Source organism: Halocatena salina (genome assembly GCF_023115355.1).
Lineage (GTDB): Archaea > Halobacteriota > Halobacteria > Halobacteriales > Haloarculaceae > Halocatena > Halocatena salina.
In genome coordinates, this window is the sequence record NZ_CP096021.1 from 230,687 (window position 1) to 287,359 (window position 56,673).

Genomic DNA, 56,673 nt, shown 5'->3' on the forward strand with positions numbered 1-56,673 from the left:
TTTTTCGCGAGGAGATCGTCGATGCCCATCGTTTCCGCCGCCTCGGTCACACGGGCGTCGATTTCGGCACTTGACAGCTTCGAGGAGAGTTTGAGACCGAAGCCCATGTTCTCTTCGACGGTCATGTGAGGGTACAGCGCATAATTCTGGAACACCATCGCCACGTCGCGGTCACGAGGCCGGCGGGCGTTGACGATCTCGCCGTCGAACCGTATCTCCCCCTGTGTCGCGTTGTCTAGGCCAGCGATGCACCGCAGCGTGGTCGACTTCCCACAACCAGACGGCCCGACCAAGACGATGAACTCGCCGTCGGCTATCTCCAAATCGATGCCGTCGACCGCGACTATCTCTCCGTCCTCGGCGTCGCGTTGTCCGCTCGCTTCGAACGTCTTTACAAGATCATTGATGGTTATTTTTGTCATAGTGTTCACTCCTTGACTGCCCCCGCTAAGATTCCCCGTACGAAATGTCGCTGTAGTGCGAGGAAGACCACGAACATCGGGACGATCGCAAGCACTGCGGCGATCAACAGCTGGTCGTAGGCGATCTGTTCTTGACCCATGATCTTCGTGATGGCGACGGGAATCGTGAACTTCTCTTGTTGGAGCACGACGAGGGGCCAGAGGAACAGGTTCCACTGGAAGAGAAACAGGATGACCGCGAGCGCGGCCATCGAGGACTTCATCGTCGGAAGCGCGACTCGGTAGTACAGTTGGAACTCCGATGCACCATCCATCCGGGCCGCTTCGAGCAGCGAGTCGGGGATCGACTGCATCGACTGGCGCATGAAGAAGATCCCGATCGGGTACGCCGCCCATGGCAGGATCACGGCCCAGTAACTGTTCGCTAGCCCGATGTTCGACACAAGCAGGAACAGCGGGACGACGAGCAGGTTGATGGGAATGATGAGCGTTGCCAGAATCCCCAGAAACAGCGGCTCCTTGAACCGAAAGTCGTATTTGGCGAACGCGAAGCCTGCCATTGAGCAGAAGATCAGAGCCAGCCCCGTGTACACGACAGCGATGAGGACGCTGTTGAAGATGCTCAGATAGAAGTCGACGTCCGGACGGGCCGCGAGCGTCCTCGCGTTCTCCAAGAAGTGCGTCCCGGGGATGAGACGCGGGAGACCGCTGCCGGCGCTGGCGATGATCGCGGACTCGGGCAGCGTCGACGCCACTAACAGCCAGTAGATCGGTACCAACATGAACATCGTCACGAGGATCAGAAAGCCATACCCCGCGAACCGCCAGATTGCTTCGGCTTTGAGTTCGTCGTGCATCTCAGCTCACCTTGAATTGGAGGAGAGAAAGTGACATGATGATCACTACGAGCGCGACCGTGAGGGCGCTTCCGTAGCCGAGTTCCAGGTTCTGGAACGCGACTTGGTAGATGTAGTACGCGATCGTCCGAGTTTCGGTGATCGGCGCGCCGGACTGGATGACGATGGTCGGCTCCGCGAACTTCTTGAAGCCCCCGATCGTGGACGTCACGAACACGAACAGCATGATCGGCTTGAGCTGGGGGAGTGTTACGTATCTAAATTTTTGTATCTTCGTCGCGCCATCGATCTCGGCCGCCTCGTAGAGCGAATCGGAGATAGTCTGAAGCCCTGCCAGGATGATGATCATGTTGTATCCGGTCCAGCGCCAGACTGACATGAACGCGATGAGATTTCGCGACCAAAACCCGTTCGAAAGCCACGCTACCGGATCGAGACCGACGGCTCGGAACATCGCATCGGCCAATCCGCCCTCAGTAACGAGCACGATGAAGATGACTGAATAGGCAACGGTGTTCGCCGACACCGGAAGCAGGAGGACGCTCCGAAACGCGTCCTTGAACCGGGTGAAGCCCGCGTTCAGTACGAGCGCGAGACCGAGCGCGAGCGACACCATGATCGGCATCTGAACCACGAAGATGACGACGGTGTTGGTGATGGCCTGGTGGAAGACCTGGTCGGTCAGCATCCGCTCGTAGTGTTCCAACCCGACGAACCGCAGATTCGCCATCTCTGGAACGACGAGCTGGTACGTCCCGAGATCGAGCACGAAAATCGGTTCCATCGACACGCCCTGAAACACGAAAAACGACAGGTAGATCGTGTAGAACACTGGAATCGCCAGAAACACGCCGAAAAGAACGAAGAAGGGACTCAGAAAGACGAACGGCGTGCCAGGGATCGGCGGCAGTAGATCCTTCAGTCGTTCGCGCTTGTACCGAACCTGGTCGACGAGCTCGACTGTGAGATCCGAACGCATCTCAGGCAACCTCGCGTCCGGTTCGGGATGATACGGTGGTCACCACGTTTTCGAGCGCACTCTGTGGGTCTTTGTCTCCGTTCACGACGGTTCTGAGCTCCGGGTTGAGAACATCCATGAACGCAGGGGAGTCGATGGTGTACCGGTACGGCGGGATGTTCGTCGCCTGCTCCATCCACAGCTCGCCGAGCTTCTGGCCGCCGAAAAATTCGTTTGGCTGGCCGAACACCGGCCGCTCCCACGCTGGCTCGTACGCACCGAAGTTACCCTGACTCTCGTACAGGTTGACGAGCTCGTCGGCGTCCGCCACCGTGTTGTTCGCGAAGTGAAACGCCCGTTTCGCTTTCGCCTCGCTGACCTGCTTCGAGATCACGAGTCCGGAGCCACCACGGTTGCTCGCCCGAGGACCGCCCGTCTCGAACGCTGGCAGCCGCATCATCCGCCAGCTCCCGGCTGTCTCCGAGAGCGAAGTCCTCAGTGTGCTCGTGAACCACGCGCCGGTACAGTATCCGGTGATGCTGCCGTTTTTGAACCCGGCAAACCACTGTTGGCTCCAGTTTGCGGTACTGTTCGTGAGTCCGGCTTCACCGAGGCGGTCAAGGAGGCGAATGACCCGCAACGCTTTCTCGTTGTCGAAGGCGATCCGACCCTCTTCGTCGAACTCCATTCCACCGAGCTGACGGTACAACATCCGCCAGTAGAGATCGATGGCGGCTCCCGGCAGCGAGAGTAGGGCGACGTCATCAGGGAGCTTCTTCCCTTCCTCGATGAGCTGGTCCCACGTCTCGATGTCGTCGTTCAGACCGTGCTCGTCCCAAACGTCTTTCCGATAGAAGAGGTTCGCTGGACCGATGTCGTAGGGAATCTCGTAGATTTTCTCGTCTGTGCTGACGACCTCCCAGATCCACGATGGGTACTTCTCTCGGAGACCGGCCTCCTCGATCCAGTCCGAAAGATCGCGTAGCCCACCAGTGTCGGCGACCTGCTTCAGCGAGGCGTACTCGATCAGCGATAGCGCTGGCGCACCGGTCCCGGAGAGGAGGCGCGTCTGGAGCGTGTTGATGACTTCCTCATAGCCCATGTTGGTGTGCTGAATGGAGACGCCCGTCTCTGCCTCGTACCGGTTCATGTGGCCTTGCCAACTGTCACTCATCTCCCAGAAAGCGAACGAGTCGGCCATCGAGCCGGAGTCATCAGTCGCTGGATCCGAACGGATACAGCCAGCGATGCTCACAATGCCAAGACTACTGAGAGCTTTCAGTACGTTCCGTCGTCTACGGTACTGTGACTCATCCATGTGTATTGTGAACTTACGATATAACTATAAATAACTTTCGTCGAGCTGGTGGATTCAGTTCGAAACGAAATCAGAAAGATACAACACTGTTGATGAATTCAACGATGGCTTTATGCGCTTCGGTAGAAGAGTCTGGTTCACATGGCACGCACGCCGACCGCGGTAGTGACGGAAATCGCCGACCGGGATCAACCGAATCGGTACTCCGAGCGACCCACGATTGATCACGAGGATCTCGATCGGGCGCTTTCGGACGCGATCGATAAGATCGATGCCAACCTCGATGCGTTCTACGACCGGTTCCCCGAACCGTCGAGCGACGATCTCGTTTACGCAGCAACGGACAACATGGACGGCTGGACAACCTCCTTCTGGACGGGGCTGTGCTGGCTCGCCTACGAGGTGACTGGGGAACAACGGTTTCGGGACGCGGCCGAGGCACAGCTGGAAACGTTCGAACGCCGGTTAGACGTGGGTGAGATCAAAACCCACGATCTGGGGTTTCTCTACATGCTTTCTGCGGTCGCTGGCCACCGGCTCACTGGCAACGGGCGCTACCGGTCGCTCGCGCTCACCGCCGCGGATCGTCTTGTCGACCGGTTCTGGGAGTCTCCCGGTCTCATCCAGGCGTGGGGCGACCACGAGACCGCCGAGGACACGTGGGAGCGAGGCCGGATGATCGTGGACACGATGATGAACCTTCCGCTGCTGTTCTGGGCCACGGAAGCCACGAGCGATCCACAGTACGCCTCCCTTGCGGTGACGCACGCTCGCACGAACGCAGAGCACATCGTCAGAGCGGACGGCTCGACCTACCACACCTTCAAATGCGATGTGGAAAGCGGAGACCCGGTCGGCGGAGAGACAGCCCAGGGCTACGAGGCCAGTTCTTGCTGGTCCCGCGGCCAGACGTGGGCGATCTACGGATACGCGCTCGCCGCCGACTACGCCGACGAGGGTGCCTACGCCGAACTGTCCGCGAAGCTTGCTAACTACTATCTCGACCGTCTCGAAGACGACCACGTTCCATTATGGGACTTCGACGCCCCGACCGAACTGGACGCGCGGGACTCGTCGGCCGCAGCCATCGCGGCCTGCGGTCTCGACGAGCTCGCCCGTCAACTCCCGCTCGCAGACGACCGAGCGCGTGGCTACGAGAACGCCGCCCTCGAGACCCTCGGAAGCCTCACAGAGAGCTACACGACGGACGGGCATGCCTCGAACGGGCTACTGACCGATGGGGCCTACGATCCCTCGGACGGCGACTATGAGGAGTGTTGCATCTGGGGCGATTACTTCTACGTGGAGGGACTCGTTCGGGCAACCGAGCACTGGTCTCGCTACTGGTGAGCAGTGGCGTCCCTACCGACGGTCGTGTGGATACTGTGTCCCGAATCGGCAGGGCATCGCGGCACTTATCTTGCCGAAATGGCAATGTATTTATTTATAGATTCGACATACGTAGCGTATGAATCCGGTAGCGGACAATCCGCTTCAGGCCCGCGAGGATTTCGAACGGGCCGTCGAACAACTGTTCGAGCCGCTCATCGCCCACTTCAGTTCCGGAAAAGCGAGGGTCAGGCCGACCGCATCCGGCGCTCACTTTCCGGACGTGTCGGCCGAGCTGGAGGGGTTCGCGCGGCCGCTGTGGGGGATCGTCCCGCTGGGCGTTCACAGGGAGTTCGATCGCTGGTCGCTGTTCCGGCGGGGGCTCGTCAACGGCACCGACCCGTCCCACGAGGAGTACTGGGGAGAGGCGGACGATTACTCCCAAAAGCACGTCGAGATGGCCGCCATCGGCGTCGGGCTCATGATGACACCCGAACACCTCTGGGAGCCGCTGTCCGACGCCGAGCAGGAACGGTTGGTCGCGTGGCTGAACGGGATCAACGACGCCCAACTCCACGACTGTAACTGGCTGTTCTTCCGCGTCATGGTGAACGTGGGACTTCGATCGGTCGGTGCGCGCCACGACTGGGCGTTCACGCAGTCGTCACTCGACAGACTGGAGTCGTTCCACCACGGTAACGGCTGGTACACCGACGGACCGGAGGACGAGGGGAGTCCGATCGACTACTATCTGCCGTGGGCCATGCATTTTTACGGGCTCGTCTACGCGACGTGCGCCGATGCGGACCCGGACAGGGCAGACCGATTCCGAAACCGGGCCGAAGCGTTCGCAACCAGTCACCTCCATTGGTTCGACGACGATGGCCGGGCGCTCCCGTACGGGCGAAGCCTAACCTACCGTTTCGCGCAGGCCGCGTTCTGGGGCGGGCTGGCGTTTGCCGGTCTCAATCCGCTTCCGTGGGGTGTCATCAGGGGCGTCTGGGCGCGCAACGTCAGGTGGTGGCTGAACCAGCCGATCTTCACCGACGGGGGACTCCTATCGGTCGGCTACCGGTATCCCACGTTGAAGCTGTCGGAGCCGTACAACTCACCAAACTCCCCGTACTGGGCGATGAAGGCGTTTCTTCCGCTCGCACTCGAACCGGACCACCCCTTCTGGCAGGCCGAGGAGCAGCCGCTACCGGACCTCCCCGAACGAGTCGTTCAACCCCACGCAGGGAAAGTAATCTGTCGGGACGACCACCTCGTTGCCCTCTCGCTCCCCCAAGACAGCGTCCACGGGCGCGAGAAATACACGAAGTTCGCGTATTCGACGGAGTTCGGTTTCTCTGTCGCTGGTCGAACACCCGGTCCGGGACGGGCGGGACACGACAGCTCCCTGGCTCTCAGTCTTGACGGTGAACAGTTCAAGATCCCCTCCTCGAGCGCGGGGACACTAGTGGATGGATCGACGCTCACGTCGCGGTGGGAACCGTGGGACGACGTGAGCGTCGAGACGTGGCTGGCACCAGCACCAGCGGGACACGTGCGCGTTCACCACCTCGAGACCGCACGGACGGTCCACGCCGAGGAAGGTGGGTTCGCACTCGACCGGACGGGCGACGACGACGCGTCGGCGTTCTCCCACGATACCCACGGCACAACGGCGCTCGCAACGTATCCAAACGGCGTGAGTGGGATCTCCGATCTGGTTGCCGAGCGCACGCCAGCAGTCGTGTCGGAGGGACCGAACACGAATCTCGTTCACCCACGAACGGTTGTACCGACGCTGCGAGAAACGTACGAACCCGGCGAACAGTGGATCGCGTCAGCCGTTATGGCCAGCCCGGACCCCACGGCTGACTGGGAACCGCTCCCGGAACTCGCCGCTACTGAAGAGGGAATCACGATCGAAACGCACGCAGGCGATCGACTCCTCGACTGCACGGCGGGCGATTGGCATAACGGCAGAGCATCCAAAGAAATATGAAGAGTGCTCATGACTTCCAATTCATGTGTGGTTTACCAGCCATTGGGCTTGGGACGTGGCAGAACACCGACTGGGAGACCTGTATCGATAGCGTTAGCACCGCGCTGGAAGCGGGCTATCGCCACGTCGACACCGCTCAGTACTACGGCAACGAGGAAATGGTCGGAGAGGGGATCGCTCAAGCGGACGTTCCTCGTGACGAGATCGTCGTTGCGACCAAGGTTCACGCCGAAAAGTTCGGTCTCGCGTACGAGGAGGTGATCGAGGGACTGGAGGTCAGTCTCGACCGGCTCGGACTCGATTCCCTCGACCTGCTGTACGTTCATTGGCCCGTCGGAAACTACGACGCCCCAGAGACGATGTCGGCGTTCGACGAACTCCTCGACCGCGGACTCATAGACCACGTGGGCGTCTGTAACTTCAGCATCGAACTGCTCGAGGAAGCCCGCGATCACCTTGAATCACCGCTGTTCGTCCATCAGGCAGAAACACACCCGCTTCTCCCACGGGACGATCTCATTGCACACGCCCAGAAACACGGCTACCACTACGTCGCGTACTCTCCACTCGCCCGCGGGAGCGTCTTCGATATCCCCGAAATACGGGACGTCGCCGAGAGACACGGCGTCAGTCCGGCACAGGTCAGCCTCGCGTGGCTCCTCCAGAAGGACAACGTCGCTGCCATCCCCAAAGCATCAGGCGAAGGCCACATCCGGGACAATCTCCGAGCGCTGGATCTCGAGCTCACGACCGACGACGTCGATCGAATCGACGACATCGATCGAACCAAGCGCTTCGTCGAACGTCAGGGCGCTCCCTGGTTGGACGAGTAATCGGTACCAGGGAACCCATTGCTACGCACGACAGACACGTTTATAATGAAATCCATTGACCACTACGTATGAGCACAGGCGATAATGAGCCGCCAGCGCGCCACCTTTCAGTTTCCGAAGAGACGATTCTTGAAGCATGTGGTGACCTACCGCTCCCAGCGATGGGGATCATCGAGCAGGTGTGGGAGACGGATCCGATTCCACCGCGTGAGATCAGCGAGCAGGCAGGGCGTGCCGTCTCAGACCTCCCGCTCGGGGACGTACCGGAGGGAGAAACGGTGGCGCTCGGCGTCGGCAGCCGCGGCATTGCAAACCTCTCAGAGATCGTTGCAGGCGTCGTTTCGGTCCTCTCCGAGGCCGGCTACAACCCGTTCGTCTTTCCAGCGATGGGTAGCCACGGCGGCGCAACGGGCGAAGGCCAGCGAGAGATGCTGAACGATCTCGGCGTGACTGAATCGGCGGTCGGCTGTGAGATCCGGTCGAGCATGGAGGTGGTCGAGGTCGGGCGAACGCAGGACCGGGACGTCCCGGTCGTCGCCGACGCTACTGCCGTGAACGCGGACGCCATCGTTCCGATCAACCGCGTCAAACCCCACACGGACTTCGATGGCCCTGTTGAGAGCGGGCTTTCGAAGATGCTCGTCATCGGGATGGGCAAGCAACGCGGCGCGAAAATCGCCCACGAGTGGGCCGTCGACTGGTCGTTCCGACGGATGATCCCCGAGATGGCCGGCCAACTCCTCGACTCGCTCCGGATCGTCGGCGGCGTCGCCATTGTCGAGGATCAACACGACGATACGACGCTCATCGAGGGCGTCCCACCGAGTGGCTTCCTCGATCGGGAGGCGGAGCTGCTCGAGATGGCCTACAACCGGATGCCGGAACTCCCGTTCGACGACCTCGATCTCGTGGTGTTCGACCGGCAGGGCAAGGACATCAGCGGGCAAGGAATGGACACGAACGTCATCGGTCGGCGCTCGTTCGCCATCAACGAGCCCGCTCCCGAACGACCAGACATCAAGCGCATCTACACCCGCGGGCTGACGGAGACGACCCACGGCAACGCGATGGGCGTTGGGTCTGCCGACGTCGTTCACGAGGACGTCGCCGCCGAACTGAACGCCTCGACGACGCTTATCAACGCGCTCACGGCCAGCACCATTCGCGGCGTGAAACTTCCGCCAGTCGTCGAGACCGACCGCGCAGGGATGGTCGCCGCGTTGTCGACCATCGGCGTCGTCGGGACTGACACTGTTCGTGTCCTCCGAGCGCCCGACACCATGCATCTCCATCGGCTCTACGCGTCGACAGCGTTAGTCGAGGAAGCCCGCGACCGAGATGATCTGCGCGTCGTCAAGGAGCCTTCGTCGATCGCGTTCACCGACGGTCGGTTCTCGGCTCCGTCGCTGCACGAGTGACGCGCTGGGGAATGCTGTCCTCTCATCTGCTGCAGAACAGCGACTAAAACTGACAGCATACTCGAAGATTTATTAGGGTCGGTGCTGATGAGCTAGTCACAGCCATCGACGAGGGCACTGTCGGCAGCGTTGGGCAGTGTCCGCGAACGAGCGGCGGTTTACTGCCAGCCGACGGAGACAACCAACTATGACATACAGAGCAGGTATCATCGGAACGGGCGGGATCGCAGGCATGGGTATTCTCGGAATGCACGACGAGGAGGCCATCGGCACGGAAAAAATCGACGCAAGTCACGCCGGCGGCTACGCCAGCACCGACGAGATAGAGCTCGTCGCTGTCGCAGACATCGACGAGGAAACCCTCACCACGTTCGGGGACGCGTGGGAAATCCCCTCTGATCGTCAGTATCTCGGTCACGAGTCGATGCTCGCCGAGGAGGATCTCGACGTCGTCTCCGTCTGTACGCCGTCGTTTCTCCATCACCGACACACGATCGACGCCGCACAGTCCGCTGCCGCCCCCGACGTCATCTGGTGTGAGAAACCCATCGCATCCTGCGTCAGCGCCGCCGAGGAGATGGTCGCGGTCTGTGAGGAAACGGGGACTGAACTGGTCGTCAACCACTCGTTTCGGTTCACCGACAAGCTCCAGCGTCTACACGATCTCGTTCACGGGCAGAACGTACTGGGTGACGTCGTCTCCGTGAGTACCCAGTACCGGATGGAGTTGATGCGCAACGCTACCCACGTTCTGGACACGCTCGTGTACCTCCTCGACGCGCGCCCAAAGCAGGTCGGCGGCTACATCACCGGTGAGAACGAGGCCGTCGAGTCGCTCGACGTCGGACAAAACGTCGTCGACACCGCTGGCGGGGGTCACATCGTTATGGACGACGGCTCGTTCGTCACCGTCGACTGTACGATTCCACGGGACATCTCCTCGATGACGCTGCACTTCATCGGAACCGGAGGCAAACTGTACATGAACAACGACGACGGTGAGTGGCGATACTGGTCGCTTGAGGACGGCGAGCACGTCGAGCAGTCACTGCCCGGCATCGATGGCGCATGGACATGGGACGACGATTACAAACGGTCGTTTGCGAACGCGGCGACCCACGTCCGAGATCTGCTGAACGGCGAGGACGAGAACTACTCGCCGGGCGTAGAAGCCACCCGGTCGCTCGAAATCATCGTCGGGTTCTACCTCTCTCACTACACCAGTTCGACGGTGAATGTTCCTCTGGCACAGCCGCTCCGAGAGATATCCATCACATCGTGGTGATCCCTGTCGGAGTGGGTAATCGGACGATCGTGAGCGGTTCGCGATCACTCCAGTGTAACTGAACAGTACACTGCTTATTCTGGAATAGATTTATTATCCCCGGACATGTGCCATCGTCCATGTCCGATCAACAAAACTCCAACGCCGTCAAGACGGCCCAGACCACCTTCGCAATACTCGAAGAGCTGAAACAGCGAAACGAAGCGACGGTGACAGAGCTGACCGACGCCTTCGACCTCTCGAAGAGCAGTATCCACAACTACCTCAGCACGCTCGAACGGGAAGGGTACGTCGTGAAAGAGGATAACACCTATCGAGTGGGGTTGCGACTGCTCGATCTCGGAGGGCACGCACTCCATACGGAACGCATATACGACGTCGCAAAGGACGAAGTGACCGCACTGGCCGAGGAGACGGGTGAACTGGCGAACCTCCTCGTAGAGGAACACGGACGGGGAACGTATCTTTATCGTGCGCACGGAGACGACGCTGTCAAGACCGATTCGTACATCGGCCAGCGGGTCTATCTGCACAACACCGCGCTCGGAAACGCTATTCTCGCGCATCTCCCCCGCGCACGTGTGACCGAGATCATCGACCGGCATGGGCTGCCAGCGACGACAGAGAACACTATTACCGACAGAGACGAGCTTTTTGCGCGTCTCGACCGCATCCGAGAGGAGAAGGTCGCCTTCGACGACGAGGCGCGCGTGAAAGGCCTCCGCTGCGTTGCGGTTCCCATCGTCAACAACAACGCCACCGTCGAGGGAGCGATCAGCGTCTCCGGCCCGACCAGTCGTTTTCAGGGACAACGGTTCCGGGAAGACCTCCCTGCCACGCTCAAGAGCGTGGCCAACGTCATCGAGCTGAATATCACCTACACGTGACTCGACATACCCAACGCCGTCCGGCTTCTCGGGACTGTATCTAGCGATTCTACGCAGTGATTCAGTTTAACGATATCACCGGCGATGGTGGGTCTCTTCTTACTATCTATGCGACGATATTCTGTAATACTGTATATAATTTAGTATAATTGAGTAGAAGTCAGTATAATTGTCAGCTACGAATCGCCCGATCTACCGCTGTCCGATCGGGTGCCGTGTGGTTCTGATGGCGAATAATGATCTTCGGTTGCTCCTACTCGGTGGGCTGCGTCATCCATTACGTACGTACTGTTGTAACGGGCATGTAGTTCGGTTCGCGAGGACACCGATCAGTCATGACGGGTTGTACGAACTGCAGATGATCCACACGGCACTTTGGGACCACGGAGGATGGATCCACTCGAAGCCATCGGTGTCGGACGGATTGCCACGCTCAGTACACCGAGGAGTGTGCCCAGTTCGTTGGCGTACCGCTCCTCGAAGACGCCCGACGCTCTACCGAACGTATTAGTATAGCATAATATCTTATCATCATATATAGACTCGATCAGACACGTTATCCTGCCCGCGGCGAATAGTACCGCCATGATTGAGAGCTGGTGATCGGCTGTGTAGATCGGATTCGCCCTAGCGAGAATCATTCCGGACATCATGTCTGAAATGTGAATGAATTCGAGACTCTTCAACCAGTCTACCATCGAAATGAGCGAGGCCCGAACGCTGGTTGTCACGTACTTGGAAATGACCACTTCCGGCTGAACCCTCGGTGTGAGCATCAGTCCTCCTCAATGATCCCAACCGTTCCCCGTGTGCCATCGATCCGTACCTGCTGTCCGGTCTCGATACGACGCATCGTTTCAGATACTGACACCACCCCCGGTAGCCTGTATTCGCGTGCAACGAGCGCGCTGTGACTCAGCCGCCCCCTACCTCGACGTCGTTGAGGATCGGTTCGAACTGTACCTCGCCCACGGTGTCACTGCTGTCGACGAGGTGCCATCGGTGATCCAACGCATCAGTGAAGAGATCGGCGTCGCGTCCGCCCCGAACCGGTCGGCTCCACGGGTCGTGATCGTTCGCGCCCGACTCAACATGACTATTACCTTACCCATGATGACAGTAGGTGTACGATCGCCACCGCGCTATCATTCGCGTATTATGGACCAAAGCACATCCGCCATCGACACGGGGATGGACATGTTCGACGCGACGGGCGAAGAGATCGGCATGGTCGCCACCATCGAGGACGACGTGGCGTACGTCGACTTCGACCCCGGCCTCACCGACGAGATGCTCGACACCGTCGACGACGGCGTCCACCTCTAGGGCGATCACTGACACCCGATAGGAGAGTAAGCAGTGCTCGGAGAAGCGCTGAGGATGTCGATCTCAGTTGGATCTGATTGTCCCCACTCTTATTCGAGAATGAGAGAACCGGATTGAGAACAATTGGGCCTTGTTTCGACACTCAAGACAACGGCTCACTCTGGCAGATTAACGACCTTCAGACACAGAACCAAGTAGTGTGTCCTCTCGTCTTTCCCGTTTCACAGACCGCCTCGTAGCGTTGGCAAAACGCGCTGTCTCTGGCGATCTCGCTACAGCAGTCAAGAAGGATGATGGCGGCTACGCTGATTGGGTCGTCGTCGTGATCCACGGCACGCGATGGGGCACAAACACACAGTCAGATGCGAATTTACTCGACATGGACGCACGTATTCGACGCTCGGACTGGCATATTTTTTCCTCACGTACGGCGGCGACTACGAACGATAGCGGCCACGAATACGCCGGGACTTTTGACCGGATTGCTCCCGAAGGAGACGATCATCGAGTGGAACGTTCGCCAGCGTTGTCTACACCAACATGATTATGGCACTCGCTAACGGACAGTACATAATGAAACTCGGGAGCACCTGCCCCACCTGTGGGGAGCGAGTCGACGAAACGATCCGGTGCCGGGAGTGTGGGCGCGGGCTCCACAGCCGCTGTGCAGACTATCATCTGACCTTCGACTGTCAACGCTGTGGCGATGAGCTCTGGATCGGTGCTGTTGAATTGTGACCTCGCCACGGAGATACCGACCCTCGTGCAAGTTCGCTTATCCCGAGCGTGGGGAACGCAGTGGCTGAGACGGTGATATATGGTGTGGTTCTGGGAGGGAACCTGCTTGCCGACAGTGATCCATATCACGGTGACACCGGCAACTGGAGCAGCTATGAGTCCTTCGTCGACCGAGTCGTGGATGACGTGAATGCAAAGGAATGGATCGTTCACGGATTCAAACGAACCCGGCTACGATCTGTTTTGGCCCCGCTCGACGGCGCAGTGCGGCGAGATGTGGCAACGGGGTGTCCAGCGAATTCGATTCCAAGATCCTAACGCACGTATCGTCGGTCCGGGGTACACACTACGTGAGTAGTTGGATCAACAGTTGGCTCGGCATGACGATAGAGAGCGGAACCGAGCCGGACATCCTCAACTGGCACGATCTCCAAACCGGGGATGACGCGGTTACAGCCGCCCCCCGCTCGCTCCTGTCGGAGAAAGGACTGACCGATGTAGCGTTCGAAATCAACGAGTACGTTCCGTCAAATAAGGAAAATCCAGGCTACAACACCTGGGACTTGGCACGTATCGAGAAATCGAATGTGACTATGCCGCGCTGACGAACTGCACGTACTGCTGTGACACTGAGGCGCTTTGTGCGACCCTCACCCAGGACGGCACACAAGATCACCCGCGACTAATCTCGATGAACAACCCCGGCGAACCGATCGCCAACGAAGACTGTATTTCTTTCCATTATTTTATATTATCAAATGTTATTTAAAGGAAAATAGAATATTTGATATAATGAGATATTATTTCGGTACGGAGACGTACCCCGGAGGCGATTGGCGTGTTTGAGTTGATGCAGCGTCATCCACGAACGCGCCTCGCCACTGTAATCTGTTATGTTTAAGTGGGTGTTACGAATGCACGCATGTAATGAACGCCTCTGCCGGTGGCATCCCGGAGAAAGTCGTAATCCTCCTTGCGGTTCGACAGACAAACAGACGTCGGGTCCCGACTGATCTAGCCGGACTTACGTCGTTTGATCGCACTGGCGGCCTGCTTTTTTGGTGATTATTTGAGCGTCGACAGCCCGGTTCGTTTGATATTTACGAATAGTAACCGGTGACACTACGGGTGTTTTGATCCAGTTCCGTCTGGCAGAGCAGTCACGCCGTGCGTCAGCGACGCCAGTAGTTTGTCCAGTCCGTCGTGATCGTATGATAATACTTCAACACTGTTATCACGGGTGACGTCGCGGTCTCTGCGTCACAATCTATCACGTGGAGGAGTTCGGTGCGGTCGGCATGAGTCTCGATGAATGTCATAAGATCACCACCATCCACTTCGAACCACCCTGTATCGAACTCGAATCCGAACGCGTCGCCGCTTCGGTGATGAGTGTCCTGAGGGCGTACGATCGTCCACGGACCTGGGTACCATTCCCGTACCGACATCGTCATCGGTGAGTAAGCGGTAAGCGTTCCGATTTCGCTATCGAAGGGATCGAGGCCAGCATTCTGCATAACCCTGTACAACAACTGCTGGTTGGCATACTCGGCTAACTCCCGCAAGCTATAACGATCATCAGACTCGGCGAACCAGTAGTCTTCAAGATGGTCGACTCGCATCACGCTGGGAATCGGACGATGATGACAGTCGTTAGATGGTCTGTGTGGGAATCCCGAGGAGCTGTTCGATCTCGTCTGGTGAAGAACCGTCAGCGAGAACACATACTGTGAAGGGAACGGCGGTAGCGGTGGCCCCACCTCAACAGGGACGTACTACGTCACGAACGTCAACAGCGGCAAAGTGATGGATGTCGAGGGATCCTCCTCCAACGGCGGCGGCAACCAGCGCTGGTACTTCGAAGCCGTGTAGAGCACAACCCACGCTTCGATGGCCACTGCAGCGGACGGTTGCAATTGGGAAATGCAGTGATCGTCACTTTTGGATTTGCGCCAGCTAGGAACTGTCCGCTCCCGCCCGCAGTCGTCGCCGAGATTCTGCTGTCGCGGGATTGCTATTTCGAATGAATACCACGCCACATTGGCAGAAATATAAAAGATACATCATAAATGAAAATAATTAAGTAGTAACTATTTATATTTTAGACAACACGCATTGGATCAGGGAAAAGGCGATATGGTACATGACCACGGGGATGTGGATTCGTGGGAGACGGGTTGTGAGTCTTTGTCGCCTCTGGTCTGTGGAGGCATCGCCTTCGAAAGAGGTCGAACAGCGACTGAACCGATTTGCGAACGGTACATGACAACAATGGATGACAACACACGCGATGTGGAACATGGAATTGATAGGACGAACGAGCAACCGGAGCCCGATCTCGATCTGCTGGGATCGATCCGGCGTCGGACGTTCCTCGGTGGGATGGCGTCCGGCGCAGCGATGCTGGCTGGGGTGGGGAACGTGAGCGCCGCAGCAGCGGATCCGCGGGAGGTGGAGGCCCTGGACAGAGGAGTGGTCGCAGTCCAGACCAACGAGGGCGTGCTGGTTCGCTGGCGCCTGCTGGGGACGGACCCTAACGGGATTGGTTTCAACCTCTATCGCGACGGCCAGCAGGTGAACAGCTCGCTGATCACCGGGAGCACGAACTACGTCGACCCGAACGGTTCGACGGGGTCGACCTACACCGTAGCGCCGGTGATCGACGGCACCGAGCAGACGGAGTCCGACCCGGCGGACGTCTGGCAGGACAACTACATCGACATCCCGCTGAACAGTCCAGGAGACAACTACCACCCGAACGACTGCAGCGTTGGCGATCTGACCGGCGACGGGAGCTACGACATCGTCGTCAAGTGGTCGGGCACGACTAAGGACAACGCCCAGGATGGATACACGGACCCCCACATCTTCGACGCGTACACGCTTGAGGGCGAGCACCTCTGGCGAATCGATCTGGGCATCAACGTGCGGGCCGGCGCGCATTACGCGCCCTTCCTCGTCTACGACTTCGACGGCGACGGGATCGCAGAGTTCGTCGTCAGGACGGCGGACGGGACGACGGACGACGCCGGTACCGTGATCGGTGATCCGAACGCCGACTGGCGCAACGACTCGGGCCGGATTCTCGAAGGGACGGAGTACATGACGGTGTTCGACGGCGCGACCGGCGAGGAGATCGTCACCACCGACTTCCGGCCCGCCAGGGGCGACATCTGCCGCTGGGGCGACTGTTATGGCAATCGCGGAGACCGCTTCCTCGCCGGCGTCGCGTACCTCAACGGCCAGTACCCCAGCATCGTCATGGCGCGGGGGTACTACGAACTGACCGAACTCGCCGCGTTCGACTTCCGGGACGGCGGACTCTCTCAGCGGTGGTTCTTCAGTAGCGGTGATTCCGGTAACGAGGGTTACGGCGGCCAGGGGGCACACAGCCTGAGCATCGCGGACGTCGACGACGACGGGTTCGACGAGATCATCTACGGCGCCGCCGTGATCGACCACGACGGTACCGGGCTACACACGACGGGTTTCAACCACGGCGACGCGCTCCACTGTAGTGACTTCGTCCCCTCGCGTGACGGTCAGGAAATCTTCATGCCCCACGAGTGGGGCGGGATGGGCGCGACGATGCGCGACGCCGAGACGGGCGAGCTGCTCTGGAACGTCGATAACGACGACGACGTCGCCCGCGGCGTGGCCGCCAACATCGACTCGATGCACCCAGGCGCAGAGGCCTGGGCGTCGAACGGTATCGGTTTCCGCGAGGGCGGATCTGGGGACTGGATCTCCGACGCGCCTGGGTCGTACAACTTCGTGACCTGGTGGACGGGCGACCTCCAGCGGGAACTCACGGATCACGACTGGCAGGGCGACGGTATCGGCTATCCCAAGTTGGACAAGTGGGATTCTGACGCCCAGCAACTCAATCGGGTCGAGGACTTCCCAGGGACGCTCTCGAACAACTGGACGAAGGGCAACCCCTGCCTCCAGGCCGACATCCTCGGCGACTGGCGCGAGGAGGTCATCTGGCGACGCGACGACGACCAGGCGCTGCGCCTGTTCGTGACGCCCTTCGAGACGAACCACCGGCTGTACACGCTGATGCACGACACGCAGTACCGGACGGCTGTTGCCTGGCAGAACGTGGCATACAACCAGCCGCCCCATCCCAGCTTCTTCGTCGGCGAGAACATGGACGCGCCGCCGACTCCGAACATCGTGGCCGTGGGTGACGGGAACGGTGGTGATGGGGGCGATGACGACGACAACGGTGGGTCGACCGGTCCCATCTCGACAGGGACTTATCAGATCACGAACGTTAACAGCGGCAAGGCGTTGGACGTCGCGGACTCCTCGACCGATGACGGTGCCAACGTTCAGCAGTACGACTACTGGGGCGGCGAGAATCAGCAGTGGTACGTCGAGGAGACCAGCGACGGCTCCTACCGGATCGAGAACGTTAACAGCGGCAAAGTGATGGACGTCGATGCCGCCTCGACCGACGACGGCGCCAACGTCCTCCAGTGGGCCGACAGCGGTAGCGCCAACCAGCGCTGGTGGATCTGGGAGGACGCCGCCGGCGAGTACGTCATCGAGAACGTCAACAGCGGCAAGATCGCCGACGTCGATGCCGCCTCGACCGACGACGGCGCCAACGTCCTCCAGTGGGCCGACAACGGTGGCGCCAACCAGCGCTGGTACTTCGATTCCGTCTAGGCATCGATCACGATTCGTCTCCGCGCGTCGACGGGCATTTCGATGGATCGAGTCGACGGGCGTCGAGCCGAGCGATTCCTCGTCGAAACGACTATCTGCCCGGAGAGAAGTCGTGGTATGGCCGTCGACGTCGACGACGAGTCCGCGATCGAGACCGGACGCACCGATCGAATCGTATCGGTTGATCGCCCCTGCCGTCGATGCGCTCCGATCGTCGTTCTCCCTGCAGTTGGCCAGCGACCGGAGCCGCGTTCATCATGGTTGGGTACGTGATCCACACCGGCGTCTGGCCCGCGGTTCTGGCCGTCTGGGGAGTGGCGACCTTCCCATTACGATCAACACATCCGCATTCGGAACGATCTGGACCGCCGCGTCGGGGTTGCGTCGATCAGTTCTCCCATCGGAAAGGTCGACGTCACCGACGGATTACCTCCACTACAGGCCGAGCGTCGAGATGGGTTCCCACTCGGACACCATGATGGCGGTCCCTAGAAACATCAGCGACGCCAATCATGTCTAACACTCATTATATGCAGCCAGTCCTATGTTGACGTGCACGAGTGAAACCATCACACGACAGCACCAATGATCGCTTTCATCGAAGCAGTAGGATCCATCACCTGTCTGTGTTTCCATGTACAACTCGGAAATGGGGGATGACCTTGAGCCGGTTAGAGTGATTAAGCGTTGTGATAGAATCTTGGCAGCTTGGCCACCTACAAATTGTTCTTGGCCAGTTACTATTCCATGCTGTATACAGCACAACAGGGTGGTTACCCTCAAGACAGAAGTGACGGTACCGGCGTCGGGGACCCCTGAGATGTGCCCGAACCAGTCTGTCACAGGCTTATGCCATATCGATAGTTGATATATCGACAATACATTCCGGGTCGGAGAGACATACTGCCACAACGTCCGAGGCAAATCGATATGACCGTCAGTTCATTCCTGATCAGCTAGTGTAGAATAATATAGTACTTTCGTTACAATTTCATGAGCTGTGCTGATAGCGTTCGTAGTTCGGTCTCCTCGTTGAGTGCTGCCAGCCAGCGGTCGAGTGCGCTAAAAATGGGTTCTCGTCGCCTGCTTTGGCTGTCAGGGCTTCAACAACGCAAAATTCGGAAGAAGCAAGGATATAGAAGATGTCCATAGTGGCGTTCGCTGACCCAAGATCGGGGTCGATAGTGGTGCCTGTTCGTAGTGCTCTTTCGCTTCCTCTACCGCGTTGTACTTATGTGCTAGGAGGTTCGCGTAGTTGTAGTGAACTTGGGTAAACTCCGAATCTTACCTATTCGAGCGGTTCAATCTCATCCGGTCGAATACGCCCGATTTCGAGAATGTCTGCCCGATGCCCGCCTCGATGAGCCAGCGGCTCTAACACATCCTTCTTGATGAGGTCTTAGAGATACCCGCAGGGTTCACAGAGTCGGTCGTCTGGGCAGATGATGTCTCCGGAACGGAAGCGCTTTTCGACGAGATGGTTGAGTGCGGTGTCATGGGTGATGATATTTCGTCGGTGTTCGCCAGGAATGAGTTTTAACACCTGCCTCGCGCTCGTTGCCTTCGATGGCTTCTCTCGCTCGATGAACGTCAAATCATAGCCACTGGGGTGTTCCTCATCCGCCCCCTATGTGACGAAGGGTCCTGTTTCAATGTCGCTGAAATAGCGGTCGTCTCGAAGGCCACTGCCAGCGACGGTCTCAACAGCGCCCTGTTCGACCATCTCGACTTTGGCCTCCGGGACAGTGAAGATACGTTCGACAGTCCCAACACTGTTTGTACTGCAGAGTCGTATTTTACCGACAAATCCCTTTCGTGCGGTTCGCTCTCGGTCAGACGTTTTGTGGTTAGTACATCAACTGTACAGCTCTATTCGAGTTGCGTCAGGCCGTCTCTCCCCAATAAGACCGCTTCCACTTTGTGAAGGTGTTCGTGGAGCGTCGATGTAGTGATTCCTAATTCATCCGCCAATTCGCCGGCTGTCGTTTCCTTCGGGTACTCGTAGTACCCTTGCTCACGAGCGAGCTGGAATACTTCTGACTGGCGCTTCGTGAACTGATCCACCGGTAGTGTGGTCGTCGCAGTTCCTCCGGTCTGCTGCTTCATACTCCGTACATTAATCTCAGCGTTCATCTGTTCACGAACTTCGTCGAGTTTGACCCGAACCGTTTTTCGGTCGTGGTTCGTGGCGAGACTCCAATACTCCCTTCCACCTCGAATGTCGATCGGTCCTGTACACACGAACCCACGAGAGGTGAGTGGCTGGCTGATCTGCTTTCGCCCATCGTGAACGACCAGGAGTTCACGCGTTGCGTTTCCCGGCTTCGGAATCGAGGTCTGCCGGAAACCAGACGCCATCTCGGAGGCAGAATGAACATTCTCAGACGCGCGAATGGCCTCAATCCCCTCTGTAACCGATTCGTGATCGTCCGCGTGGATTGTGAAGAGTGTCGCAACCTCGCTGCCAGTCATATAGATCCCGTAGCCGAGAATCCCAACATCGAGGCGCTCGGTAATCTCGATCTCCCAGCAATCAGGGTACCAGAGGTCGATAGATACATGAAGCGCTTCGCCAGATCGCTCAGGAGATGGCATCGTAACTGTTCGTAGTGTCGAATTCTCTCCACAACCAGATAACGGTTCGTGAACGGAGAGATACAGCTGGATACTCGACTGAATCAGTCGTCGTGTCGCTCGAAGACTGCCTCAGCGAGCGTGTTCTTGTGACCTTCGTTCGGACCACCGGCAATCGTGAGGAGTTTCGCATCACGCAGATACCGCTCAACGTCGTGTTCCGTCGTGTAACCGATACCGCCTTGGAGTTGCATTGCCTCGTTAGCGTTGTCCACGGCAGCTTGTGTTGCATTAATTTTCGCCATGCTGAACTCGCGTGTGACGTCGTATCCGCGATCTGCACGGTCAGCTGCGCGGAGGGTGAGTAACCGGGCGGTATCGACGCGTTCGGCCATCTTGCCGACTTCCCAGCTGACGCCTTGGAAGTCGCTGATGTGCTGGCCGTACTGCTCACGGCTGCTCGTGTAGGCCACCGTGTCTTCGAGGGCAGCGCGGGCGATACCGACGCCGCGAGCGGGGACATTCACACCAGTATGTAGCTCTCCACGCTGGACGTAACCTTCGCTCTGTTCGCCGATGAGTCGATCCTCAGGCACACGAACGTTCGAGAGGGAGACACGCGGGGACGTCACGCTGTTCGCGCCCAGCGTTTCCCACACTGTCACGACTTCGAAGTCGTCAGTCGGCACGAGAAACGCGCTGATGTTGTGTGGCGCGTCCTCCTCGGGGCCAGTCTTCGCGTACGTGAGGACGTAGTCTGCATCGAGGAAGTTCGTCACCCACTGCTTGTGGCCGTTAAGGACCCACTCGTCCCCGTCGCGTTCGGCGGTGGTCTCCATCTTTAGTTTATCACTCCCTGCGTTCGCCTCACTCAAGCCGAGAGCGCCGACTGTGTCGAAAGAGGCCATCTCGGGGAGGAATTCCTCGTGCTGCGCCTCGGTTCCGAAGCGCTCGACGACTTCCGCAACCCCGAGATGGAGTCCGACAGTGGCCGCCACGGACATTAGCCCCGCCGATAGCTCTTCGATCATCAGCGCGAGTTCAACGAGACCTTCGCCCCGTCCCCCGTACTCTTCTGGGAGCGTCACACCCATCAAACGGCGTTCGGCGAGTTCGTCGAAGATCGTTCTTGGATACTCCTCCTCTCGGTCAAGGTCTCTCGCCTTTGGTTCAATCTCCTTTTTTGTGAATTCTCGAACCTCCTCTCGAAGCGCCCGTTGATCCTCGGTCAGGTCAAATCTCATGTGTCATGGGGGTGTCCCTCGTCTAGTAAACTTAGAACCTGCTATAGCAGGCTAGCTGGGATACATCCGTGTGGTGGCAATCTATATTTAACGGCAGTTTCAGCTCTCACACTGAATAATGAGATCGTATTAACGACTACTGTTATTGAGTCCACCCCCAGAATGCTTCTCGTGAATCATAGACCACATCGTGAGACAGCATGGTACCACCGTGGGTATCTAGATGACAGGCATGACAAAGGGCGGCCAGATTGTGTGGGTCATTCGAATCCTCATCCGAGACCGGGATGATGTGGTGACTTCAATTCAATCTCTTGGCTACTGCCACAACGGACACACTGGTTGTTATCTCGTTCTAGGATGGTTCGTCTCTCTTCATCAAGGGCTGTTCGTTTCCGAACGTACTGTTTGGGGATGATCGCTGATCCAGACTCGAAGTGTTTGAGAGCGAATTTGCTCGGGTATCCTGTCCCGCACCCGAATTCCCGGACGATGTTCCACCTGCATGGGCTCACTCAGTTCTTGGTCGAAGGCTGTTCAGACAGCATCCGTCACCTCATACGCCGAGGATACCGCTGTCACGAGCAACCGGCGTGAGTAAATCACCAGTCCCGTTGACTCGATGGGAGGCACGGACATAGTGTGCGAGCCGATACCGGAGCGTATCGGTGGATGACTCACTCAGATCCCCACGCTCAGAACGACTCTTGAGGTACACGCCTCCAAGAGGTCGACCGTCGGGTCGTGCGTCATTCCCCAGTCGTAGCCATCGTCACGTTCGTTGGATCGAGATCGTTGGCTCAGAGCTCGCCGAAGGTCCGGCCGTGGTACTCCCGAAGCGCGTCGATCAGCCCCCGAAAGCGTGGGCCAAGAGCCATTCGTGGGTCGGGCGCTCGGTCTCGGGATCGAGTCTCTCTTCACGCATCGCAGGGGCACTTACAACCGTTGCGATAGTCAGGACAGCACCTATTGAGAGCCGTGCGCTCGTCACGTCTGTGACGCGAAATTCGCTGGTGATCCCTCCACTGGCACTAGCGTTACCCTCGGGCTACGCCCTCACGTCAGCGGTCGTCGTGACCCAGACACTCGTCGAACTGACCGGAATGTCCTCCTCACACGGATGGTCCCAATATGGCTTCTTCCTCACGCACCAACTCCAATTCCAGTGCGTACATAACGTGTACTTTGGGTAGAATAGATCATGAGCGGTCACCTCATCAATGATGTCGACGCTCCGCTTTCGCCGAGAACAAGCTCATCACTAACGCTGGACAATTCGTTCGGATGATGACTGAGATGCAAGAGGAACAGAAGCCGAGTACGACGCTGTCCCGACGGTTCGTGCCTTGCCTTGTTCTGTCGCGAACTCGTTGGGTTTTCGTGGAACGGCCTGTATGAATATCTCTCGGCCGACGGACGAGCCCACCAGACAGGATACATCGGTTAGCTGCTGAATGGATGGGGTCATCAATCGTTCTCTGATGCGCTACAGTATCGTGATCACAATGATGGCAAGCCCGGCGATACCAGCGAAGATGCCGACCGCATGGGCCAGCTGCCGGCCCCATGCTACGGTTCGTTCGAGCGACAGTACCACCGTGATGAGCGCCATCCAAACGATGTTCATCGACCCCACGACGACCATGAACGCGAATAGTACCCAACAGCATCCGATGCAAAAGATGCTGTACTTCCAGCTCATCCGGATGGCACCCCAAATCCCCGGCCGGTGGTGAGACATAAGAAATCCGAGTGGTGACCGGCAGTACCGCAGACAGCGGTATTTGTATGGAGACAGCTGATATCCCCCAAGGAGCACCAGCGTTCCGCCCCATAGGAACCCTCTGTGAGCGTTTGCGAGGGGTGCGACCGGCACCGCCGCGTTGACCAGGAGGGGAACGATCCCTGTGAGCGTCCACATGAGCGCGTACGTCGCTAAAACCGCCCCAATCCGCGCGGCTTTGCCCGCGGTCGACGTGCCTTCAAGCGTCTTGTAGTACAGCCGGATGAACGGCACTGACGACGGATACATCATTGCGACCATCATCACGCCCCACATGAGCAGATAGAGACCGGCACCTGTCACTCCGTTCGAGAGCGCCATTGCCTCCGGCACCCCGGGATCGGACATCCGCCTACCCATTGTGCCTCCTGACATCGGGATCCACCGGCCGACGATTGCCACCCACGCGAACAGCGCAATTACGTAGGTGACGAGTGCGACAGTTGGGAGGCGGTGGAGGTCAAATCGGTTCCGGAACGACTCGGGTGTGGACATGATCGATCAACTGGAGAGTTGCCCCATCGACGTCAGGCGTTCGCCAGTTCGAAATCACAGAGGAACGCGTTGTTCTCGGAGACGTCCCACGTGAACTCGTCGTTGTAGGAGACCGTGGCGGTAGTGGACTTACCAGTCTTCATCTCCGTGCTCTTCGTGAACGGATGGGGTGCGATCGTCCCGAGTTTCTCGTTGAAGCCGCGTTTCCCAACCACATCCATGGAGACGCTATCACCGATTTCGACCGAGAGATCGGCATCATCCCGGGTGAACGAGAACGGGGCGGTCGCAACCGTGGCGCTTTCGACGTGCGTATCGGCGGCGACTGCAAAGATGCCGCCGGCTCGACCTAGGTAGATATCTTCAAGGGCGGCCTGTTGATCGTCATCGGCCGTTTCGTCGATGAGGAGCACCGCATGCCATGCGGTGTCCGGATCTAACAGGACACCCTCCTCGCTACTGATGAGCAGCGCCGCGTGGAGTCCACTCAGATCGACGTCACCGTACTGGCCGTCCGTAATATGCCATACGATTGATACCATACAGTGGTTATCATCGGGGGGCTCCATCCAGAGACACTGACAGACAACATCACAGTTGCACGCTTCCACGTAATCGCCCGTGATGGTCCATTCTTCAGTCATGGTGTTCTCCCCAACCCACCCGTCTAACACTGCGTGAAGCAAACCGACCTCAGTGCGAGTTGGAGTATCAAATTTCGAGCGCATGTGTATATAGTTACCGATTGCCACACCAATCTGTGTTCATCGTGGCTGATTATCCCTATCAACTTCTAAGAAAAGCAGATAGATCTCAATAACCACTCATACTGTATGTGATACCAAGGTCAGAAATCCGTGTAGCCAACACGAGCATTATATTACATCACGCTGTCATTATCTTAGCATTTGGTACGTATTTCCAGAGATCGCTAAGAGAGTAATTAAAAGTTTTTTCATCAGTGAGATAGCTTTCCCAGATCCGAGAGCCCATGTATCAAATGAATTCCTGAACAGGCTGGAGATCAAGCAGACTATTTCATAGATATTTGATATATAACTAGCTTGTTCCATTTCGTCACTTCCCTCACAGAGCCGGTGGATATCCTTGCGTTGGAGATTCGATGAGAGAGCGACGAGTTTACAGTCTTGTTATTCGTCTTATCCTTCAACTGAAGTCGACCATGATATTTGTTAATATAAATATATTAAATTTTTTAGAATAGATACCCTACCAGCCCCATGTGAGAAACCCACCACTGATTTCAGATAGGATGATACTTGTTTCATATAATTATCGATCGGATGATCTTTGCTTCTGCCCGCCGAAGATGGTCTCCAATCGTTCCCCGTGAAAGCCCAAGCTCGGTGGCTAAATCGCGTTGTGTCGCACGACGGGGGATCTCATAGTATCCTGCGGCAAGTGCTGTCCGGAGGACTTCTTTCTGCCGGTCGGTGAGTTTCCCCGCTGGGTCACTCATGTCCGGCTGATACGCTCCTGTTCGTTCAAGAGTAACGTCTACTTCCTCAGGCAAGCCAGCGATCAGTTGCTGAAGGGCTGCATCCTCACCGAAGAGCGTGACTCGCAGTCCATCATCAGTCTCTCTCATCGGCCAGTCGATACTGATTGCTTCGGTATCGATACGGTTGAGAAGAGTTGCTTCAAACTCGTCAGGCTCATAGTGCATGTACGCCAGCCACGTCTTACCGCCTGTCACAGTGCAGGAGATGATCTCCGGGATCTCGTCTTCTATCGTTGCGAGCTGATCAGCATCGCCTCTGAATCGTGCGACCCCAACAACGGTTCCATCATTGAGAAGATTGACGTACTGTATCGCTTCCTGTGTCGCGACGAGCGTGCCATCGATCCAGATCTCTCTCGGATCATTGATGCCTCTCTGCATCTGTTGATCGTTCTCCGACGGAATGAATTCCTCCAAGGCTATGACAACGGTAACGTATCTCATTATCGTCACTGATCACGTACTCGGTCGTACCGTTCGGTCCGTCTCGAATCGTGTCCCAGGATGAAGCGCTATCGCCACCATCATACGAGGATGTGATATCGTAATCAGTAATAAAGACAGGGTGCATGCTCGGCGTTAAATCCGAGGATAACCGGCACCTCTCCCTCTCTGATGGAAAAGAGAAATACGCACATATGGAATACGAAAGCGGCTGTATTGACGATCCTCGGCGTCATCGTGGCACTTCTCGGGATGTTATGGGTAGTTCAGGGCCTTGGAATCATCCAGATAGGTCCTATTTTGTGCATCACAGACTGCGAACCGATCACTGGTAGATCAGTACAATGGACAGCCATCGGTGCGATGGCTTTGTTCGGGGGAAGCGTCATTGTCCGGGCGGGACTGAGACGCGTGAATTGATAATAATTCCTACCGGAGTCCTTACGAAAGTCAACCGTGTCCTGAAGCCAGATGGGTAGTTTCGATTTCTCGAACACGTCCAGTCGAACGGACGATCTGGATCGCAGCAGGTCCCTTCGCTCTCGAAATCGAAACGCTGAGTATCAGTGTTAGCCCGTCTCGATCCTTCAGGCGCGAAACTCCCGCCGCTCTGACCTCCCTAACCACAGTCATCGGGTCGCCAGATTCCGGAACTGTATGAATTTGTACGCAGTACCACTCTTCTCCAGCCCCGTTCTGAAGACCTAGGGTTTACTAGCTGCTGATTTATAAGTTCTGAATCCAACCCATTCGCTACGGCGTGCCGTATGAGGCCAACGGACGATGGCGCCTGCCACGAGTCTTCAGGTATCACTTCGTGATTTGCTGGTCAGATCCGAGCGTAGACTCGGTCGGTGGCGTGACAAACACCGCTGCGAACGCGAATCCAATCGCCGCCATTCCCAACACCATCCCGACGCCGAGAAACATCACTCCGAGCCCGACCGTCTCATTCACCGGGCGAACCACGAGTGGGGACAGGAACTGTCCGAGAAAGAACGCGCTGGTCAGAAGACTAAGTGCCCGCCCGCGAACGGATTCCGGGGTGACTGCCGCGATCCATGCATTGAGATTCGTCAGGAGAAACCCGCTTCCGGTCCCCGCGACCGCTAGACCAGCGACAACGCCGAACACCGTCCCACTCACCCCAATCACGGCATATCCAATACTCATGAGCCCGAACGTGAGTGAAACAATACCGATCACACTCAAGGACCGACGGATACGACCGTACAGCAGCGAAGCGATCCCACCGGCACCCGTCGATGCTGCTAACGCAGCACCGATCACCGTGCCACTTGCTCCAGTCCGCGTTTCGAGATAGAACGGAATCTGGACGGGAGTCATGTAGAAAATGATCTGACCGACCAGTCCGAGCGCGGCGATAAGCCCGAGCGTTCCGAGCGGGAACTCGGTGAGTGTCCGGCGGACGTCGTCGATACTCGTCGGACGGTCGCTCGTAGGTTCATGGCGGCTTGGTTCCGGTAACGCGAACGTCATCGCTGGCAGGAGCACCAACGCCACCGTGTAGACGAGGAAGGGAACCCGCCAGCCGATATCTGCGAGCACGCCTGCGAGCGGCAACAGGACGACGCCGCCAATGGACATAAAGGCACCCTGTCGCCCGAGGATCGTATCCCGGTGGTTCTCCTCGTAGTAGTCGGTAATCAGCGCAGTCACAGTCACCATCACGCCCGCAACGGCCAGCCCTAGCACCGCTCGACCGACGAGAATCGCTATCAACGAATCCAGCACGAATCCAGAGCCACCAGCGAGTGCGTAGACGACCGTCGAAGCCAGGAGCAACCATCGGCGGCCGTATCGGTCAGCAAGCGCCCCGATGATGGGTGAACCGACTGCAATGAACAACCCGTGCATCGTGAGGACAAGCCCAACGAGGATTTCCGCGTTCGGCGCAGTCGCAAACTCCCGCTGAATCGCGGGCAGCGCCGGGGAGATCGTCGCTCCCGCCATGATCGTGAGCATGCTGGCAAGCAACAATGTTCCCTGGGCGAGCCGCGGATGCGGGAGTTCCATCTCGCCGCTCATGTGACTCTCACCTCATTGAACACGTCTTCCAACGTGTCGCTCATGCTCAATTGGATGAGTGCTGCGTCGATATCGACTCCATCTTCCAGGGAGCGTTCCTCACGCTTTCGCATCGTGATCACGTGGTAAAGATACGCGACGCGGAGGAGCCAGAGTGCTCCCTCGACGTCTTCTTCCGACTGAATCCGATAGGACACCCACCCGGAATCGGGCATGACGTGGTGTTTTTCGGCCCGTTCCTCTGCGATGAGGACGTCATGGACACGTTTGGCGAACGGGATGTCAACGAGCCTGCCGCGGTGGACGTGGCTAATCTCCCGCCCATCGAGGACGAATTCACGGCCACCGCCACGGTCGTGCGAATTGACTTCGACTCCGGGCCACGCACTGACGGCGGATTCGACCGAATTCATACGTCAGCCTCCGGGGTAGTGCCGACAGCAGATAGGACAAACTGTTCGGCATGGTCAACGACTGCTTCGACGAACGTCTCGAAGCGGTCCTCGTACGTCTCGTCGATGAGGGTGCCGTCCTCGTCGAAGACATCACGCACGTTCGAGACGGGCAGGTCAGGGCCGGGATGGGCGTTGAACTCCAGCGTGATATCGTGGAGATGACTGAGAGCTCTGACGCCGCCGAATCCACCCGCTGAAACGGTGACGTACGAAAACGCTGTGTCCTCGTATTCAGGATACAGGTGATCGAGCAGGTTCTTCAGCGTGCCGGGAATTGAGTGGTTGTACTCCGGTACGACGACAACGAGTGCATCCGCCGCCTCGACTTCCTGGCCGAATGCGTCCACATTAGGGTGTGGGTCGCTAATCGCGTCCCGCCGATTCCTGAACAACGGAATCTCGTAGTCCTTCATATCGAAGAGTTCGACATCGTGGCCGTTCTCACGGAACCGATCGGTGACATACCGAGCAGGGTGGATCGAACTCCGTCCGTCTCGGATCGTTCCCTGCACGACGAGGATTTGCAGCGAGGGAGCGGTCATCGTCCCTCAACTGTCCTTTGAATTTGCGTTCTGTCTTGGTAGATCTCGGGCTGTTCGTTGGGGCTACCGGTTCGATGGTAGCTTGATGGCACCATGAGTGAGAGAAGAGGAGAGCGCACTGTGGAAATTCGCGTGAATATATTCACCTCCGGAGGTGACGGTCATACCTGTACGTCTTTTTGAGAGTTCATCAGCGTCCGGTTTACCTCAGATTCAGTAGGGGAGCAATATAGTGCCGGACGTACGGTATGACAGGCCCGTCAGCGTGCACTCGACAGGGATGGATGGATCCCACGCGTCCACGAGTGCTCTCTTTCAACAGGTACATCCGACACTATAATAGGCCTCTTTCCGATCGCAATTCCTCTATATCGTCCTCGACCTGTGGGTCGTGAGGAAGCCAAGCAGGGTTTGCTCAGATAGAGTTAGCACTAGATGACTAGTCTCTTCCGTTCACTGGCATCTACTTTTTCGAAGCTGAAAGGCGAATAAACGTGCGTGAGTGACTCCGAAACGACGACCGGCGAGTTTAGACGAGCGTAAGCATGTTCACTCTGCGTCCGCGGGGGTGTCGAAGTCGTGGAAGTGCTCACCCTTTTCTTTCGTGAGGATGTTGAGCGCGGCGGCAGCGCCGTCTCCCGCAGAGATAATTGCCTCCCATTCCTCGGCACGCACCATCGCCCCCGTCGCGTAGGCGTTCGCAACGCTCGTCTCCATCGTCACATCCACGTCTACGATGTCTTCATCCGTGAACGCACAGCCGAGGGATTCGGCAAGCCTACGCTTCGCCCCTGTTGCCAGCACGACATAATCGGCCACGTATCCGTTCTCGTCGGACGTGACGGTGAAACCGGATGTGCCGTTTTTGACGTCCGTCACGAGCTCGCCCTGTTTTCTATCCACGTCGAACTCGTCCACCTGTGCGCGCGCCGTCTCCATGAATGCAGTGCCGTCCGCACTCTCGATACCGAGGTAGTTGAAGAGATGGGCCTTGTGCAGCCAGGTTTCATCAACGTCGAATACAACGGTATCGAGATCGTTTTTCGCGGTGAACAGTGCGGCGCTCAGTCCTGCAGGACCGCCGCCAACGATGGCGACATCAGTCATTTCTGCCATGAGCGACTAGTGGATGAGCATCGTTGTGATTTTGAGCATGAATATTTTCACATACTTAAGAGGGTCGTCATGCAACTACTAGGCGGTTATGCCTCGCGTACAACTCACGTTCGACGCTGCAGCACGCGACGATCCACTGGCTGCGATTTCGACCGAGCTGCCCGACGAAGAATTCAGCATACTATCGAGCCATCCCACGGACGATGGGATACTCGGGCTTGTAGAACTCGACACGCCTGATCCGGACACGGTCGCTCAACACTTCGAGGACGCCCCAGAGATGTCGTACGAGGTGCTGCACAACGATGGACAGACGCTGGTGATTCAGTATTTGATCCCGGAAACGGAATCGAATCGAGCACTTCGCGCCTCGGGAATCCTGCCGCGATTCCCCGCACACTTGCAAGATGGGTGGTTGACAGCCGAGCATACTGCCTCACACGAGCGGGTATCCCAGTTCCCGACAGAGATGGATTCTGCAGGTATCCCGTATCAGATCCAGTCGATCACACAAGCGTACGACCCGACCGAATTGCTCACGGCCCGACAACACGAATTCATCATCGAAGCGGTCGAGCGTGGATACTACGATAGTCCCCGTGAGTGTACCCTCACGGAACTGGCAGACGGGTTCGGTGTGAATCCATCGGCTGCAAGCGGCGTGCTCCACCGCGCGGAAGAAACGATTATCAAGGAAGCTGTCGGTGAGTCATCGGTCGAAGCAGACGAGAACCAATAGCCGGGATAGAGACTTTTCTATGAGTTGCCTGGTTCGGCATCAATCTCGTCAGCTCCTGGCGAACCTTTCGATAGCGCTGTGTTTGTATTCGGTCATCGTGTCACTGCCAGTGTGCCCGGAGTCATCGACAACGATTAGTTCGGCATCGGGCCAAGCGCGGTCTAACTCCCACGCAGTCTCAAGCGGTGCGGCCAAATCGAGACGACCGTGAATGAGAACGCCTGGAATGTCGCTTAAGCGGTCGGCGTTGCGGAGGAGTTCCCCCTCCTCCAGCCACGCCCCGTTCGAAAAGTAGTGCGAGGCGATGCGCACGAACGAGAGCTTCTCATCGAGCGAGCGGCCAGCAAAGACGTTCGCCGTTCCGTTCGGTTCCTCAGAGATGATCGTGTCTTCCCATGCACACCACTCGTTCGCGGCTCGTTTCCGAACCTCTTGATCAGGGTCATCCATGAGGCGGGCATAGCCAGCGACAATATCGCTGTAGTGGGTATCGGGCACCGTTCGAAATCGCTCCCATTCCTCTGGGAAGAATCGAGACATGCCGTGGTAGAGCCAGTCGATCTCGGAACGCCGAGTGGTAGTAACGCCCGTGATGACGATTTCCGAGACTCGATCCGGATGTCGCTCAGCGTAGGCGAGGAGTAGCGTCGAGCCCCACGAAGCACCGGACAACAGCCAGCGTTCGATACCGAGGTGTTCACGGAGCTGTTCCATATCTGCGAGAAGATGCTCGGTTGTGTTCGAATTCATGTCCGTTTCGAGGTCGCTTGCGGGAGGTGTGCTACGTCCGCACCCGCGTTGGTCGAACAGAACTACCTGGTAGCGCTCGGGATCGAAATCTTGGCGGTGGCGTGGTGAACATCCCAATCCCGGGCCACCGTGAACCACGAGAGCAGGCTTACCCTTAGGGTTGCCACAGACTTCCCAGTACACGTGATTCCCATCCCCAACATCGAGCATTCCGTTGTCGTATGGCTCGGTGGGTGGGTAGAGTTCAGTCATGTCTGAGACTCTGGAGAAGGTGGTGCTAAACCATGCCAATTGTGGTTTGGGTTCGTGTCGAATTCGTTGGTGGAATTCTCGACCGAGCATCCGGACGATGTGTTTCGGATGCTTTCCTCTCATCGCATGGAAGATGGGCTACGGGTAGTCGTCAACGCTGAAACCCCCAACTCGGAGGATCTCTCCCGGACACTCGATGAAGCACCGGAGGTGCACTCGTATGAGGTGTTACGGACGAATCAGGACGGGAGGCTGCTCCAGTTAAAAGCCGCTGAACACGCACCGCGTGTCGCAGCGCGGACCGCGGGAATGCTCCCGCAGTATCCGATGATTTTTGCGCGATGGATGGCAAACCATCGAAACGATCACCTCGTGGGAGCGGCTCTCGCAGCTCAAAGCCGAATTCGAGCAGGCCGATGTCGCGTTCGAAGTGCTCTTAGTCACCCGATCCGTCGAGATGACCGACCTTTTGACTGATCGACAATGGGAGGTACTTACTGAAGCCATCACACGTGGCTACTACGATAGCCCGCGTGAGTGTTCTCTCACTGACCTCCGGACGCCCTCGATATTAACTCATCAGCGGTGAGTGGTATTCTCCACCGTGCTGAAGAGCAGATTATCAAAGCGTTCGCCGCCGAGGCCAAACATGTTGATGGCCTCGTCTTACAAGTAACGTCTGATCGCTGTATGGGAAGTCGGAAATTCACATGACCGGTTAGGATATCTACCGGGTGTTTGGTCCGATCGATCGTGGGATCATTCCTCTTCTTGCCAGTCCATTGTTGGTACTGCCCCAAGCTGCTGGAACCAAGTCAGTGAGTCCATTACTGGCCACACTTCTTCTATCTGTCCGTCCGACACTCGGAGTATCATTGTCGTTTCTACCTCTACCTGCCGCCCTGTTGCTGCTATTCCGAGATACTCTCCCTGATGTGTGCCTCGTATTGTGGCTCGAACCCCAACCTTGTTCCCGTCTCCAAACATGTCTTCCACGTCGAACGTCAGGTCAGGAAACGCCTTGCGTAGCACCGTCGACTGAACTTCGATAAAGCTCTCCCTGCCTCGGAGCGTTTGCAACCCATGGATGACGAAGTCGGGTGCGAGTATCTCGTCAGCGACAGCGAAGTTATCGTCGCTCAAGATCTCTTCAACGTAGCGATCGACGATCTGTGTCTCAGAATCTGTCAACATCGTCTGGTTCTCCAGGTCGAGATTGGTACTCTATGCACCGCAGCTTCGAATCGATTCGCCCAGCCTGTCCTCGGTTTCTGTCGTGCGTTCAGTGGCATTGCGACCACGAGATCTACTACGAAGTAAGGTAGTATGGAGACTCGCGTGAATATATTCACGGACATTCGATCTCGGATGAGTGATTTGTTCTATGCAGTTGAGGGAATTTCAGCTGCTAAGAAAATCTTCGATACTGGTCGTGCGCGAGCAATCTATCCTCCTGACTTCAGTCCGAAAAACCATGTTACCTGTCTCCAATAGTGTCGCATATGCAGTTCGCGTATACGGTTCTCAACAAGCACTTCGCAACGAGGTTCGGGAATTTGCGCAGAACGAGATCCGTCCCGATGCTATCGAACTCGATCAAAACGAGGAATACCCGGCAGCAATCCTGACGGAACTCGGCGACCGACGGCTCACAGGTATCACGCTTCCGGAGGAATATGGGGTCGAGACGAGGGATTCGTCGAATTAGCCATCATGACCGAGGAATTCTCCGCTGGCCTCATGTCAGTCGCCAGTTCGCTCGCGCTTCATCTCGGTGTCGCCACTGTCATTGAGCGCTTCGGAACTGACGAGCAGAAAAACGAGTTTCTCCCCGAAATGGCTATGTACGACCGGGTAGGTGCGCTAGGATTGAGTGAGTCAAACGCCGGGGCGAACAAACTGGAGATGGAAACGACCGCCGAACGTGATGGCGAGGAGTGGATCCTCAACGGTCACAAGGAGTGGGTGACAAACTTCCTTGATGCCGATACCGTGTTGACGTATGCGAAGACCGAGCCGGAAGAGGATGCTCCACATAACATCAGCGCGTTTCTCGTGCCGACCGACGCGTTCGAGGTCGATACCGTGTGGGAGACGCTCGGAGCCTGGAGCGTGAAATCCCCACGGGTTGCCTTAGATGATGTTCGCGTGCCCGCAGACCGGCTAGTGACGAAAACGAGGCCTACGTCCAGCGGGGAGGGATCAACATCGGTGTGAACGTCCCCGCTCGGGGCGTTGGAATCGCGCGCGCAGCATTTAATGATACAGTCGCGTATACGGACTGGCCGAATCTCGTACGCGCTCGGTGCTCAGTGTCGGAATAAATATTCGTGGACCATTATGCCAGGAGTACAATAACCTCACTCGAGCGGTCCTCGCTGCCATTGCGAGAGATCCTCGTAGTGGGCGGCGATTTGCTCAGCGCACTTTGCAGGTGTTGCTCTTTCGGTGTTGACCTCCATGCCGTATTCGACACCAGCGTGGAACTCATCGAACTGCTGGCGAGAGAAACCAACGTCGAGCAGGAGGTCTGGACCGCTCGCGTGCCTTGAGAACATTGAGGGGACACCTGACACCAACGAGAACGGTATCGTATCCACTCAGTAGCTCTGCGTCGAGATCTGCTCGAGGTGGTCGGTGATGACGTTGTTCCCGCACTCGCCGCTGCCGCGACTGCTCAATGGTACGGATGGATGATTCAGGTGAGAGTCGTTTGTTCGGCCCAGTCGTACATCGCATCGAGAATGGTCAGTGAGTATCGATCCGTGCGATTATCGGACGCTGGGAGGTTGATCCGGATCGTAGAGCAGTTGGTCTCAATACTCTGTGTATGGACCAGCCGAACTCGTCGCGGGGACTGTGTTTGAAGCTGCTCGAAATAGTGTCTCTGTGGCGTGGCGAACTCCAGGTGGCTCTCGAAGTTCCGACGCGTCCGCGTCTCGTCACCATTCTTCCGTCGTCTCAGCGAGTCGGTGTCCGTGTGAAGGAAGAAATAGCGGTCCGGAAAACCAACCGCCCGCTCCTGCAGTTTCTCACGGAAGAATTGATAAATCGAGTCCAGAGGTACAAATTCTTCGATATCAGCACGGTCGTCTGACAAGCCGTGAGCAATCCAGTTGTACCAGAGCGGTTGAAGTACGTCCCCGTCTAAAATTACGAACTCGTGATCTCTCTCGCGGTTAACGGCGATTTCCCACCGGTCACACTGGCGTTCGAAGTACCATGTCGTTGAGTCCTCTTTGGACGTATCAAAGAGTGCGTTCACCTCTGGCACGCGGTACGCACTGAACTCGTCGCAAAGTGCCTCAGCGGTGGTCGTCTTTCCGACTGCACTCGCACCTTCGAGTGAAATAATCGTCATGATTCACTCGGGAGGGGAGGCTCGATAAAATAGATCTGGGTAGTCAGTGACGATACCATCTGCACCGACCGGAATTCAGCCGTGAAGCCGCTGGGAACACTCTCGTAGCGATACCGCCCGCCCTCATCATCGAGAGAGTCGAGACAGGTATACCGCTGGGTGGCTGTTTCGACCTGTAACTCGAGAACGGAAATGTAGACCGTCTCGATTTCAGTTGATTCATCTTGGTCAAGGTTTAGGCGACGAATCGGGAGCGTGTTCGTGAACGGTGTCACCGAGATGTCGACATCGGTGCAGCCATCCAGTGTTGCCATTGGCTCTCCGCAGCCGTCGGTCCAGTACCCTTTCCGGTCGGCTCGGAGTGAGATCGACGTCAAGTCCTAACCGAGGGTGGAGACCTCTACTCGTCGAGCACGATAGTGCCGGTCACATTCGATTTCGTACCGAATACGGAACGACTCGCTGTCGGCAGACCCTACCACGATGCTCTCCACATCGACACCTGCCGAGTCTTCGACCAGGTGTAGCGATCCGAGTCCGACCCTGGTGGCCGGTGTCCAGTAGACGTCTCGGTTCATGCCATGATCGTCAGTGCGATTCGCGATAATGACTTCGCATCCGAATTGCCGACAGGTTCTGTGCATTACGACAAACGCAAAACCATTGCAGAGCTTTGTTCTACACCACATCGTGGTGATTCAGTCGTAAGTCAGGAGCTGTGAGTCTAACAGACAGACCGTCACTATCGGTTCGTCTAGACAGTCTTTTTTCACTGCTTGCCCTTCCCCACCCATGGACTATGAACTTCGGGAATCCGTGCCAACGCCAGAGTCGTTCGTTGCGCTTCGTGAGGCGGCCGAAATGGGAACTCGCTCAGTGGAGGCCGCCACCCAGGCACTTCCAAATACACTCTATGGCGTCTCACTACTCGAGAAAAAATCCGGCGAGACCGTCGGAATGGCACGAGTCGTCGGCGACGGAGGATGCTATTTTCAAATCTGTGACGTTGTCGTAGATCCGGCCCATCAAGGCGGTGGCCTTGGGTCATGGATGATGGACGCCGTCATGGAGTTTCTCACCGAAAACGCGCCAGAGACGGCATACGTCAACCTCATCGCAGACGTGGATGGATTCTATGAGCAATGGGGATTCAAGCCCACAGCGCCAGAATCCCAAGCAATGTACCTCTTAATGTGATGAGTGCTTGATACACGCTTTCTGTCTAACAAAATCAGCAAGCGCCACACTGCATCGTTTCACTGTCGATCGACGTGACGTAGCTGTTAGGTACGTGCCGCGAGTCTAACAGTGCGGGGAGCTATCGTTCTGGGATAGCATCCTCGAAACAGTCCGAGAGAACCGCGTACTGGTGATCGTTTGTGTCGGCCACTGTCGCGCATCCCCACCGCGTCTTTCAACTCGGAGTAGGTCGCGGTCCATAGCGGGGCGGCCATAGTGCACGGAGAATCTCCAACCGCGTTTCGTTCGCCAGGAGCTGAAATGCGTCGTCGAGTGCAGCAATTTCCTGCGCTGATCGCTCATCATTGTCCATTCCTTCTCGGAGCTACCAGCGTCCGATTCAAATAGCAACCGAGATGGGGAGGACGATACTTTCATCTCCCCTCTTGGAGCTGTGGCGGTACCCAGTATATTGAATCGGCGACGGTGAACCCGGTATATGTCACCGAGACCAGCGCAGCACCGAGCGCCAGTCCGTTCTGACGACCGAGCCGATCGTCTGTGTGGTTCATCGAGCAGGAGATTGAGTACGAAGGCGAAACGCTCTGCCTCCAACTCAACGCTGAGATCAGACACAGGTCGTTGCGTGTTCACTCAACGGGTTCTAATTGTGGTGAGTGGGGTTAATCCGGAGCGTGTCTCCAGCTATCCGGGGTCTCTCAGTCCACTTCTTCCCACTCGTCGTCGAGGATACTCATCTGGACCAAGCTCCAGTACTCTCCGTCGTGGTGACGAGCATCGCGGAGCGTCCCCTCGTGGGTGAACCCCACTCGTTCGTAACAAGCGAGTGCGGCATCGTTGAACGTGAACACCCGAAGGCCAATTCGGTGGAGGTGGAGGTCATCGAATCCGAACGTCACGACGTGCCGGACCATCTCGGCACCGTAGCCTTCCCCTCGTGCGTCTGGTGCGACGATGACTCGTGAGACACTGGCGGTTCGATTCTCACTATCGATGCGGTCCAGTTCGAGATAGCCGACCACGAGGCCCGTCTCGTCGACGGCCGCGAATGCCCGTCTAGTCGGCGAGGGCTGGCCAGTCCCCGCGAGGTGCGCACGGACCTGCGGCTCATCAAGTGGATAAGAGAACACGGGGCCGGCCCACTGGAGCAACGCGGAGGGTGTGTCGATCCACTCGCGTACCCCGAGCAGGTCGGCGACCGTTGCTGATCGAAGTCGGAGAGAGTTCATACATAGCTCATAGACTGGAGTACAATTACTGTTATAGAGCCGTGGTAGCACGGATTGCTCGTCATGAGTAGAATGGCATCCCGTCTGCGTGTTCGTAGAGGCTACTCCATCAAAATTAGTGGGTTAATTAATCCAAAACGGTGCGGTTACAGAAATCCACTTCGGAAGTTAGGAGAGATGGGCCATACGTAGAGTAGCGGATGGTACCTGTGTCTGAAGTGATCGAAACAGTCCATAAATTCTCCAGAAATAATATGTCGTTGACTCCCCCTCCTCATTATACAAGATGACGACTCCTCTGATACCTCTACCATCTGGAGAAGATCCTCTGAACGCTATACATGATATGTTATAGAATTGTCGCTTGACGTAAAACAGCGGCCAACGTAGAGTGATTGACTCCCGCTCCATCTGTAGGATCTGAATCACAGCGACTGATGCTGAAAGAAAGGCACGCATCAAATTCATCCTCCAAGGTTGTGAGATCCCACAATTTCGGAGGATGGATTCATACCCCTCGGAATACTTTCCCTACTAAGAATGGCTGTGAGAAACGGAGAGGAAGGAAGTATTGAATTCACCCTTGATATTTGGCATCCGCAGTGTTGGACGCTCCACGTAACAGAAGATACTAACGCGGATCTCCTTGGACACGGCCTCTATTCAACCAACGATACAGTTCACGGCCTCTTCACAGCCTCTTCACAGTCGATTTCTGAGGTTGACCAGACAATAACAGATATTCAAGAATCGGCACTCACAGACGATGTCTGGACGATGGGTAGTCAAGACGGGGTCGAAGTACCAGCTACTGCTGGGACTGCGACACGGGGATTTCTCGTCGAATGGGGCGTTGATACAGGGGAGAACATCATCGATTCACTCGTTAATCACGGCTTCGTTCCACGACGAACCTACCAAATGACGAGTGGTCGTGAGCAGTGGAGCGTGATTACCACAATGGATCGCCATGAAGCCCAAGAACAACTCAGCGATGTGAGCTCCAAAACTGATGCTGATATCAATATCCAACGAGTCACGTCTAACGGTCGCCAGCCAAGTGGCCCGTCTCAATTGGATGTTCTTTCCCCTCGACAGCGGGAAGTGTTCGAATACGCTTGTCAGCAGGGGTACTATGACTGGCCTCGAAAGGTCTCCGCGACCGACCTTGCGGACGATCTCGGCATTACAAAGGCAACTGTAACTGAACACCTCCGGAAAGCGGAATCCCGTCTATTCACCCCTTTTCGGTAGTACCTCGCCCGGAGTAGCGAGCCATACATGTAGGGGACGGGTTCTCCCTTCTCTCGCCCAACAGTAGTTGCATATGCCTCTCGCTGCATTTACACATGGAATCGTTCTCGCAATCGGTCTCATCGTTGCACTCGGTCCCCAGAACGTTTTCATATTCCAGCAAGGCGCAGTTCAGCCCCGCCTCACCCGCGCTCTTCCGACTGTGCTTACTGCGGGTATCTCGGATACACTACTAATCCTTCTCGCAGTTCTCGGTGTTTCGGTCGTAGTTCTCCAGTTTGTGTGGTTGCAGACCGTGCTGTTCGGGGCTGGGTTCGTGTTCTTGCTCTACATCGGATGGGTGCTTTATTCCTCACCTGCGCTTGATGTGGACCCACATACAGAGGAGTTTCTCGGAACACGCGAGCAGATCGGGTTTACAGCATCTGTCTCATTACTGAACCCACATGCAATTTTGGACACTATTGGTGTGATTGGGACTAACGCATTAGCCTATTCCGGGCTAAACCGCGGGATATTCACTGCAGGTTGCCTGTTCGTGTCGTGGGGATGGTTTAGTGGGCTCGCTGTCGCGGGATGGGTCCTAGGGGAGTCAGCAAATGCTGACCGTTGGATGCAGTATCTCAATACGGTCTCAGCAGCTGTCGTCTGGATTGTCGCGCTCTATATGGGCTGGCAGCTTATCGGATTATTAGAGATCATGTAGCGAAGTGGGAGTACGTGATGAGTCTGAAATCTGGAAACTATCCGGTTAGCACGCTCGTACGCCTTCAATTCGATTCAAACAAACCGGGCACAGAATGCTAGCTATCCAGATTCCTGTATCTTCGAGATGCAGTCGTTTATGAGCCTCGTACGATGTGGGACGGCACAGGGTGCTCATCGGTTCGCTCGATTCTCTAACAGAGAGCGAACCCATCACGGAGATACTCATCTTAGGGCGGTCAAACAATTCACTCCGGAGAACTTGCTCGAGGGATTCGATAGTGCCACGGGCCGTGTACTCTCAGTTATCGAGTCTGAAGCGTCGTTTCGCCGGCCGTGACGGTTGCGATCGACATTACGACCATCCCCTACTACGGGCAGACAGCTGAGATGCCGATGGTGAGCGGGACGAAAAACGGTGAGGGCCGAGCGTTCAAGTTCGCGACCCTCTCGGTTGTCGGGCGGAATATCCCGCTTGTACTGGCCGTTGAGCCAGTGCGTGAAAGTCCGCCGTGGGACGAGAATCCACCGAATTAGATTCATCGTGTCGTCGGCTGGCTCCTTCTGCGCGCAAAAAACCACGTCCCGATCGAGATGGTCCTGTGTGATCGGGAGTTCGACTCGATGCGCGTCTTCCAGACGCTCTCGAACCTCGACGTCAACTACCTCATTCCGAAACGGATCACGAACTCAGAACGCGAGGTAATCGAGCGAATGGACGAAGACGACCAAGAGGTCGCTGTTGAGACGGCTTCCGTTCATGTTGAGGCGGGCTCGCACCCGATGCGGTTCCTGTATGTTCCATCGACGGTGGTGAAGGGACGTATTGCTCCTCGGAGAGGGTACAGGGCGGCCGGATCGCCCTCGCAGCCGCACTACCCATGTCGCTCGAGACGGAGTACCGCTGATGGATCACGGAAGGACAAACGCTTCGAGACGAGGTTGAAGATGACATTGCACAGCTCAACAACGTCCAATTAGGTTGATTGGATCGGTTGCGAGATGTCAGTCACTGCTTGGAAACTACTCGCTTTGTCCCTGCCTTTCACAATCTTACCAGGAGTCTGGGTTTCGGACTCGATATAACAGGTCCGGTCGTTTCGTCGGTATGGACCGACACTATAAAGCTATCGAACAGGCTTTTCCTGAACTGGCAACAATCGAGAGTAATGATCTTCGTACAGGTGTCCGCGAGGCATGGGCTACTGCGATAGCTGACAACGACATCAACGATATAGAAACCGTCGCGTGGTTGCCGCCAGTCCAACGAGACCTCGGTCTAGCGGATGAGCTGCTGGTTCCGCACATTCGAGACGTGACTCAAGGAGCAATCACACTTGCAGAAATCCTCCAAGAGCGACGCTCCGTTGACCTCTCTGTCGATACTCTCGTGGCAGGTGCGTTGGTTCATGATGTGAGCAAACTCTATGAGTTCGACGGCATGGAACCGACCAGTGTTGGGGACTTGCTCGGTCACCCTTACTACGGCGTGTACGTCGTCGCGGCGGCTGGGCTGCCGGTTGAACTCGCACATATCGTGTTGTCACACACTCACCGAACGAGCGTTGAGCCAGCAACACTCGAAGCTGCGATTATCCGACAAGTCGACAATGCAGCGGCCATTGCCATCCGTTCGCAAGCCGTCGCCGATCTCAGAAAGGTGTAAACTGGCCAACGACACGAAACTATTGCTGTTTACCCTTCAACGCTGCTTGCTGCGAAAAGCTCGTCATGTTGATAACAAATCGCTTGTGACTGTCTTGTCTGATGAGGACCATACCGTTACTGACCTCTCTATCGAATCTCAACCGTCTGCTGTCAATTCTGACGAGTTCGCCGATCAGTCTGCTTCACCGCGGGTGTCCGCTCTGCGGGTGTCTCCCAGCGGTGAATCGCACAAACGCTGTGTACACCGGGATCATCACTGCTTCTGGTCGCGCATCCCTCGGAGATCGGCACGGTCCTAAAGACTTTGGCGACGGACTTCAACTGTTTGTGTGACCGACCGGGACGAGGCCCCCGAAACCGCACATGTGGAGGACGAGTACGAGGAGATGCAGGCCTGCCCACTCCCGCTAATGGAAGTACTTGACGTGCTTCACGGAGACAAGACGGTCATGTACGGCACGCTCCGCGTAGCGGCCGTGTCTACCCGGCGCGGGGAGATCACGCCAGCTTTCCATCACGCCACACCTGCGGGGATGTCCGTTCTGATGCCGAACGGGGATACAGAAACCGTGTCGATGCCTGGCGTTCAGTCCGCGGCCAACGGCGAACAGGATGGGCGAGTGGCCGTCAGACCCGATTGTCCGAGTACCGTTCTTCGTCCCTCATTACGAGGCGGTGCTTGCTCGCCAGCACTGCGGCTTCCCACGAGGCGCTTCCAAATCCTGCCGAAAATTAGAACGGCTACGATGACTTTGAGGTCTACGAGAGTTTAGGGCCTCTCGGATCACGACAGCGGAATCGTGAGGTTCGAAGTTCCGCGAGACTTTCGCTAATTCGGGAAACCGACGAAGATTTTCGCACGGCGACGAAGAGTACCTCTACGTCGTCGAACTCCCGACACAGAACCCATTCGATGAGCCGGGTGAGTGGACGGTCAGGGTGAGCGAGCACTCCGGGTTCCCGCGATGGGACGATCCGACCAATGAGGCCTTCGAGCGAGCAAGTCGGCAATCCCACAGACCTCGTTACCGGATAGCTAGTTCGTCAACCCAAATCCAGAAACGTATTTATACGAGTGGGGCTTAGAGTATACACAGATGATTTCAAAGGCCGGATTCGCTGTGATCGACGCACTGAGTACCGGCCGCGAGGCGACGCCAGTAGCCCTCGCAACTGAAACCGGGTATTCACAGGCACACATCTACGAGGTGCTTGATAAATTGCTGGACGCGGGGCTCTTGGTCGAACGCCGTGGGCCCAACAACCAGCGGAAAGTCCGTGTCGCGGACCACCCAGTCATTGAAGCGTACCGGACGCTGCAGTCGGAACTCAGCCACGTTGAATGGACTGACCTCCTCTTGCCTGCTACCCTCCGAGTGTGCTGGTTTCTCGATAGACCACGTCGTATCGCGGACATCGCAGAACGGCTGGATATCACTCGGCAGGGTGTCCACAAGGCGTTGTCACCACTCAAGCATCGGGCGATGCTGTCCCCGTCCGGCCCTGAGTATGCGGTGAGTGAGGACCTCGCGCCGCTCTTGTCGTTCGCTCGGGCCGTCGTGACCTACGAGCACCGAACGCGGGCCCGCGAAATCGCACCGAGTGCGACTGTCGAGTGGTGCGACCCGAAACGCGCGCTCGTCCGCGTGCAGACCACCGAGGATGCGGACACGCTACTGGACGCACCTGATTGGCAGGTTACCGGACTCGGTCGATTCAAGGAGTACGGGTTACAGTTCTTTCTCGCGGGGGAACCCGCGTTCTGGTATGCACCCGACGGGGAACTCACGTCTGCCGACGTGGTATGTCACACACTCGTCCTCGATAGTGGATCCCGTCGCGTTAGCTATGCAATGCTGTTGATCGAGAAGTTGAACATCGACCAAGAGACGCTTACAGACACTGCAACGTGGTACGCTCTGGATTCCATGGTCGCTGCGATGTTCCGGGCACTGCAGGGAGGGTTCGATGACTCGGATGAGATGCCTGTTGTCCTTCCGAGTGAATCAGAATTTATGGCGCTCAAAGAGCAGTACGGAGTCGCATGACTGTATTCAAGGGTGGCGAGGCGATCAAAGGGTTCCTCGAGGAGTTCGACAGCTGGCTGTCGGAGTCCGTGACGGTGTATCTCCTTGGCGGATCTGCGATGACAGTGCGGGGATTGAAAGACCAGACCGAAGATATCGATCTCGCAGTGGGTATTGTGTCCGAGTTTGAGCACGTCTACCAGACGCTCACGTCGGAAGGATTCACGGTTGTCGATGAACCAACGGAGTCGTTCGAAAGCGTCGGAAAAACCGTCGAATTGTATCACGACGGGCACGGGTTTCGGATAGATATCTTCGAACGGCAGATCGTCGGGAAAGTCTGGATCACCGATCGGATGCATGACCGGGCCGAAGAGTTCTGGACCGGGAGTTTCGTAACAGCGTTCATCCTCTCAGATGAGGATATGTTCCTGCTTAAATCGGTCTCCGGCGGTGATCTGGCGAGTGGCCGTCGACGCGACATCGAAGATATGCGGAAATACGCCCAGCGTGGGCTGGACTACGAGTCAATTCTTACCGAGATGGATGAGCAGCGACCGTTCAATACCGGCACGACTGAGGCACGACAGATCCGTGATCGTTCGCATCCCCTGTTCACGGTCGAGATGGCAGTGAACTCACTATCCGGGCTTCCGGATACGTTCACTGACCGTATCGCAGCATTCGCGACAGAGTTCGAGATCGAATACACCGTTCTGGGTGCTGTTGACGATGGGATCAACGACATCGAAGCAATCAGAGAGCGAGTCCTCGCAAATGTGCGAGCGCTGTCGGACGACCAAGCAAGCGCCGCCGACGAAGCGATTGACCGACTCATTGCAAAGCAAGTTCTTGAGCGCGACGGGGATACGATTCGACTCCGGTAAGAAAGCACTCCGCCTACGGGTGTTTTTCCTGTCCCGTAAGGGATGCGGGACGTCACGACCGTTCTGGGTTATCGATGAGTTCTGCAAGCGACAGCGAAATCGTACCTGACCACTGGTGGCTGTATCGCCGAACAGACGACGATAACTTCGTCTTCGCGTACGAGTTCCCGAAGTCAGTCCTCTGTCATATCCAGCAACCCTCGGACTGGCTGGTCCGGGTCGACTGGGCTAATGGGACGATCCTCTTCAGTCAGCACGACTTCCGATCGCAAGCGGCGTTCGCCTTCGCCGAGAACGTCATGGAACTCTGTACGATGCTCATCGGGAGATCGTCACGGAGTGGAATCAAGCGTGAAAGCCGATGTACGTCGATCCCGACCAGCGGGGGCCGCAAACGCGAGGAATTGGGGGACCGGACATAGTCCAGATACTGCTCGTCGCCCGTCGGATTCCCGTTCACGACACTTACCGGGGCGACCGGAAGAATTCGGACGGCGACAGAGTGACTACCGATGACTGCTGGCCGAGCATACCGGGGCGAGCACTGTATGGGCGGGCAGCTGGTGTACACGCCGGATGGCGACGTGCTGGACAAGTACCTCCACGTCCTGCGCCGCGCCTCTGGTGGGTTCGACTGGGGTCCGGAGGCCGATGAGGCCCGCATCGACCAGCTTGCGATCGCGCTACTCGCCGACTCCGCGACGAAGAACATCACGATTGACCGCTACAGGGAGTTCGCGCGGTACCTGCGTGAAGAGTTCGGGGGCAGCGAATGGCGGCTCCCGACCAGCGATATTTAGGCTGGTACCTGGTCGTGAGACGTCGACATCGCTGATGAGACGTCGTCACCGGAGGACGTCGATATCACGGCGGTCGATTTTGACGAGATTACTTTTTCGGCCGGAGGAGGAGAGGTATCTCACCGGCAGGTGAAGAAATGTTTCCGTCAACTGTCTTCAAAGTGCCATTCTTTATATTACCGGAGTACTTTCGATAATAGGTTGAAGCTTAACAATAGGGACTACAAATTATCGATAACATCTATGACCGGAACGCCGACTGAAAAAGCCATCAAACACATCGAAACAGGACATAGACTTGAACGCCTGACTGCCGATCTACTACAACGTGAAGGCTGTGAAGTCGATCCTACCGGTACAAGAGGCCCGGACGGTGGACGCGATTCTATACTACGCCGAGATGGGAAGACTGGTATTTTGCACTGTAGTATAAACCATCAATGGGAGAGTAAGTGTTGGGACGATGCAGAAAGCTCTGCTGACCGGCCAGAGTCTATTGACTTCTACATTTTCGCGACCACTATGAACCCCGCCGGTATCAAACGAGACCGTGTAGAAGAGGAATTCAGAGACGAATATAGTTGGAGAGTGGAGATATACGACTTTGAACGTCTTCGAAATCGATTGGTAGGGAACAACCAAAATCATGATTTGGCGAAGGAGCACCTGAACACAGATCCTGGTCGGGGCCACGTGGATACATCGGAGTTTGTTTTAGACAGCTTGCATCAGTAATACGAGGAAATACAGAACAAAAGCGACATTCAACAGATTAGGCCGCTTGTTGAGAATCTCGTTGAAGATTTATTTGAAAAGACGATTCCTGATGTTGGAATCCGAAAAAGTCGGTGTTTTGGCTCGACCGGGAACTACGAGTTTATACTGACGAATAATTCGTCGCGATACCCATGGCGAGGAATGGGACCATTTGTATTTGCGGATTATAAATAGTTTTCAAAGCCTATTGGAGCTCAAGGTATCCGTAATATGGCCTCAAAAGCGGATATGCTCCCCCCAGAATACTCGGGGACGGTAATATTTTCTCGGAAGGGTCTGAGCAATTCTGGTCACAACTTGTACGTGAACTCTTTGTTCAGGGAACGTACGTAATCGTATTTGATCAAGACGATTTAGAGAAAATGTTGGAAAATGGACACACCGATGAAATCCTTGAAAGTGTTGCAGATTCTCTATGGCTCTAAGAGTGAAACCTGCAAGATGAGTTTGGCACAAGAACGCTCCTCGCTTCCCGCACTGGAATCGGACATCCGTGTTGTGGCCAAAACGTGGTTCAATCAAGACGAACACACTGCAGTTGGGCCGTTCATCCACTCACTTGCCGCTCGCATACGCCCGGTTCGTTGCTCACGATCGCTACACCGACGCAACGAGCTACAAGATGGAGACACTGTTTCGCCTGTTCCTCTTGAAAGAATGCTACGGCTGGGACCACGAGACTGCGCTCGCAGCTTCATCCATGAGTCAACGCGGGAACGGACACCACTTGGACACGCTCATCGCGACCACATTCGTGATCTCTCTATCGAGCAGATTCAAAAGATGTACCGACAGACGATCCGGCAACTCATAGACGAAGTCGCAGAGACGGAGAAGTTCTTCCGAGTAGGGATCGTCGCCATCGACATTACTGAAGCCGACCCCTTCACGAGCGATAGGGCCACGAGGACGAAAGAACAGACCGACGAGTACGCGTACCCGTGGGCAACAGTCCAGCTAGTCGGTAACACAGTCCCGCTCGTCCTTGATGCGCGGCCGGTACGGAAAGGCGAGTCACGCTGTCACCTACTGACGACCTATACTACAGCAGCGTAGCGTACCTCTTTACTACCAACAAATAGTCGAACTGGTGAACCATCATGAACAGTTACCAACTCGCCAACTGCTACGAATCGTTCGGTCGTTTCACACCGAGAACTTGTCGAATCGTGTTCGTCCATATATATCCCCTGCTGTTACAAGCATACGTTTGTAATCCCCCATCCACTACAGTCACAGCGTTACTGTTCTGGGGCGAGTCTGTTCACCACATATTTATAAAATATTAATTGGGAAGTAAGTAGCGTCTGAGTGACGAAATGAGCGTCTTGTCCTTACGGTGCTGGTCCAGGGGTGAGTTCCGGACCGACAATGACGTTGACCGCACGGGGGCGAACATGCAGCGACAACTGCTGACGAGTACTCATTTCCCATCGAGACTGAACTCGACAGATCGGCCCTGCTGAGTCGTGATTTCGAGATGCTCGGAGGTGAAGTGCGTCACATGTTCGGTATCGCCCTCAAAGAATCGCTGTATCGCAGCCTCCCTGAGAGTAGTTCGTTCGTTGGCATCTCTTCGACGATCGTGATGTTGAAGAGCTCATCTTCCACGTTCGACTGTCCACCGCCCGGAAACTGACGGGCGTTGCCGATAAGAATGCACAGCGCCTCCGCCGTCCACGTTGAGTCTGCTGGGGCTGTAGACGCGGGCGCGGTGTCGATCTCCACGTGGAGCAGATTGAATTCGGTCGCTTGTCGGAACCCCGTCATCACGTAAGCAAGCGTACCGAGCCGTTCTTTCAGATCCGAATCGGTCTCCGAACTCGTTTGCGCTGTGAGGCCGGCGATACAAGAATTAGTGAACGGTTCACCGTCGGCCACCCCCAGATCGATGCATCGTCCCTTTCCGATTTCGAGGAGATCGAAGGCCTGTTCGATATTCGTCACACCGGTGTTCTGTGCGAAGTTGTTCCCGGTTCCGGTGGGAATAACGGCAACTGTGGTGTCAGCGAGCGCATCCGCCTGATCGAGTCCGGAGACGACCTGGTGTATCGTTCTGTCGCCACCACACGCTGCCAGCAGTTTGACATCGTCGGTGGCAGCATCTTTCGCAAGTGTGATTGCATCGCCTGCTTCGTCCGTCTCCCTAACCGTGTATCTACAATCTGCAGCGCGGGTATGCACGTCGAAGCGTAGGCTCCCGTGCTGCCGTCGGGTTCAGTATGATTCGGCAGTGATCGCTCTCATCACATGAACCAATCGCGGACGTATCCTTCCCGTCATGAATCGGTCTGTCATCTGTTATTGTTCAATTGAATAGTGACCGACAATATTTCCTCCAACCATTAAATCCTCGTATCCGTCTGTGACGATTATCCCAATCATATAGAGCCAGTATCGGAGTGCTTGCTTTCCTTAGCATCCGAGTTCACAAACAGATAAAGGGAAACAATCCATAAATAGATGCTGGATAGAATGTTCTCTTCATCTGCGGCGAGTAGCCGGTCACAGAAGTGTGCTGCTGCAGCGGTTCGCCTCGTAAGCGATAGACCGATGCAGTCGCTCCTCAGATGGGATTCTGGTCTGAGCGGTGCGAACACGGTGTTTATAGAGGCACTGGATTATCGAGAGATGGCCCGTCCCCGAAGCTTGCGTACCAGCTTCTTAAGAAGCTGAAGCGTTGTGATCACGCTCGATATCTTGTACGCCAATTTGAACAGTCGCTTTACTCGTGATGCCATACCTGATAGACGCGCTCTCGTCGTAAGAATATGTGGCTTTCACAATCACGCTTTTCTGGCCATCCCACCGAAACAGTTCTGTAAGGCCTGTTGAGGTTCCCCGAAGTACTTTCCCCTCACTAACAGTTACCTATCAACCACCTTGGAGTCCAAGCCCGAGGCTTGTCCGTAGTTCCCGTTCTAACCGAAGCGTTTGGCATCGGCGGGCGTGTGCTCGGCGTTCACGTACATCGATCTGACTTGAAGACCTCGGGTCCTGCGAACGTCATCGAACTACGTTCGGTTGACTCATCAGACCAATAGTCATAGACATCACTTTTGCAACTTCGTTTCGATGTACGTTACCGACTGTTTGAGGCGGTCACACTACGTCCGGTGTCTCCTACTGTTCAATGTCGAACGAGAGTAGGAACCCATGCAAGTCCCTAATGGTCTGATGAACGTCGCCAGAACGCACCCGTTCTGGCTGCCCGCAAGATATAACCTGACGACTGCGTCGCAATCCCGTTCACTACATACCTACACAACTGACATCGAATAATGTGTCGTCGTGATTGCCCTCTGGGTAAATCCACCGTACGAACATTGCTGAACTACGGATGGACACGCGAGTAATCTGTGGTGGCCACTGTACGACAGCCAGAATAGAACATCTTTATGTACGGTTTGTGGCGATACATACAGTGCTCCCAGCGAGCGCCATTCTTTTGTCGCTGTCGGTTGAAGCGACTGATAGGGATCATTGGACTACTCACTTATGATTCGGTATGCTGCTGAACACAGTGTGACAGGAGGTGAACACAATGAGTAATCGTACTAACAAGCTGCGTTCGGCCCTCACACGTCCCGGCGAGCATTCTATAGTGCGATGGATGTTGGTCACTGGGCCTCGAACCAAAGTTATGTTCTCACTTATGTCGGTTGTATTCATCTCTCTTCTAGGATTAGCTATAGTTAGACCAGTAGGGATGCGCGATTTACTCAACGAAACAAGCGCTGTAAAGACATTGTTTAGTAACCTCCTCAGTGGTGCCATCCTCCTCGTTTCGATCGTTGTTTCGATCAATTCAGTGGTTCTCTCGCAGGAGATAACAGATCTTGAAAGCCAACAGGACCGTATTGCTGCCTCACTCGAATACCATAACTATATTGAAGATTTCATTGAAGCAGATATTACACCAGCTCGGCCAGCAGATTTCTTGAACGCGGTTTTATACGCGGTTTCTCGTCATGTCCAATCGCTAGCTCAGTTCGCTACCGACAACACAAATGACGAGTATCAGAAAGAGGTGGAAGCATTCGCCGATCAAGTGGCTGAAGACATCGAACAAGCACGATACACGCTCACTACCGCCCGATTCGGATCGATCCAAGTTCTTCTAGCTGGGCTGAATTACAATTACTCCGGACAACTCCACACAGCACGAGGTCTCAAGCGTACATACGAGTCCGAACTCCGTGACGAAGAACAGGAAGCAATAGCCACAATCATAGATATTCTCACGTATATTGGTACCGGCCGTGAGTACTTCAAATCGCTATATTATAAGCAGGAACTTGCACGTCTTTCGAGCCGGTTATTAATCATCTCATTACCCGTCATCGTGTTCACGTCATACGTGCTTTTAGCACTCGATGCAAGTCTGTTTCCCGATATTTCAGTATTCGGAGTATCCCCACTCCTGCTCTTCATCACATCCGCCTATACGATAGCTCTCGCTCCATATATCATCTTGACAGCGTACATCATGCGAGCGGCGACAATTACTCTCCGGACTCTCGCTGCAGGACCATTTATTCTACAAGAAGGTGGTGACATCGGCTCTCTTGGCTGGAACTCACCTAGTTCATCATGCGAGTGGGAGAAACCATCCCGGGAATGGGAGCTAACAGAGCGTACTGATGACGATTGATCCCTCGCAGCATCGATATTCGGCCCATGGAATAGTTGCATCCACTACTCCCAGTCAGCGCAGCTGGCTTGATTACTACCGTCAGCAGGAACGATCGAAAAAAACAGCGAATCAAGACGCGATGCCGAGAATGTTTCATCCTTGGCCCAATTTTCGTATCACATTGTCATGATTCGTGATGGAAATTCCCTTAAGACGGTAGGCTCCACCAGGTGGAGTGGATCAATAGCGCAATAACTCGACTAGTCTCTCACTTTTTCTGGCGCTGTTTATGTCGTTTGTCAGCAATTCAACCGCTTGTTGTCGTCATATGCCGCTTCTGCTTCGTTCTCAGATGAAAGATACCTTCTCATGAACGACTTCGTTCCGGCGTGTCTGCTCGTTCCGAGCCTTGAACTCGTCGGCTTTTCAACGTCGAAGTAGAGTTTGAGTACTGTCTCCACTGCGAACGTTGGAATCAGTTGATATAGCAGCCATCCCACAGATTATTAACTACTGATATAATTATATAAATATATAATAACATATATTAAGGATAATGGTTTTCTACTGTTCACCTCTATCCCAGTTCCAGACGTACTCTAGCCGAGTTGAAGCACCTAGCAAACCCCTAGCTCGTAATAAACCACGTGGTGAATATATTATTCGTGACACTGCCATTACATCCGCACCGCTGTAAAAGCGAGGAGATATTAGTAAATGTGTTCCATAGTGTTATCCAGCTGGCGCTTGGCGATCAGGTCATTTCGTAGGCAGCGTGTCAGTGCTTTCGACGAGGGAACCGACGTTGTCGGGGTCGTCATTGGCGGCTCGGTTGAGGAGTTGTCCGGTGATGATAGCGCACACAAGGATACCGTTGACTCCCCATATCTGAGTATCTTGACGACCGGTAGGGATTGTTTCGTCCATGAGAGTCTAGTTGTCCGGTGGTTCGATCAATGGGGATGCTCAAAAACGGAAGGGATATTATCACTGACGAGCAGTTTCCGGCCGATGACATAGGCCACGATGTCTCGGTTGTCGGAGAGAAGGTGATACAGCGTTTCACGCAGCCGCGCGTTCTTCGTCGGTGAGCCGCGATTCGTTGTTTTGAACCCGAGACAGCCAGACCGGCTGGATGGCACCACGGCCGAGCCGACGCCGTATACGGTGGTGTACACGGAAAACAAGCTCCGGTTTCGCTACTACGAGGCGCGCGAGCGCCACGGGGAGCAGACCGCCCCAGTGTGTCCACCTACGCACTCATCGACATGCCCGCTGTTCTCGACCTCTGTCGTGATCGGAGCGTGATCGGCCAGTTCCTTGATAAGGGATTCGATGTCTACCTCATCGGCTGGGGTTCACCCGGTGAGCCACTCCACTATGTCACCGTTGAGCGCGATGTACGTGGCTCTCTTCCCGGAGAAAGTGGTGGCGCTGGGGTTAAGTCCGCCGCTCCATTTCGCTGTTGAGAGCGGACTGTTCGACGTACGGGAGATCGCCGAGCGCCACGATCCCCAGCGTAGACGCCTTTGGCACTGTTCCAGCGGAGCTACTCGATCTCGGATTCTCCTTGCGCAAGCCGATCTCGAAACGTGACCATGCCGGTGACACTGGTTCTCAGCACGAATGACGCGCCCATCCCACACGCAACGAGCCGTCTCTTCCTTGATACTGTTCTGAGCGATGACACCACTATCTTCGAGTTCCCGACCGGCCATGTCGGCACACTGGTCGGTGCATCTGCCCACGCCGCGTGGCATCAGAGAGTCGACCCCACGTCCGCAAGCTGCGTCGGCACGCTACCGAACACGACTGGACGGTGATCCGCACCGAGCTGGCCACGATGTTGTTTTCGGACTGGCGGACGTTCACATACCCATCGATCATACGTACAGTCGGTCGATTCGTCCTTCCCCGACCAGCGGTCCCTTCTGATGTATGGATCGCGCTCGATATGGTCTGTAAGTACGACGGACCGGCTCGGACTGATCGACCAGCCGACGTTCGTCTTCGATGGAACGCGCGACCCCTACTTCACGGAACTAATCCTCCGAGAAACCGCCGAGGAGATCCCAAACGCGACCCTTTCGCTCGCCCACGGGGCAAAACATGGCGCCTTTCACGAACGAAAGTGGTCGTTCGATGCGCAGGTGACCATCTTCTTGAACGATCATAGCGTCACTCGCTTTCCACAACTGCGCGAGCGTCACACGGAGCGATCGCAGCCCGGCCGCTTATTCACATCGCATTCTTTGCTCCGCCTATGGTCGATGTCGATAAACGTGTGATCGGAGAGGTCACGGATCGCAGCCAAAATGTGCTGTTCAGGGAGCTCCTATCGATGATTGAGCGGTCACACCCTGAAACGGCCGGTATCACCAGGCAAACGCTCGACGCCTACGCCCGCGAATTCGGCGAGGCAACAGCCGTCGCGTTCACCCCCCAAGAACTGCGCGACACGGTCGATGAGCGACTCGCCGACACCGACGTGTGGATCGATACGAAAACGGTCTATTCCCTTAAGGACCGTATCAGCGTGTACCCCGCGCGCTGGCACGACGTACTCGGTGGCACCGTCGATATCCCCGCCTACATCCGGTTCATCGAAGACGAAGTGGACGGAAACGACACCGATCTCACGAGGGCAGATCCGGGCGATGGCATCCACGAACAGGACCTTCTCGATCTCGTCGCTATCATCGGACGCACGGACAGAAAAACGGTAAAAACCCGGCTTGAACAGCTCCGCGACCAGGGCGACATCGCCGAAGGAGCCGACCAGCACCCCGATGCCCGCGTGTACCTACGCGAACGAACCGACCGACGCGATCCGGCGCTCGATACGTGAAAACCGAAGACACGCATCGATACCGGCTTAGATATAATCCAGACAGTTCCAAGCATCACCATTACAAACGTATCCTTATAGCAGGGACGAATCCCCCATATAAGTATCATCCTGCGTTCCTTGTACATCTACCTGTCAGAAGAAGCGACCGTTTGCGCCGAGCGTTGTGGGCGCTTCCGTTTAGTAGCAGGGGGTCACGAGATATCTGACAATGGAGATCGGTTCCCTAGACGAATTCACATAGCGGGTCTCACAGCACACAGGCGGCCGTCCACTCCCCCCGTCGCTTCCTGAAGTCGTGAACGCAACGGTTGGTGATGTTCACGACTGGGTCGAAGTCCCTCGTGGCCTCGCCTCGGTCCGTCCAATCTGCGGTTCTGCTGCAAGTACCACCGCTGCCAGGGTTTAATGACATCGAAACGTGAATGCTAGGGTATGGCAAACGAATACGAATGCGACGCCTGTGAAGTATCGGTCGATACCGAGGAGGAACTCAACGAACACACCCAAGCGGCACACGACACGGACTGATTACTGCTTTGTCCGCTTTCTCTTCAGATCCGTCATCTCGAACATCACAGCGCGTTCTTCGCGGCAACCATGGCTTGTGCTCAACCGTGCGATCGACATGCGCGTCGTGGCTAGCTCCGTTCGTGTGTTTATCCCCCTCCTTCCGTTCTCTTGATCCGCGTTCCTATCACAGAGGAGAGTGTAGCTATAGCTTAGAGAATAATACTTTTCTGCTGAGTGAACTTTTCGATGCTCACCCCGAGTCCTTCGCGGCCAATGCCGGAAGCTTTCTTGCCCCCGAACGGGATATCACCGATTCCGTGGCTCGGTTCGCCGTTGATTCGGACAGCCCCTGCGTCGAGACGCTCTGCAACGGACAGTGCTCTATCGTGATCAGCAGTGAATACGCTGCCATCGAGTGCGAGATCACTTTCGTTAGCGAGGGAAATAGCATCATCTTGATCGGATATCGTCGTTACTGGGATGACGGGACCGAACTGTTCCTCATGAATGATGCGTGCTTCGGGCGGCACGTCTGCAAGCAGCGTTGGCGTGTAGTACCGACCGTCACGCTCACCTCCACGGACGAGTGTTGCACCGTGGTCTACAGCGTCGGTGACGAGTGCCTCCACCCATTCTGCCTGCTCCTCGTCGATAAGGGGACCGAGATCGGTGTCCGTATCGAAGAGATCGTCGATAACCCAATTGGCCATTTCCTTCTCAATTCGCTCTACGAGGTCGTCATGAATCGATTCATGAGCGAGCACACGACTTACAGCTGAACAGCGCTGTCCGGCGTACTTCAATGCCCCCTTGGCGCAGGCAGCCGCTACCGTGTCGAGGTCTGCGTCGGGGAAAACGATCGCGGGCGCGTTTCCTCCGAGTTCCAAGTGGTATTCGACTAGCCCACTCTCGCGGGCGATATGGTTGCCCGCGCCAGCGGAACCGGTCATCGTGATGGCGTTGATCCGATCGTCACTAACCAGCACGTCACCGATCTCGCTCCCACGGCCCGGGACGTAGTTGAACCCCCCCTCGGGGAGTTCCGTCTCGTTGATGATGTCCGCAAGGATTCCTGTACTGACGGGCGTCTGGGTCGCGGATTTGAGAATGACGCTATTCCCGGCAGCGAGTGCAGGGGCAATATGGAGTGCGGGCGTCGAGAGTGGGTAGTTATAGGGTGTGATACACAACACAATCCCGATCGGTTCCGGTCTGGTAACCGCTCTCCAGCCCTTATGACTACTTGTCGTTCCTCGTCGATATTCGCCATCGAGGGCGCGAGCCTCCTCGATAGCTCGGCGAAAGCGCTCGGCGGCAGCATCCACCTCGCTTCGGGCCCCCGAAATCGGCTTCCCTGCTTCACGGACGATCGTCTCGGTGAAGTCCTCTTTTCGTTCTTCGATACCATCTGCGATAGCAGAAAGCCATGCAACGCGTTCGGGAACGGTTGTCCTCGCCATTCGTCGTTTCACATCGTGAGCGGCTGCAAGTGCCTGCTCTGCCTGTTCTGTGCCTGCTGTACTAACCCGCGTAAGCGTTCCCCCATTTGTGAGATCCATCACCTCAATCTCTTCGTCGGTTTCTATTCGCTGTCCATCGATCAGCGGACGATCAGTGTGTCCCATCGTTGCATCCCTCCATAATCTAATATACACACGAGATACAAGAGTGCGTTCGATAATCATCGCCCACTTATGTTTGAACATATATGTTTTATTTATAATTATGAATGTGAATTTTCTCCGGTACCAGAGACTTGTCTATTGTAGATGCCGTAGGAGGTGTAATATGATCAGCACACTACTACACGGTGGCGCTGAGTATCCCGATCTTGGGATAGTACAACGAACGACTAATTACCCCTTAAGACGCCGCACCATTCCCATCAAGTCATAGTGATTTCCACGTCGAAGAGATGATTACTGGCGATCCACCGGTACCGTGAACTGATAGGTTTCACCGTGGTCCACGTATGTAACTCGTTCTTCGAGACCTGCTTTCGCGACTGCTTTCTTGGAGTCTGAGAGTGGTGATTGGAAGACTTCGTAATCGCTGTAATGAATCGGAATTGAGGTGTCCGCATCGAACAGTTCGACGGCCTCGACACCCTGTTCCGCGTCCATCGTCAAGAGAATACCGAGAACTTTGGTCCCCCCAGATGGAGGAATGCGAGATCGATCTCCGGGTAGCGTTCTGGAATCTCTTTTGATTTATCATACATGAGTGTGTCCCCGGTGATATAGAACTGGAGGGCAGCGTTATTCCCTTCAGTGTTCTTCGCCATGCCGGGGAGGTCGCCTACGAGGCTGCTGCAGAACACGTGAAGGAGGAACACGTCCGCCAAGCTCAGCAACACGTAGAAAAGGGTCGGTTCAGAGAACTCGTAAACGGCGCGCCTACACAGGCAAAGACTGCGTTGCTCGCATTAACAGAACTGAGCGTCAACTCTAACGACGATTCCTTCCTGACAAGATACGTGTATGACCGGTATGAACAAATCTGTAAGCGCCCAAATATAGACATACTTTCTGTACGATACTTCCGTGACATCTTGAAAGAACAAGCGTTTCTCGGTGTGGTTACAATCGAGAAGATCAACAAGGGAAGCGCAGTCGGAATTCATCTTCAGATTGATTGAAGACCTTCAGATCGTTCGTGAAACGATTGTTGAGGACGACCGAATGCAGAATTGGGATCACAGGTAGACCACTATTGAGTTGCGAGACAAGTTCGAAGAGTTAATCGGCGCAATGCGCGCCGGTCGC

At 56.1% G+C, this 56,673-nt stretch carries 58 protein-coding genes and 8 pseudogenes (1 of these 66 running past the window's edge); 35 read left to right on the forward strand and 31 right to left on the reverse strand.

Features of this window, described 5'->3' with window-relative positions; genetic code table 11:
* The 4 genes in view from MW046_RS16235 to MW046_RS16250 are tightly spaced (at most 5 nt apart) and all read right to left on the reverse strand, a layout consistent with a single transcriptional unit that may run on beyond the window.
* A protein-coding gene (locus tag MW046_RS16235) for an ABC transporter ATP-binding protein (protein WP_247995252.1) crosses the window boundary here: on the reverse strand, positions 1-422 show its start. The gene continues 703 nt to the left of window position 1, outside the view; the window shows 422 of its 1,125 coding nt (coding positions 1-422); it begins with the start codon at positions 420-422; the stop codon falls past the left edge of the window.
* Between the two features lie 5 nt (positions 423-427).
* A complete protein-coding gene (locus MW046_RS16240; protein ID WP_247995253.1) occupies positions 428-1,279 on the reverse strand; it encodes a carbohydrate ABC transporter permease in 852 nt (283 codons plus the stop codon).
* Between the two features lies 1 nt (position 1,280).
* On the reverse strand, positions 1,281-2,258 hold the full coding sequence (locus tag MW046_RS16245; RefSeq protein WP_247995254.1) for a carbohydrate ABC transporter permease: 978 nt from the start codon (positions 2,256-2,258) through the stop codon (positions 1,281-1,283).
* 1 nt (position 2,259) lies between these two features.
* Complete coding sequence (locus tag MW046_RS16250) at positions 2,260-3,555, reverse strand: ABC transporter substrate-binding protein (protein WP_247995255.1); 1,296 nt, start codon at positions 3,553-3,555, stop codon at positions 2,260-2,262.
* A gap of 141 nt (positions 3,556-3,696) precedes the next feature.
* Between MW046_RS16250 and MW046_RS16255 the strand changes: the two genes are divergently transcribed.
* The 6 genes from MW046_RS16255 (at position 3,697) to MW046_RS16280 (ending at position 11,297) form a co-directional block, all read left to right on the forward strand.
* Positions 3,697-4,905, forward strand: a complete 1,209-nt coding sequence (locus tag MW046_RS16255) for a glycoside hydrolase family 88 protein (protein ID WP_247995256.1) — start codon at positions 3,697-3,699, stop codon at positions 4,903-4,905.
* A gap of 118 nt (positions 4,906-5,023) precedes the next feature.
* Positions 5,024-6,874, forward strand: coding sequence for a DUF2264 domain-containing protein (locus tag MW046_RS16260; protein WP_247995257.1), 1,851 nt, complete (start codon positions 5,024-5,026; stop codon positions 6,872-6,874).
* Between the two features lie 23 nt (positions 6,875-6,897).
* The gene (locus tag MW046_RS16265) at positions 6,898-7,707 is read left to right on the forward strand and encodes an aldo/keto reductase (protein ID WP_247995258.1); all 810 of its coding nucleotides are present in this window, start codon (positions 6,898-6,900) and stop codon (positions 7,705-7,707) included.
* 68 nt (positions 7,708-7,775) lie between these two features.
* Complete coding sequence (locus tag MW046_RS16270) at positions 7,776-9,125, forward strand: nickel pincer cofactor-dependent isomerase, group 22 (protein ID WP_247995259.1); 1,350 nt, start codon at positions 7,776-7,778, stop codon at positions 9,123-9,125.
* A gap of 187 nt (positions 9,126-9,312) precedes the next feature.
* The gene (locus MW046_RS16275) at positions 9,313-10,410 is read left to right on the forward strand and encodes a Gfo/Idh/MocA family protein (RefSeq protein WP_247995260.1); all 1,098 of its coding nucleotides are present in this window, start codon (positions 9,313-9,315) and stop codon (positions 10,408-10,410) included.
* A 119-nt stretch (positions 10,411-10,529) separates the two neighbouring features.
* On the forward strand, positions 10,530-11,297 hold the full coding sequence (locus MW046_RS16280; protein ID WP_247995261.1) for an IclR family transcriptional regulator: 768 nt from the start codon (positions 10,530-10,532) through the stop codon (positions 11,295-11,297).
* A 329-nt stretch (positions 11,298-11,626) separates the two neighbouring features.
* On the opposite strand, the gene MW046_RS16285 is transcribed toward MW046_RS16280, so the two are convergent.
* Together MW046_RS16285 and MW046_RS19610 are read right to left on the reverse strand one after the other, a co-directional pair.
* Complete coding sequence (locus MW046_RS16285; RefSeq protein WP_247995262.1) at positions 11,627-12,073, reverse strand: ABC transporter permease; 447 nt, start codon at positions 12,071-12,073, stop codon at positions 11,627-11,629.
* On the reverse strand, positions 12,073-12,168 hold the full coding sequence (locus MW046_RS19610) for a hypothetical protein (protein WP_368411432.1): 96 nt from the start codon (positions 12,166-12,168) through the stop codon (positions 12,073-12,075). The genes MW046_RS16285 and MW046_RS19610 overlap by 1 nt, the downstream gene beginning before the upstream one ends.
* 23 nt (positions 12,169-12,191) lie before the next feature.
* Here MW046_RS19610 and MW046_RS16290 point away from each other — a divergent pair, with 23 nt between their 5' ends.
* The 3 genes from MW046_RS16290 to MW046_RS16305 all read left to right on the forward strand — a co-directional run bounded on the left by MW046_RS16290 (position 12,192) and on the right by MW046_RS16305 (position 14,426).
* The gene (locus MW046_RS16290) at positions 12,192-12,623 is read left to right on the forward strand and encodes a DUF8593 domain-containing protein (RefSeq protein ID WP_247995263.1); all 432 of its coding nucleotides are present in this window, start codon (positions 12,192-12,194) and stop codon (positions 12,621-12,623) included.
* Positions 12,624-13,711: 1,088 nt separating this feature from the next.
* Positions 13,712-13,966, forward strand: coding sequence for a hypothetical protein (locus MW046_RS16300; protein ID WP_247995264.1), 255 nt, complete (start codon positions 13,712-13,714; stop codon positions 13,964-13,966).
* A 322-nt stretch (positions 13,967-14,288) separates the two neighbouring features.
* Positions 14,289-14,426, forward strand: coding sequence for a hypothetical protein (locus MW046_RS16305; protein WP_247995265.1), 138 nt, complete (start codon positions 14,289-14,291; stop codon positions 14,424-14,426).
* 107 nt (positions 14,427-14,533) lie between these two features.
* On the opposite strand, the gene rdfA is transcribed toward MW046_RS16305, so the two are convergent.
* Together rdfA and MW046_RS19850 are read right to left on the reverse strand one after the other, a co-directional pair.
* Positions 14,534-14,983 (reverse strand): rod-determining factor RdfA, encoded by a 450-nt coding sequence (gene rdfA / locus MW046_RS16310; protein WP_247995266.1) that lies wholly within the window; start codon positions 14,981-14,983, stop codon positions 14,534-14,536.
* Positions 14,984-15,136: 153 nt separating this feature from the next.
* Positions 15,137-15,400 (reverse strand): hypothetical protein, encoded by a 264-nt coding sequence (locus MW046_RS19850; RefSeq protein WP_247995267.1) that lies wholly within the window; start codon positions 15,398-15,400, stop codon positions 15,137-15,139.
* A 361-nt stretch (positions 15,401-15,761) separates the two neighbouring features.
* On the opposite strand from MW046_RS19850, the gene MW046_RS16320 reads away from it, so the two are divergent.
* Both MW046_RS16320 and MW046_RS16330 read left to right on the forward strand, forming a co-directional pair.
* A complete protein-coding gene (locus MW046_RS16320) occupies positions 15,762-18,038 on the forward strand; it encodes a rhamnogalacturonan lyase family protein (RefSeq protein ID WP_368411441.1) in 2,277 nt (758 codons plus the stop codon).
* 112 nt (positions 18,039-18,150) lie between these two features.
* Positions 18,151-18,558, forward strand: a complete 408-nt coding sequence (locus MW046_RS16330; protein ID WP_247995268.1) for a hypothetical protein — start codon at positions 18,151-18,153, stop codon at positions 18,556-18,558.
* 879 nt (positions 18,559-19,437) lie between these two features.
* On the opposite strand, the gene MW046_RS16335 is transcribed toward MW046_RS16330, so the two are convergent.
* The 5 genes from MW046_RS16335 to MW046_RS19855 all read right to left on the reverse strand — a co-directional run bounded on the left by MW046_RS16335 (position 19,438) and on the right by MW046_RS19855 (position 22,574).
* Positions 19,438-19,632, reverse strand: a complete 195-nt coding sequence (locus MW046_RS16335) for a hypothetical protein (RefSeq protein WP_247995269.1) — start codon at positions 19,630-19,632, stop codon at positions 19,438-19,440.
* A gap of 275 nt (positions 19,633-19,907) precedes the next feature.
* On the reverse strand, positions 19,908-20,633 hold the full coding sequence (locus tag MW046_RS16340; protein ID WP_247995270.1) for a helix-turn-helix domain-containing protein: 726 nt from the start codon (positions 20,631-20,633) through the stop codon (positions 19,908-19,910).
* Between the two features lie 83 nt (positions 20,634-20,716).
* The gene (locus tag MW046_RS16345; protein ID WP_247995271.1) at positions 20,717-21,856 is read right to left on the reverse strand and encodes an acyl-CoA dehydrogenase family protein; all 1,140 of its coding nucleotides are present in this window, start codon (positions 21,854-21,856) and stop codon (positions 20,717-20,719) included.
* 142 nt (positions 21,857-21,998) lie between these two features.
* Positions 21,999-22,148: an HNH endonuclease gene (locus MW046_RS19620; protein ID WP_368411442.1), complete on the reverse strand. Its 150-nt coding sequence runs from the start codon at positions 22,146-22,148 to the stop codon at positions 21,999-22,001.
* Positions 22,149-22,412: 264 nt separating this feature from the next.
* Positions 22,413-22,574 carry a hypothetical protein gene (locus MW046_RS19855; RefSeq protein ID WP_497007303.1) on the reverse strand — a complete coding sequence of 54 codons (162 nt, stop codon included), beginning with the start codon at positions 22,572-22,574 and terminating at the stop codon, positions 22,413-22,415.
* Between the two features lie 253 nt (positions 22,575-22,827).
* On the opposite strand from MW046_RS19855, the pseudogene MW046_RS16350 reads away from it, so the two are divergent.
* A pseudogene (locus MW046_RS16350) lies at positions 22,828-23,033 on the forward strand (arsenic resistance protein); the annotation flags it as partial.
* Between the two features lie 309 nt (positions 23,034-23,342).
* On the opposite strand, the gene MW046_RS16355 reads toward MW046_RS16350, so the two are convergent.
* The 7 genes from MW046_RS16355 to MW046_RS16385 form a co-directional block, all read right to left on the reverse strand.
* Positions 23,343-24,134 (reverse strand): DUF2182 domain-containing protein, encoded by a 792-nt coding sequence (locus MW046_RS16355; RefSeq protein WP_247995272.1) that lies wholly within the window; start codon positions 24,132-24,134, stop codon positions 23,343-23,345.
* Between the two features lie 32 nt (positions 24,135-24,166).
* Positions 24,167-24,778, reverse strand: coding sequence for a DUF1326 domain-containing protein (locus MW046_RS16360; RefSeq protein ID WP_247995273.1), 612 nt, complete (start codon positions 24,776-24,778; stop codon positions 24,167-24,169).
* 641 nt (positions 24,779-25,419) lie between these two features.
* Complete coding sequence (locus tag MW046_RS16365; protein WP_247995274.1) at positions 25,420-26,037, reverse strand: helix-turn-helix domain-containing protein; 618 nt, start codon at positions 26,035-26,037, stop codon at positions 25,420-25,422.
* 873 nt (positions 26,038-26,910) lie between these two features.
* A complete protein-coding gene (locus MW046_RS16370) occupies positions 26,911-28,149 on the reverse strand; it encodes an MFS transporter (RefSeq protein WP_247995275.1) in 1,239 nt (412 codons plus the stop codon).
* Positions 28,146-28,562, reverse strand: coding sequence for a luciferase domain-containing protein (locus MW046_RS16375; RefSeq protein WP_247995276.1), 417 nt, complete (start codon positions 28,560-28,562; stop codon positions 28,146-28,148). Before MW046_RS16375 ends, MW046_RS16370 begins: the two co-directional genes overlap by 4 nt.
* Positions 28,559-29,146 (reverse strand): NADPH-dependent FMN reductase, encoded by a 588-nt coding sequence (locus tag MW046_RS16380; RefSeq protein WP_247995277.1) that lies wholly within the window; start codon positions 29,144-29,146, stop codon positions 28,559-28,561. Before MW046_RS16380 ends, MW046_RS16375 begins: the two co-directional genes overlap by 4 nt.
* 549 nt (positions 29,147-29,695) lie before the next feature.
* On the reverse strand, positions 29,696-30,253 hold the full coding sequence (locus MW046_RS16385; protein ID WP_247995573.1) for an NAD(P)/FAD-dependent oxidoreductase: 558 nt from the start codon (positions 30,251-30,253) through the stop codon (positions 29,696-29,698).
* A 97-nt stretch (positions 30,254-30,350) separates the two neighbouring features.
* Between MW046_RS16385 and MW046_RS16390 the strand changes: the two genes are divergently transcribed.
* Entirely contained in the window at positions 30,351-31,001 is a 651-nt protein-coding gene (locus tag MW046_RS16390) for a helix-turn-helix domain-containing protein (RefSeq protein ID WP_247995278.1), read from the forward strand.
* A gap of 48 nt (positions 31,002-31,049) precedes the next feature.
* Here MW046_RS16390 and pip read toward each other — a convergent pair whose 3' ends face one another.
* Entirely contained in the window at positions 31,050-32,003 is a 954-nt protein-coding gene (gene pip / locus MW046_RS16395; RefSeq protein ID WP_247995279.1) for a prolyl aminopeptidase, read from the reverse strand.
* Between the two features lie 334 nt (positions 32,004-32,337).
* Between pip and MW046_RS16400 the strand changes: the two genes are divergently transcribed.
* Positions 32,338-32,592: a helix-turn-helix domain-containing protein gene (locus tag MW046_RS16400; RefSeq protein ID WP_247995280.1), complete on the forward strand. Its 255-nt coding sequence runs from the start codon at positions 32,338-32,340 to the stop codon at positions 32,590-32,592.
* A gap of 170 nt (positions 32,593-32,762) precedes the next feature.
* Here the strand turns inward: MW046_RS16400 and MW046_RS16405 are convergent, their stop codons facing one another.
* On the reverse strand, positions 32,763-33,197 hold the full coding sequence (locus tag MW046_RS16405; RefSeq protein WP_247995281.1) for an ester cyclase: 435 nt from the start codon (positions 33,195-33,197) through the stop codon (positions 32,763-32,765).
* A gap of 280 nt (positions 33,198-33,477) precedes the next feature.
* Here MW046_RS16405 and MW046_RS16410 point away from each other — a divergent pair.
* Both MW046_RS16410 and MW046_RS16415 read left to right on the forward strand, forming a co-directional pair.
* A pseudogene (locus tag MW046_RS16410) lies at positions 33,478-33,785 on the forward strand (acyl-CoA dehydrogenase family protein); the annotation flags it as partial.
* A gap of 123 nt (positions 33,786-33,908) precedes the next feature.
* Entirely contained in the window at positions 33,909-34,220 is a 312-nt protein-coding gene (locus tag MW046_RS16415) for an acyl-CoA dehydrogenase family protein (protein ID WP_247995574.1), read from the forward strand.
* A 143-nt stretch (positions 34,221-34,363) separates the two neighbouring features.
* Here MW046_RS16415 and MW046_RS16420 read toward each other — a convergent pair whose 3' ends face one another.
* The 4 genes and pseudogenes from MW046_RS16420 to MW046_RS16430 all read right to left on the reverse strand — a co-directional run bounded on the left by MW046_RS16420 (position 34,364) and on the right by MW046_RS16430 (position 36,053).
* Positions 34,364-34,561: a phosphotransferase-like protein gene (locus tag MW046_RS16420; RefSeq protein ID WP_247995282.1), complete on the reverse strand. Its 198-nt coding sequence runs from the start codon at positions 34,559-34,561 to the stop codon at positions 34,364-34,366.
* Positions 34,491-34,742 (reverse strand): phosphotransferase-like protein, encoded by a 252-nt coding sequence (locus tag MW046_RS19625; protein ID WP_368411433.1) that lies wholly within the window; start codon positions 34,740-34,742, stop codon positions 34,491-34,493. The genes MW046_RS16420 and MW046_RS19625 overlap by 71 nt, the downstream gene beginning before the upstream one ends.
* On the reverse strand, positions 34,702-35,364 hold the full coding sequence (locus MW046_RS16425) for a hypothetical protein (RefSeq protein WP_247995283.1): 663 nt from the start codon (positions 35,362-35,364) through the stop codon (positions 34,702-34,704). The genes MW046_RS19625 and MW046_RS16425 overlap by 41 nt, the downstream gene beginning before the upstream one ends.
* Positions 35,361-36,053, reverse strand: a pseudogene (locus MW046_RS16430) (putative glycolipid-binding domain-containing protein). Before MW046_RS16430 ends, MW046_RS16425 begins: the two are co-directional and overlap by 4 nt.
* Before the next feature lie 103 nt (positions 36,054-36,156).
* On the opposite strand from MW046_RS16430, the gene MW046_RS16435 reads away from it, so the two are divergent.
* Complete coding sequence (locus MW046_RS16435) at positions 36,157-36,561, forward strand: GNAT family N-acetyltransferase (RefSeq protein WP_247995284.1); 405 nt, start codon at positions 36,157-36,159, stop codon at positions 36,559-36,561.
* Between the two features lie 416 nt (positions 36,562-36,977).
* Here the strand turns inward: MW046_RS16435 and MW046_RS16440 are convergent, their stop codons facing one another.
* Both MW046_RS16440 and MW046_RS16445 read right to left on the reverse strand, forming a co-directional pair.
* On the reverse strand, positions 36,978-37,115 hold the full coding sequence (locus MW046_RS16440; RefSeq protein WP_247995285.1) for a hypothetical protein: 138 nt from the start codon (positions 37,113-37,115) through the stop codon (positions 36,978-36,980).
* A 147-nt stretch (positions 37,116-37,262) separates the two neighbouring features.
* Positions 37,263-37,793, reverse strand: a complete 531-nt coding sequence (locus tag MW046_RS16445) for a GNAT family N-acetyltransferase (protein ID WP_247995286.1) — start codon at positions 37,791-37,793, stop codon at positions 37,263-37,265.
* Positions 37,794-38,570: 777 nt separating this feature from the next.
* Between MW046_RS16445 and MW046_RS16450 the strand changes: the two genes are divergently transcribed.
* The 11 genes and pseudogenes from MW046_RS16450 to MW046_RS16495 form a co-directional block, all read left to right on the forward strand.
* Positions 38,571-39,047, forward strand: a complete 477-nt coding sequence (locus tag MW046_RS16450; RefSeq protein ID WP_247995287.1) for a helix-turn-helix domain-containing protein — start codon at positions 38,571-38,573, stop codon at positions 39,045-39,047.
* Between the two features lie 73 nt (positions 39,048-39,120).
* On the forward strand, positions 39,121-39,753 hold the full coding sequence (locus MW046_RS16455; protein ID WP_247995288.1) for a LysE/ArgO family amino acid transporter: 633 nt from the start codon (positions 39,121-39,123) through the stop codon (positions 39,751-39,753).
* A gap of 30 nt (positions 39,754-39,783) precedes the next feature.
* Positions 39,784-40,562, forward strand: a pseudogene (locus tag MW046_RS16460) (transposase); the annotation flags it as partial.
* Between the two features lie 298 nt (positions 40,563-40,860).
* A complete protein-coding gene (locus MW046_RS16465) occupies positions 40,861-41,418 on the forward strand; it encodes an HD domain-containing protein (protein ID WP_247995289.1) in 558 nt (185 codons plus the stop codon).
* 860 nt (positions 41,419-42,278) lie between these two features.
* Positions 42,279-42,506, forward strand: a pseudogene (locus MW046_RS16470) (hypothetical protein); the annotation flags it as partial.
* Positions 42,507-42,517: 11 nt separating this feature from the next.
* Positions 42,518-43,468: a winged helix DNA-binding protein gene (locus tag MW046_RS16475; RefSeq protein ID WP_247995290.1), complete on the forward strand. Its 951-nt coding sequence runs from the start codon at positions 42,518-42,520 to the stop codon at positions 43,466-43,468.
* Entirely contained in the window at positions 43,465-44,334 is an 870-nt protein-coding gene (locus tag MW046_RS16480; protein ID WP_247995291.1) for a hypothetical protein, read from the forward strand. Before MW046_RS16475 ends, MW046_RS16480 begins: the two co-directional genes overlap by 4 nt.
* A 74-nt stretch (positions 44,335-44,408) precedes the next feature.
* Entirely contained in the window at positions 44,409-44,756 is a 348-nt protein-coding gene (locus tag MW046_RS16485; RefSeq protein ID WP_247995292.1) for a hypothetical protein, read from the forward strand.
* 90 nt (positions 44,757-44,846) lie between these two features.
* A complete protein-coding gene (locus tag MW046_RS16490) occupies positions 44,847-45,134 on the forward strand; it encodes a DUF6166 domain-containing protein (RefSeq protein WP_247995293.1) in 288 nt (95 codons plus the stop codon).
* 243 nt (positions 45,135-45,377) lie between these two features.
* The gene (locus tag MW046_RS19780) at positions 45,378-45,869 is read left to right on the forward strand and encodes a restriction endonuclease (RefSeq protein ID WP_438268208.1); all 492 of its coding nucleotides are present in this window, start codon (positions 45,378-45,380) and stop codon (positions 45,867-45,869) included.
* Positions 45,870-46,367: 498 nt separating this feature from the next.
* Positions 46,368-46,931: pseudogene (locus MW046_RS16495) on the forward strand (hypothetical protein); the annotation flags it as partial.
* A gap of 480 nt (positions 46,932-47,411) precedes the next feature.
* Here MW046_RS16495 and MW046_RS16500 read toward each other — a convergent pair.
* Positions 47,412-48,095 carry a diacylglycerol/lipid kinase family protein gene (locus MW046_RS16500; RefSeq protein ID WP_247995294.1) on the reverse strand — a complete coding sequence of 228 codons (684 nt, stop codon included), beginning with the start codon at positions 48,093-48,095 and terminating at the stop codon, positions 47,412-47,414.
* Between the two features lie 1,360 nt (positions 48,096-49,455).
* Here MW046_RS16500 and MW046_RS16505 point away from each other — a divergent pair.
* The 6 genes from MW046_RS16505 (at position 49,456) to MW046_RS16530 (ending at position 53,395) form a co-directional block, all read left to right on the forward strand.
* On the forward strand, positions 49,456-50,565 hold the full coding sequence (locus MW046_RS16505; RefSeq protein WP_497007304.1) for a DUF7972 family membrane protein: 1,110 nt from the start codon (positions 49,456-49,458) through the stop codon (positions 50,563-50,565).
* A gap of 1,089 nt (positions 50,566-51,654) precedes the next feature.
* Positions 51,655-51,855, forward strand: coding sequence for a hypothetical protein (locus MW046_RS16510; RefSeq protein WP_247995296.1), 201 nt, complete (start codon positions 51,655-51,657; stop codon positions 51,853-51,855).
* Positions 51,856-51,882: 27 nt separating this feature from the next.
* Positions 51,883-52,143: a hypothetical protein gene (locus MW046_RS16515; RefSeq protein ID WP_247995297.1), complete on the forward strand. Its 261-nt coding sequence runs from the start codon at positions 51,883-51,885 to the stop codon at positions 52,141-52,143.
* A gap of 2 nt (positions 52,144-52,145) precedes the next feature.
* Positions 52,146-52,370 carry a hypothetical protein gene (locus MW046_RS16520; protein WP_247995298.1) on the forward strand — a complete coding sequence of 75 codons (225 nt, stop codon included), beginning with the start codon at positions 52,146-52,148 and terminating at the stop codon, positions 52,368-52,370.
* Between the two features lie 111 nt (positions 52,371-52,481).
* Positions 52,482-52,835 carry an alpha/beta fold hydrolase gene (locus MW046_RS16525; RefSeq protein ID WP_247995299.1) on the forward strand — a complete coding sequence of 118 codons (354 nt, stop codon included), beginning with the start codon at positions 52,482-52,484 and terminating at the stop codon, positions 52,833-52,835.
* A complete protein-coding gene (locus MW046_RS16530; RefSeq protein WP_247995300.1) occupies positions 52,811-53,395 on the forward strand; it encodes a hypothetical protein in 585 nt (194 codons plus the stop codon). The genes MW046_RS16525 and MW046_RS16530 overlap by 25 nt, the downstream gene beginning before the upstream one ends.
* A gap of 722 nt (positions 53,396-54,117) precedes the next feature.
* On the opposite strand, the gene MW046_RS16535 is transcribed toward MW046_RS16530, so the two are convergent.
* A complete protein-coding gene (locus MW046_RS16535) occupies positions 54,118-55,533 on the reverse strand; it encodes an aldehyde dehydrogenase family protein (protein WP_247995301.1) in 1,416 nt (471 codons plus the stop codon).
* A 294-nt stretch (positions 55,534-55,827) separates the two neighbouring features.
* Positions 55,828-56,153 (reverse strand): annotated as a pseudogene (locus MW046_RS16540) (MBL fold metallo-hydrolase); the annotation flags it as partial.
* 27 nt (positions 56,154-56,180) lie between these two features.
* Here MW046_RS16540 and MW046_RS16545 point away from each other — a divergent pair.
* Positions 56,181-56,613 (forward strand): annotated as a pseudogene (locus MW046_RS16545) (cell division control protein Cdc6); the annotation flags it as partial.
* Positions 56,614-56,673: the final 60 nt, after the last annotated feature.

Bases quoted from the DNA above. Each gene is read 5' to 3' on its own strand.
- pip (WP_247995279.1), bottom strand. From the start codon at position 32,003: ATGACTGAACTCTACCCACCCACCGAGCCATACGACAACGGAATGCTC.
- MW046_RS16240 (WP_247995253.1), bottom strand. From the start codon at position 1,279: ATGCACGACGAACTCAAAGCCGAAGCAATCTGGCGGTTCGCGGGGTAT.
- MW046_RS16375 (WP_247995276.1), bottom strand. From the start codon at position 28,562: ATGAATTCGGTCGAATCCGCCGTCAGTGCGTGGCCCGGAGTCGAAGTC.
- MW046_RS16305 (WP_247995265.1), top strand. From the start codon at position 14,289: ATGAACGCCTCTGCCGGTGGCATCCCGGAGAAAGTCGTAATCCTCCTT.
- MW046_RS16370 (WP_247995275.1), bottom strand. From the start codon at position 28,149: ATGAGCGGCGAGATGGAACTCCCGCATCCGCGGCTCGCCCAGGGAACA.
- MW046_RS16320 (WP_368411441.1), top strand. From the start codon at position 15,762: ATGCTGGCTGGGGTGGGGAACGTGAGCGCCGCAGCAGCGGATCCGCGG.
- MW046_RS16280 (WP_247995261.1), top strand. From the start codon at position 10,530: ATGTCCGATCAACAAAACTCCAACGCCGTCAAGACGGCCCAGACCACC.
- MW046_RS16445 (WP_247995286.1), bottom strand. From the start codon at position 37,793: ATGAACTCTCTCCGACTTCGATCAGCAACGGTCGCCGACCTGCTCGGG.
- MW046_RS16390 (WP_247995278.1), top strand. From the start codon at position 30,351: ATGCCTCGCGTACAACTCACGTTCGACGCTGCAGCACGCGACGATCCA.
- MW046_RS16490 (WP_247995293.1), top strand. From the start codon at position 44,847: ATGACTGCTGGCCGAGCATACCGGGGCGAGCACTGTATGGGCGGGCAG.
- MW046_RS16340 (WP_247995270.1), bottom strand. From the start codon at position 20,633: ATGCCATCTCCTGAGCGATCTGGCGAAGCGCTTCATGTATCTATCGAC.
- MW046_RS16270 (WP_247995259.1), top strand. From the start codon at position 7,776: ATGAGCACAGGCGATAATGAGCCGCCAGCGCGCCACCTTTCAGTTTCC.
- MW046_RS16285 (WP_247995262.1), bottom strand. From the start codon at position 12,073: ATGCTCACACCGAGGGTTCAGCCGGAAGTGGTCATTTCCAAGTACGTG.
- MW046_RS19780 (WP_438268208.1), top strand. From the start codon at position 45,378: ATGACCGGAACGCCGACTGAAAAAGCCATCAAACACATCGAAACAGGA.
- MW046_RS16415 (WP_247995574.1), top strand. From the start codon at position 33,909: ATGGAAACGACCGCCGAACGTGATGGCGAGGAGTGGATCCTCAACGGT.
- rdfA (WP_247995266.1), bottom strand. From the start codon at position 14,983: ATGCGAGTCGACCATCTTGAAGACTACTGGTTCGCCGAGTCTGATGAT.
- MW046_RS16380 (WP_247995277.1), bottom strand. From the start codon at position 29,146: ATGACCGCTCCCTCGCTGCAAATCCTCGTCGTGCAGGGAACGATCCGA.
- MW046_RS16475 (WP_247995290.1), top strand. From the start codon at position 42,518: ATGATTTCAAAGGCCGGATTCGCTGTGATCGACGCACTGAGTACCGGC.
- MW046_RS16440 (WP_247995285.1), bottom strand. From the start codon at position 37,115: ATGAACCACACAGACGATCGGCTCGGTCGTCAGAACGGACTGGCGCTC.
- MW046_RS16360 (WP_247995273.1), bottom strand. From the start codon at position 24,778: ATGACTGAAGAATGGACCATCACGGGCGATTACGTGGAAGCGTGCAAC.
- MW046_RS16465 (WP_247995289.1), top strand. From the start codon at position 40,861: ATGGACCGACACTATAAAGCTATCGAACAGGCTTTTCCTGAACTGGCA.
- MW046_RS16250 (WP_247995255.1), bottom strand. From the start codon at position 3,555: ATGGATGAGTCACAGTACCGTAGACGACGGAACGTACTGAAAGCTCTC.
- MW046_RS16365 (WP_247995274.1), bottom strand. From the start codon at position 26,037: ATGCAGAGAGGCATCAATGATCCGAGAGAGATCTGGATCGATGGCACG.
- MW046_RS16450 (WP_247995287.1), top strand. From the start codon at position 38,571: ATGGGTAGTCAAGACGGGGTCGAAGTACCAGCTACTGCTGGGACTGCG.
- MW046_RS16520 (WP_247995298.1), top strand. From the start codon at position 52,146: ATGCCGGTGACACTGGTTCTCAGCACGAATGACGCGCCCATCCCACAC.
- MW046_RS16435 (WP_247995284.1), top strand. From the start codon at position 36,157: ATGGACTATGAACTTCGGGAATCCGTGCCAACGCCAGAGTCGTTCGTT.
- MW046_RS16245 (WP_247995254.1), bottom strand. From the start codon at position 2,258: ATGCGTTCGGATCTCACAGTCGAGCTCGTCGACCAGGTTCGGTACAAG.
- MW046_RS16505 (WP_497007304.1), top strand. From the start codon at position 49,456: ATGAGTAATCGTACTAACAAGCTGCGTTCGGCCCTCACACGTCCCGGC.
- MW046_RS16355 (WP_247995272.1), bottom strand. From the start codon at position 24,134: ATGTCCACACCCGAGTCGTTCCGGAACCGATTTGACCTCCACCGCCTC.
- MW046_RS16265 (WP_247995258.1), top strand. From the start codon at position 6,898: ATGTGTGGTTTACCAGCCATTGGGCTTGGGACGTGGCAGAACACCGAC.
- MW046_RS16345 (WP_247995271.1), bottom strand. From the start codon at position 21,856: ATGAGATTTGACCTGACCGAGGATCAACGGGCGCTTCGAGAGGAGGTT.
- MW046_RS16260 (WP_247995257.1), top strand. From the start codon at position 5,024: ATGAATCCGGTAGCGGACAATCCGCTTCAGGCCCGCGAGGATTTCGAA.
- MW046_RS16480 (WP_247995291.1), top strand. From the start codon at position 43,465: ATGACTGTATTCAAGGGTGGCGAGGCGATCAAAGGGTTCCTCGAGGAG.
- MW046_RS16425 (WP_247995283.1), bottom strand. From the start codon at position 35,364: ATGACGATTATTTCACTCGAAGGTGCGAGTGCAGTCGGAAAGACGACC.
- MW046_RS16530 (WP_247995300.1), top strand. From the start codon at position 52,811: ATGGTCGATGTCGATAAACGTGTGATCGGAGAGGTCACGGATCGCAGC.
- MW046_RS16455 (WP_247995288.1), top strand. From the start codon at position 39,121: ATGCCTCTCGCTGCATTTACACATGGAATCGTTCTCGCAATCGGTCTC.
- MW046_RS16385 (WP_247995573.1), bottom strand. From the start codon at position 30,253: ATGACTGATGTCGCCATCGTTGGCGGCGGTCCTGCAGGACTGAGCGCC.
- MW046_RS16525 (WP_247995299.1), top strand. From the start codon at position 52,482: ATGTATGGATCGCGCTCGATATGGTCTGTAAGTACGACGGACCGGCTC.
- MW046_RS16255 (WP_247995256.1), top strand. From the start codon at position 3,697: ATGGCACGCACGCCGACCGCGGTAGTGACGGAAATCGCCGACCGGGAT.
- MW046_RS16420 (WP_247995282.1), bottom strand. From the start codon at position 34,561: ATGTTCTCAAGGCACGCGAGCGGTCCAGACCTCCTGCTCGACGTTGGT.
- MW046_RS16405 (WP_247995281.1), bottom strand. From the start codon at position 33,197: ATGTTGACAGATTCTGAGACACAGATCGTCGATCGCTACGTTGAAGAG.
- MW046_RS16275 (WP_247995260.1), top strand. From the start codon at position 9,313: ATGACATACAGAGCAGGTATCATCGGAACGGGCGGGATCGCAGGCATG.
- MW046_RS16485 (WP_247995292.1), top strand. From the start codon at position 44,409: ATGAGTTCTGCAAGCGACAGCGAAATCGTACCTGACCACTGGTGGCTG.
- MW046_RS16535 (WP_247995301.1), bottom strand. From the start codon at position 55,533: ATGGGACACACTGATCGTCCGCTGATCGATGGACAGCGAATAGAAACC.
- MW046_RS19625 (WP_368411433.1), bottom strand. From the start codon at position 34,742: ATGCGATGTACGACTGGGCCGAACAAACGACTCTCACCTGAATCATCC.
- MW046_RS16515 (WP_247995297.1), top strand. From the start codon at position 51,883: ATGTCTACCTCATCGGCTGGGGTTCACCCGGTGAGCCACTCCACTATG.